Origin of the sequence: Pelotomaculum propionicicum (genome assembly GCF_004369225.1) — a bacterium.
In the GTDB taxonomy this organism is placed as follows: domain Bacteria; phylum Bacillota; class Desulfotomaculia; order Desulfotomaculales; family Pelotomaculaceae; genus Pelotomaculum_B; species Pelotomaculum_B propionicicum.
Genome location: NZ_QFFZ01000020.1, coordinates 1 through 57,671, shown reverse-complemented (window position 1 = coordinate 57,671; position 57,671 = coordinate 1). Strand labels below are relative to the sequence as shown.

The 57,671-nt window shown below is 47.5% G+C and carries 56 protein-coding genes, 1 tRNA gene and 3 pseudogenes (1 of these 60 running past the window's edge); 30 read left to right on the top strand and 30 right to left on the bottom strand.

What is annotated here, in order from left to right; translation table 11 throughout:
- On the bottom strand, positions 1 to 443 hold the 5' portion of the coding sequence (gene idi, locus Pmgp_RS10385; RefSeq protein ID WP_134213913.1) for an isopentenyl-diphosphate Delta-isomerase. Its footprint begins 34 nt before the window's first position; 443 of the gene's 477 nt are visible here — the first part of the coding sequence; the start codon lies at positions 441 to 443; its stop codon lies beyond the left edge, outside the window.
- A 213-nt stretch (positions 444 to 656) separates the two neighbouring features.
- On the opposite strand from idi, the gene Pmgp_RS10380 reads away from it, so the two are divergent.
- From Pmgp_RS10380 to Pmgp_RS20885, 5 genes and pseudogenes are all read left to right on the top strand, one after another.
- Positions 657 to 869: a ferredoxin-thioredoxin reductase catalytic domain-containing protein gene (locus Pmgp_RS10380; protein WP_205078007.1), complete on the top strand. Its 213-nt coding sequence runs from the start codon at positions 657 to 659 to the stop codon at positions 867 to 869.
- Positions 870 to 1,668: 799 nt separating this feature from the next.
- Positions 1,669 to 2,418 carry a LytR/AlgR family response regulator transcription factor gene (locus Pmgp_RS10375; protein ID WP_134213912.1) on the top strand — a complete coding sequence of 250 codons (750 nt, stop codon included), beginning with the start codon at positions 1,669 to 1,671 and terminating at the stop codon, positions 2,416 to 2,418.
- Between the two features lie 295 nt (positions 2,419 to 2,713).
- A pseudogene (locus Pmgp_RS20890) lies at positions 2,714 to 2,953 on the top strand (helix-turn-helix domain-containing protein); the annotation flags it as partial.
- Positions 2,954 to 3,206: 253 nt separating this feature from the next.
- Positions 3,207 to 3,902 (top strand): hypothetical protein, encoded by a 696-nt coding sequence (locus tag Pmgp_RS10365; protein ID WP_134213911.1) that lies wholly within the window; start codon positions 3,207 to 3,209, stop codon positions 3,900 to 3,902.
- Between the two features lie 1,117 nt (positions 3,903 to 5,019).
- Positions 5,020 to 5,472, top strand: a complete 453-nt coding sequence (locus Pmgp_RS20885) for a TraX family protein (RefSeq protein ID WP_134213910.1) — start codon at positions 5,020 to 5,022, stop codon at positions 5,470 to 5,472.
- 35 nt (positions 5,473 to 5,507) lie between these two features.
- On the opposite strand, the gene Pmgp_RS10350 is transcribed toward Pmgp_RS20885, so the two are convergent.
- Entirely contained in the window at positions 5,508 to 6,656 is a 1,149-nt protein-coding gene (locus Pmgp_RS10350; protein WP_153189206.1) for a transposase, read from the bottom strand.
- Positions 6,657 to 6,855: 199 nt separating this feature from the next.
- Between Pmgp_RS10350 and Pmgp_RS10345 the strand changes: the two genes are divergently transcribed.
- The 9 genes and pseudogenes from Pmgp_RS10345 to Pmgp_RS10310 all read left to right on the top strand — a co-directional run bounded on the left by Pmgp_RS10345 (position 6,856) and on the right by Pmgp_RS10310 (position 13,813).
- Positions 6,856 to 7,203 carry a hypothetical protein gene (locus Pmgp_RS10345; RefSeq protein WP_134213908.1) on the top strand — a complete coding sequence of 116 codons (348 nt, stop codon included), beginning with the start codon at positions 6,856 to 6,858 and terminating at the stop codon, positions 7,201 to 7,203.
- Between the two features lie 10 nt (positions 7,204 to 7,213).
- Positions 7,214 to 7,492, top strand: a pseudogene (locus Pmgp_RS20880) (DUF6431 domain-containing protein); the annotation flags it as partial.
- A complete protein-coding gene (locus Pmgp_RS19500; protein WP_153189205.1) occupies positions 7,493 to 7,840 on the top strand; it encodes a hypothetical protein in 348 nt (115 codons plus the stop codon).
- Between the two features lie 245 nt (positions 7,841 to 8,085).
- Entirely contained in the window at positions 8,086 to 8,877 is a 792-nt protein-coding gene (locus tag Pmgp_RS10335) for a transposase (protein WP_134213906.1), read from the top strand.
- Positions 8,878 to 8,950: 73 nt separating this feature from the next.
- Positions 8,951 to 10,207 (top strand): tyrosine-type recombinase/integrase, encoded by a 1,257-nt coding sequence (locus Pmgp_RS20580; protein ID WP_134213905.1) that lies wholly within the window; start codon positions 8,951 to 8,953, stop codon positions 10,205 to 10,207.
- The gene (locus tag Pmgp_RS10325) at positions 10,204 to 11,196 is read left to right on the top strand and encodes a tyrosine-type recombinase/integrase (RefSeq protein WP_134213904.1); all 993 of its coding nucleotides are present in this window, start codon (positions 10,204 to 10,206) and stop codon (positions 11,194 to 11,196) included. The genes Pmgp_RS20580 and Pmgp_RS10325 overlap by 4 nt, the downstream gene beginning before the upstream one ends.
- Entirely contained in the window at positions 11,193 to 12,209 is a 1,017-nt protein-coding gene (locus tag Pmgp_RS10320) for a tyrosine-type recombinase/integrase (RefSeq protein ID WP_134213903.1), read from the top strand. The genes Pmgp_RS10325 and Pmgp_RS10320 overlap by 4 nt, the downstream gene beginning before the upstream one ends.
- 85 nt (positions 12,210 to 12,294) lie before the next feature.
- Positions 12,295 to 13,041, top strand: a complete 747-nt coding sequence (locus tag Pmgp_RS10315) for a Mu transposase C-terminal domain-containing protein (RefSeq protein WP_134213902.1) — start codon at positions 12,295 to 12,297, stop codon at positions 13,039 to 13,041.
- Positions 12,980 to 13,813 carry an ExeA family protein gene (locus tag Pmgp_RS10310; protein WP_134213901.1) on the top strand — a complete coding sequence of 278 codons (834 nt, stop codon included), beginning with the start codon at positions 12,980 to 12,982 and terminating at the stop codon, positions 13,811 to 13,813. The genes Pmgp_RS10315 and Pmgp_RS10310 overlap by 62 nt, the downstream gene beginning before the upstream one ends.
- Positions 13,814 to 14,161: 348 nt before the next feature.
- Here Pmgp_RS10310 and Pmgp_RS10305 read toward each other — a convergent pair whose 3' ends face one another.
- From Pmgp_RS10305 to Pmgp_RS10285, 5 genes are all read right to left on the bottom strand, one after another.
- Positions 14,162 to 14,488: a hypothetical protein gene (locus Pmgp_RS10305; RefSeq protein ID WP_134213900.1), complete on the bottom strand. Its 327-nt coding sequence runs from the start codon at positions 14,486 to 14,488 to the stop codon at positions 14,162 to 14,164.
- A 32-nt stretch (positions 14,489 to 14,520) separates the two neighbouring features.
- On the bottom strand, positions 14,521 to 16,476 hold the full coding sequence (locus tag Pmgp_RS10300) for a XylR N-terminal domain-containing protein (protein ID WP_134213899.1): 1,956 nt from the start codon (positions 16,474 to 16,476) through the stop codon (positions 14,521 to 14,523).
- A gap of 214 nt (positions 16,477 to 16,690) precedes the next feature.
- Positions 16,691 to 17,620 carry a LysR family transcriptional regulator gene (locus Pmgp_RS10295; RefSeq protein ID WP_134213898.1) on the bottom strand — a complete coding sequence of 310 codons (930 nt, stop codon included), beginning with the start codon at positions 17,618 to 17,620 and terminating at the stop codon, positions 16,691 to 16,693.
- Positions 17,621 to 17,807: 187 nt separating this feature from the next.
- Complete coding sequence (locus Pmgp_RS10290) at positions 17,808 to 18,032, bottom strand: non-oxidative hydroxyarylic acid decarboxylases subunit D (RefSeq protein WP_134213897.1); 225 nt, start codon at positions 18,030 to 18,032, stop codon at positions 17,808 to 17,810.
- A gap of 46 nt (positions 18,033 to 18,078) precedes the next feature.
- Complete coding sequence (locus Pmgp_RS10285; RefSeq protein ID WP_134213896.1) at positions 18,079 to 19,374, bottom strand: non-oxidative hydroxyarylic acid decarboxylases subunit C; 1,296 nt, start codon at positions 19,372 to 19,374, stop codon at positions 18,079 to 18,081.
- A 393-nt stretch (positions 19,375 to 19,767) separates the two neighbouring features.
- Between Pmgp_RS10285 and Pmgp_RS10280 the strand changes: the two genes are divergently transcribed.
- On the top strand, positions 19,768 to 20,361 hold the full coding sequence (locus Pmgp_RS10280) for a UbiX family flavin prenyltransferase (RefSeq protein WP_134213918.1): 594 nt from the start codon (positions 19,768 to 19,770) through the stop codon (positions 20,359 to 20,361).
- Positions 20,362 to 20,490: 129 nt separating this feature from the next.
- On the opposite strand, the gene Pmgp_RS10275 is transcribed toward Pmgp_RS10280, so the two are convergent.
- Complete coding sequence (locus Pmgp_RS10275) at positions 20,491 to 20,868, bottom strand: proteasome assembly chaperone 4 family protein (RefSeq protein ID WP_134213895.1); 378 nt, start codon at positions 20,866 to 20,868, stop codon at positions 20,491 to 20,493.
- A 165-nt stretch (positions 20,869 to 21,033) separates the two neighbouring features.
- On the opposite strand from Pmgp_RS10275, the gene Pmgp_RS10270 reads away from it, so the two are divergent.
- Positions 21,034 to 21,246, top strand: coding sequence for a hypothetical protein (locus Pmgp_RS10270; protein WP_134213894.1), 213 nt, complete (start codon positions 21,034 to 21,036; stop codon positions 21,244 to 21,246).
- Here Pmgp_RS10270 and hisE read toward each other — a convergent pair.
- From hisE to Pmgp_RS10180, 17 genes are all read right to left on the bottom strand, one after another.
- Complete coding sequence (gene hisE / locus Pmgp_RS10265; RefSeq protein WP_134213893.1) at positions 21,241 to 21,543, bottom strand: phosphoribosyl-ATP diphosphatase; 303 nt, start codon at positions 21,541 to 21,543, stop codon at positions 21,241 to 21,243. The genes Pmgp_RS10270 and hisE overlap by 6 nt on opposite strands.
- Positions 21,544 to 21,601: 58 nt before the next feature.
- A complete protein-coding gene (gene hisI, locus Pmgp_RS10260; protein WP_134213892.1) occupies positions 21,602 to 21,994 on the bottom strand; it encodes a phosphoribosyl-AMP cyclohydrolase in 393 nt (130 codons plus the stop codon).
- Positions 21,995 to 22,204: 210 nt separating this feature from the next.
- Entirely contained in the window at positions 22,205 to 22,963 is a 759-nt protein-coding gene (gene hisF, locus Pmgp_RS10255) for an imidazole glycerol phosphate synthase subunit HisF (RefSeq protein WP_134213891.1), read from the bottom strand.
- Positions 22,964 to 23,704 (bottom strand): 1-(5-phosphoribosyl)-5-[(5-phosphoribosylamino)methylideneamino]imidazole-4-carboxamide isomerase, encoded by a 741-nt coding sequence (gene hisA / locus Pmgp_RS10250; protein ID WP_134213890.1) that lies wholly within the window; start codon positions 23,702 to 23,704, stop codon positions 22,964 to 22,966.
- Positions 23,698 to 24,309, bottom strand: a complete 612-nt coding sequence (gene hisH, locus Pmgp_RS10245; protein ID WP_134213889.1) for an imidazole glycerol phosphate synthase subunit HisH — start codon at positions 24,307 to 24,309, stop codon at positions 23,698 to 23,700. The genes hisA and hisH overlap by 7 nt, the downstream gene beginning before the upstream one ends.
- 37 nt (positions 24,310 to 24,346) lie before the next feature.
- A complete protein-coding gene (gene hisB / locus Pmgp_RS10240) occupies positions 24,347 to 24,940 on the bottom strand; it encodes an imidazoleglycerol-phosphate dehydratase HisB (protein ID WP_134213888.1) in 594 nt (197 codons plus the stop codon).
- 81 nt (positions 24,941 to 25,021) lie between these two features.
- Positions 25,022 to 26,104, bottom strand: coding sequence for a histidinol-phosphate transaminase (hisC, locus tag Pmgp_RS10235; protein WP_134213887.1), 1,083 nt, complete (start codon positions 26,102 to 26,104; stop codon positions 25,022 to 25,024).
- Between the two features lie 89 nt (positions 26,105 to 26,193).
- Complete coding sequence (locus Pmgp_RS10230; protein WP_134213886.1) at positions 26,194 to 26,514, bottom strand: YerC/YecD family TrpR-related protein; 321 nt, start codon at positions 26,512 to 26,514, stop codon at positions 26,194 to 26,196.
- A 407-nt stretch (positions 26,515 to 26,921) separates the two neighbouring features.
- Positions 26,922 to 28,193, bottom strand: coding sequence for a phosphoribosylamine--glycine ligase (gene purD / locus Pmgp_RS10225; protein WP_134213885.1), 1,272 nt, complete (start codon positions 28,191 to 28,193; stop codon positions 26,922 to 26,924).
- Positions 28,194 to 28,572: 379 nt separating this feature from the next.
- Complete coding sequence (gene purH, locus Pmgp_RS10220) at positions 28,573 to 30,114, bottom strand: bifunctional phosphoribosylaminoimidazolecarboxamide formyltransferase/IMP cyclohydrolase (protein WP_134213884.1); 1,542 nt, start codon at positions 30,112 to 30,114, stop codon at positions 28,573 to 28,575.
- An 18-nt stretch (positions 30,115 to 30,132) separates the two neighbouring features.
- Entirely contained in the window at positions 30,133 to 30,744 is a 612-nt protein-coding gene (gene purN / locus Pmgp_RS10215; protein ID WP_134213883.1) for a phosphoribosylglycinamide formyltransferase, read from the bottom strand.
- A 28-nt stretch (positions 30,745 to 30,772) separates the two neighbouring features.
- Positions 30,773 to 31,816 (bottom strand): phosphoribosylformylglycinamidine cyclo-ligase, encoded by a 1,044-nt coding sequence (gene purM, locus Pmgp_RS10210; protein WP_192902881.1) that lies wholly within the window; start codon positions 31,814 to 31,816, stop codon positions 30,773 to 30,775.
- A gap of 195 nt (positions 31,817 to 32,011) precedes the next feature.
- Positions 32,012 to 33,451: an amidophosphoribosyltransferase gene (gene purF / locus Pmgp_RS10205; RefSeq protein WP_134213881.1), complete on the bottom strand. Its 1,440-nt coding sequence runs from the start codon at positions 33,449 to 33,451 to the stop codon at positions 32,012 to 32,014.
- A gap of 201 nt (positions 33,452 to 33,652) precedes the next feature.
- The gene (purC, locus tag Pmgp_RS10200) at positions 33,653 to 34,378 is read right to left on the bottom strand and encodes a phosphoribosylaminoimidazolesuccinocarboxamide synthase (protein WP_134213880.1); all 726 of its coding nucleotides are present in this window, start codon (positions 34,376 to 34,378) and stop codon (positions 33,653 to 33,655) included.
- A gap of 17 nt (positions 34,379 to 34,395) precedes the next feature.
- Positions 34,396 to 35,691, bottom strand: coding sequence for an adenylosuccinate lyase (gene purB, locus Pmgp_RS10195; protein ID WP_134213879.1), 1,296 nt, complete (start codon positions 35,689 to 35,691; stop codon positions 34,396 to 34,398).
- Between the two features lie 218 nt (positions 35,692 to 35,909).
- Positions 35,910 to 36,434, bottom strand: a complete 525-nt coding sequence (gene purE, locus Pmgp_RS10190; RefSeq protein WP_134213878.1) for a 5-(carboxyamino)imidazole ribonucleotide mutase — start codon at positions 36,432 to 36,434, stop codon at positions 35,910 to 35,912.
- A 646-nt stretch (positions 36,435 to 37,080) separates the two neighbouring features.
- Positions 37,081 to 38,157, bottom strand: a complete 1,077-nt coding sequence (locus Pmgp_RS10180; protein ID WP_134213877.1) for a stalk domain-containing protein — start codon at positions 38,155 to 38,157, stop codon at positions 37,081 to 37,083.
- Positions 38,158 to 38,763: 606 nt separating this feature from the next.
- Between Pmgp_RS10180 and Pmgp_RS10170 the strand changes: the two genes are divergently transcribed.
- The 9 genes and pseudogenes from Pmgp_RS10170 to Pmgp_RS10115 all read left to right on the top strand — a co-directional run.
- Positions 38,764 to 39,840, top strand: coding sequence for a right-handed parallel beta-helix repeat-containing protein (locus Pmgp_RS10170; protein ID WP_192902880.1), 1,077 nt, complete (start codon positions 38,764 to 38,766; stop codon positions 39,838 to 39,840).
- Between the two features lie 9 nt (positions 39,841 to 39,849).
- On the top strand, positions 39,850 to 42,993 hold the full coding sequence (locus Pmgp_RS10165; protein WP_134213874.1) for an RHS repeat-associated core domain-containing protein: 3,144 nt from the start codon (positions 39,850 to 39,852) through the stop codon (positions 42,991 to 42,993).
- 12 nt (positions 42,994 to 43,005) lie between these two features.
- Entirely contained in the window at positions 43,006 to 43,371 is a 366-nt protein-coding gene (locus Pmgp_RS10160; RefSeq protein ID WP_134213873.1) for a DUF7674 family protein, read from the top strand.
- A 357-nt stretch (positions 43,372 to 43,728) separates the two neighbouring features.
- The gene (locus Pmgp_RS10155; RefSeq protein WP_134213872.1) at positions 43,729 to 43,920 is read left to right on the top strand and encodes a hypothetical protein; all 192 of its coding nucleotides are present in this window, start codon (positions 43,729 to 43,731) and stop codon (positions 43,918 to 43,920) included.
- 273 nt (positions 43,921 to 44,193) lie between these two features.
- Positions 44,194 to 45,075 (top strand): hypothetical protein, encoded by an 882-nt coding sequence (locus tag Pmgp_RS10150; protein WP_134213871.1) that lies wholly within the window; start codon positions 44,194 to 44,196, stop codon positions 45,073 to 45,075.
- A 978-nt stretch (positions 45,076 to 46,053) separates the two neighbouring features.
- Positions 46,054 to 46,269 (top strand): helix-turn-helix domain-containing protein, encoded by a 216-nt coding sequence (locus Pmgp_RS10135; protein ID WP_012281217.1) that lies wholly within the window; start codon positions 46,054 to 46,056, stop codon positions 46,267 to 46,269.
- Between the two features lie 16 nt (positions 46,270 to 46,285).
- Complete coding sequence (locus Pmgp_RS10130; protein WP_134213869.1) at positions 46,286 to 46,483, top strand: hypothetical protein; 198 nt, start codon at positions 46,286 to 46,288, stop codon at positions 46,481 to 46,483.
- Positions 46,480 to 47,232, top strand: coding sequence for a Fic family protein (locus Pmgp_RS10125; protein WP_134213868.1), 753 nt, complete (start codon positions 46,480 to 46,482; stop codon positions 47,230 to 47,232). The genes Pmgp_RS10130 and Pmgp_RS10125 overlap by 4 nt, the downstream gene beginning before the upstream one ends.
- Before the next feature lie 269 nt (positions 47,233 to 47,501).
- Positions 47,502 to 48,263: pseudogene (locus Pmgp_RS10115) on the top strand (IS256 family transposase); the annotation flags it as partial.
- 256 nt (positions 48,264 to 48,519) lie between these two features.
- Here Pmgp_RS10115 and guaA read toward each other — a convergent pair.
- The 3 genes from guaA to Pmgp_RS10095 all read right to left on the bottom strand — a co-directional run bounded on the left by guaA (position 48,520) and on the right by Pmgp_RS10095 (position 51,480).
- A complete protein-coding gene (gene guaA, locus Pmgp_RS10105) occupies positions 48,520 to 50,061 on the bottom strand; it encodes a glutamine-hydrolyzing GMP synthase (protein WP_134213866.1) in 1,542 nt (513 codons plus the stop codon).
- Between the two features lie 3 nt (positions 50,062 to 50,064).
- Complete coding sequence (gene hpt, locus Pmgp_RS10100; RefSeq protein WP_134213915.1) at positions 50,065 to 50,610, bottom strand: hypoxanthine phosphoribosyltransferase; 546 nt, start codon at positions 50,608 to 50,610, stop codon at positions 50,065 to 50,067.
- 144 nt (positions 50,611 to 50,754) lie between these two features.
- Positions 50,755 to 51,480, bottom strand: a complete 726-nt coding sequence (locus Pmgp_RS10095) for a hypothetical protein (protein WP_134213865.1) — start codon at positions 51,478 to 51,480, stop codon at positions 50,755 to 50,757.
- A 149-nt stretch (positions 51,481 to 51,629) separates the two neighbouring features.
- On the opposite strand from Pmgp_RS10095, the gene Pmgp_RS10090 reads away from it, so the two are divergent.
- Together Pmgp_RS10090 and Pmgp_RS10085 are read left to right on the top strand one after the other, a co-directional pair.
- Positions 51,630 to 51,947 (top strand): nucleotide pyrophosphohydrolase, encoded by a 318-nt coding sequence (locus tag Pmgp_RS10090; protein WP_134213864.1) that lies wholly within the window; start codon positions 51,630 to 51,632, stop codon positions 51,945 to 51,947.
- A gap of 102 nt (positions 51,948 to 52,049) precedes the next feature.
- Positions 52,050 to 53,480, top strand: a complete 1,431-nt coding sequence (locus Pmgp_RS10085) for a DUF1015 domain-containing protein (RefSeq protein ID WP_134213863.1) — start codon at positions 52,050 to 52,052, stop codon at positions 53,478 to 53,480.
- 101 nt (positions 53,481 to 53,581) lie between these two features.
- Here the strand turns inward: Pmgp_RS10085 and Pmgp_RS10080 are convergent, their stop codons facing one another.
- Positions 53,582 to 54,706, bottom strand: a complete 1,125-nt coding sequence (locus tag Pmgp_RS10080; RefSeq protein ID WP_134213862.1) for a DegT/DnrJ/EryC1/StrS family aminotransferase — start codon at positions 54,704 to 54,706, stop codon at positions 53,582 to 53,584.
- A gap of 85 nt (positions 54,707 to 54,791) precedes the next feature.
- On the bottom strand, positions 54,792 to 55,190 hold the full coding sequence (locus tag Pmgp_RS10075) for a holo-ACP synthase (protein WP_134213861.1): 399 nt from the start codon (positions 55,188 to 55,190) through the stop codon (positions 54,792 to 54,794).
- Positions 55,191 to 55,605: 415 nt separating this feature from the next.
- On the opposite strand from Pmgp_RS10075, the gene Pmgp_RS10070 reads away from it, so the two are divergent.
- The 3 genes from Pmgp_RS10070 (at position 55,606) to Pmgp_RS10060 (ending at position 57,361) form a co-directional block, all read left to right on the top strand.
- Positions 55,606 to 55,680, top strand: a tRNA-Val gene (locus Pmgp_RS10070).
- Positions 55,681 to 56,560: 880 nt separating this feature from the next.
- On the top strand, positions 56,561 to 56,782 hold the full coding sequence (locus Pmgp_RS10065) for a type II toxin-antitoxin system HicA family toxin (protein ID WP_243119804.1): 222 nt from the start codon (positions 56,561 to 56,563) through the stop codon (positions 56,780 to 56,782).
- Positions 56,783 to 56,896: 114 nt separating this feature from the next.
- A complete protein-coding gene (locus tag Pmgp_RS10060) occupies positions 56,897 to 57,361 on the top strand; it encodes a type II toxin-antitoxin system HicB family antitoxin (RefSeq protein ID WP_134213860.1) in 465 nt (154 codons plus the stop codon).
- Positions 57,362 to 57,671: the final 310 nt, after the last annotated feature.

Genomic DNA, 57,671 nt, shown 5'->3' with positions numbered 1-57,671 from the left:
TTAATGTCTTCCTCCAAAAGGTCCTTCGGGATCCATTTGTAATCAGCTGCCTCATCTAAATTTATGTTTGGTGTACCGTCCCATCTCCCTACAAACACATGATCATATTCCTTTTCTGTTAAACCGTTTTCAAAATCAGTTTTATAGATAAATGAAAAGACTTTAACCATACCGGTATCAAATCCCATTTCTTCCCGCAGCCTTCTGTGTGCGGCCACCTCCAGGGATTCGCCCGGCCGCGGGTGGCCACAGCAGGTATTCGCCCACATCCCTGGACAGTGATACTTCCCCTCAGCACGCTGCTGTATCAGCAGCTCATCCTTGGAGTTAACAATAAAGATGGAAAACGCCCGGTGCAGCTTTGGATTTCTGTGAGCATCAATTTTTTCAGCAACTCCAACGACATTATCATTTTCATCCACTAAGGTGACATATTCCTGCACAGTCCCACCCCCAGATACATTAGAGTATACCTGAATCCGTGACGCTTTATAAAATTTGAGCGCCATTTGACATTATAACTTAGGTACCCGGTACCAATAACTTAGGTACCCGGTACCTAAGTTATTTTGATGTGTCCGGTATGCGGGGCGAAGCTGGAAATAACGGCGATCAGCCCGGAAATAATGGTACACAGATTCCCCCAGGAGCCAGAAGTGGAAATAACTGAGCGGGTGGATAACTTCGCCAGGCTTAAGGGCTATATATTCAGTGAAGATAAGGAGCTGGTCATGGAAGGCCTGCTCCAAAAGAAGGAGAAATACGGGGATTTCTATTGTCCCTGCAAGATTGAAAATATTGCGGAAAATATCTGTCCCTGCCTGGAAACACGCAGGGGGCGGGTACTAAAGGAAGGCATGTGCTTCTGAGGTCTTTTCTACAAAAAGGGGTAAGGTCTTACCCCTGGTTCGGGGACATTCCTCAACCTTCAGAAATGCCTGTGAGAGAGGTGTGTCCCCGTTCCTTAGCCGGTGTGTCCCCTTTCATCTGTTGAGATGTGTCCCCGTTCATTGTTTCGATGCTTCGCAATGGAGCAACTGGGTTCAACACCATGGACTTTTAAAGCATGTAAATTTGCCTGATTCCTCACCGCCCTCGGGGCGGTTTCATTGTTTCAGCCAGGTTTTAAAATGCGACAGTTGAGAACCGTCACCTGTGTCGCATACATACTGATACGCACAGGCCCGAGCAGAAGGTCAGCGTGATCAAAACCAGGGACACCGTAAATTTTGTTTTGCACCAGTAGTAGAAAAAGAGACAAGAGGTGTTTTTAGAAAGGTCCTATCAGGCATTTTGCGCGAAAAACAGTTCAACCGTCAAACGTTAGTTGATTGTTAAGCCTTGACATCAGCCGCATATGAAACCGCATTGAGGCAACTCGTTTACCTCTTGCCTCCTAAAACCATTCATGTCAATTTCACATCTGCCAAAACCCAATAAATAAAATATATGGTTAAATTAGTAGGAATTCCTATCTTTTTGTAGAAATTTTATGGTTGAGATATAAGCTGCCGGGATGGAGTATATATCCTGCTTTTCAACACTATACCTTCTAATTTTCCGGCAGGTCTGGCCGCATTAACAGTTACTATGTTACGCCTGTAATTTTTGTAAACTAGTTGTTGGTCTACCTGAAGAATACTATATGGTAAAGGAAGGCTAAAACTCATGAGAATACCGGTACTCATTGCAGAAGACGACTTAGCCCTGCGCCACTTTCTCAGGAAAGCTCTTGAAGAAATACCTGATGTAGAGGTTGTCGGCGAAGCAAAAGACGGCCTGGAAACAGTCCGGCTGGTGAAAAAACTTGTTCCACGGGCAGTTTTTCTTGACATCGCCATGCCGGGAAAAGACGGGCTGATTGTGGCACGGGAAATACGTGAATGCAGCCCCAAGGCCAAGATCATTTTTGCTCCCACCTATGAAAATTTCACAAACCAGGCTCTTGATGTTTACGCCTTTGATTATTTAATCAAACCTTATAGGATCGACCGGGTCCGTGAAACCATGGAACGGATCAGAAAAAGTCTTGCTGAAGCGGAACAGGCTAAAAACAATTCCGTTACCCCTCCTCCTGAAACCAGCCCGGTAAGAATATTGATTAAAGAGGAAGGCAGGCAAATATTCGTAAACGTAAAGGATATTATCTTCCTGACAAGAGAAGGGCGATTCATAGTTATACATACCACAGGAGGTAAATTTAAAACCGCAGAGACATTGGAGTCGCTGGAACGAAAACTGTCAGATCACTCCTTTTTCCGCAGCCACAGGGGGTTTATAATCAATCTGAATATGGTGAAGGAAATACAGCCCTGGGGAAAGAAGACATGCAAGGTAATTTTAAACAATACAGAAGAATCGGTCATAATGACCAAAGCCAGGGCCAGGGAAATGGAAACAAGGTTTCGAATGATTTAGGAAGATGAATAGAGGGGAATTCCCCTCTATTTTTTCATCCAAAACTTTGAGTACCCTTTCATGCATGGAAATGTACCCATTCATACAAGAAAAGGACCCATTTGGACAATATTGGTAGACATGGTTAAAATTATTTGATACGCTCTTAAAGCAATGGGGGGTGATTCTAATGGGACTTGCTAAATGAAAGTGATAATTCGAAAGGCTAAACCAAGGACAAAGTGAAAGACTAATCCACCCGAAACAGTCTAACTAGTAGTCTGTTAACACTATAACTACATAAAAACAGTATTCAGAGCACGGGCTTCAGGTTGCGCTCGACAGAAAGAAGCGCAGTACACCGCCGGTTGAACCCAAGCTTACCGGAGAAGTGGAAGTGAAGATCATTGCACTTAGTTGCAGCACTCCACCACCTGGGCGATCCAAATGGACTTTGAGATTATTGGCCGATAAGGCGGTCGAACTGCAATACATTGAAAGCATCTCTCATGTAGCTGTGGGACGGCTTTTAAAAAAACGAATTAAAACCCCGTAAATGTTGGTGCATTCCGCCTGAACAGAACGCTGCCTTCGTTGCTTGCATGGAAGATGTTTTGGGAACTGTATCAGAAGCAATATTGTAGGCTATATCCGGTCATCTGCATGGATGAAAAGCCATACCAACTTCTTGGTGAAACCAGAACCCCGATCCCGATGAAAGCGGGAAGGCCTGAGTGCCTATAAATGAAAGATGGTTATTGGGATTACATTAAAAAAAATGTATAAAAAAAGGAGGATACTGAAATAAAATGAAGAGGAAATTTATTACCGCTTTATGTGTTGTTCTGAGCCTGTTGATATTTGCTCTGCCGGTTATGGCAAGCACTGAACCCACAGTGCAGGAGTCTGGATTTAACCAAAAAACCTTCTCAGAGGACACTGTAATTACAGAGGATAATGTGAATGATATTCTTAAATACTTTGGATTAGACCCGGGTAATATCATTAAAAAAGACAATATGCCAAATATTAAAGTAACAGTCCGAGATATTGAAAAAACCCTTAAAGAGTCCAGTAAGCTGCCTAAGACAATAATTCAAAATGACTCTAATCCTACTGATGTAAAAGTAAAAACCGATGTTCTGGGGGCAAAATCTAGTGGGACTGCAACTGTTTGCAAAAATGTCAAAATCACCTCTGCATTATATATGAATTATTATGCTACCGGACAATATTATCACGAAGGTTCAACAAAGTATTGGACATCCGCAGGTCCAGCAAGACTTGAAGTAGCGACTCCTCCTACTGCTCTTGGCTTTTATCAATTAGACAGTGTCACTACATTAACAAATCAAGTAGTTAATCCTTACACGAGTAGTTCATATTTAAGAATGGATTATTGCTATGCTGTTGGGTACTATATGTATGTTGGTGTAGGTTACATTTTAATTAATTCAATAGGGGTATCTGGTTATACTACTTTTGGCACGTCTTATATTCCCTAAACAGTTGAATAATGGATATTAATTTTGTTTCAAACAATCTATTTTGTTAGCGATAAAATAAAACACAGTAAAAATTTTACAGGATCTAAAAAAAGGAAATAGTTTGTACTTATGCAAGAAAACCCAGGTGCTACCTTGGTTTTCTTGCTTTCATAGAAATCCGCATTCTCAAACCTTTACAAATTCACTTATTAAAATTCTTCATTTAAATGACATATTGTTCCATACAAATGGGCCACAAAAGGCCGGGAGATCCGGCCTGGTTAGAATTTAAAAACAAAGACACATTAAATAATATCATTGCTCTTTCGGTGCCACGTGCCTTATTAAATTAACGGGCAGGGAAAGTTGATAGGTTAATTTTAAAAAATATGGTATAATATTCTACAGAAAAGATTTAAGTGGGTGATTATTATTAAAGCTAGACCGCTAGGCATATTATTAATTGGATTTTTTTACATAATAGGAGCTACAACATTACTATTTAATTTTACTGTTAATTCAATTGGAATTGCAGCTCAATTTGGGCTACCTCATTTCCCTGAACAATTATTTAGGGTGTTATTATCATTGATTACTTTGATAATGATTTACGGGTATTTAAACCTTAGAAAATGGGGTTATTGGTTTATGATTTTATATACTTTGTATTTCGGAGGGGTAAATACTCTTCTTTCTATACAATTTCATCAACAACCTTTTATTGGGAACATGACATGGTCTATTATAATTTTGTTATATACTTTTACAAAAAGAAAATTTTTTGAGGTGTGATTTAATTCCATTTTTATACACTTTAAAAGGAGGTAATGTTTATATCAATCTTAAAATTTAAGGGGAAGCATGTTGGAAGCATGGGGAAGCATGGGGACGGTTCTCTTGCTTCCTTTAGTAAGACAGGGGGGCGGCAGACCGTGTGAAAAAATTCTCTGCCTTCCTGCAATTGCAATTAAATATTAGTGATGCATTGTGTGATCGTTAAAAAGGGACCTTTATAGAGCCTGCTTCGATTTATGCCGGAGCTAGGCTTTTGAATTATAAGCAGTTGCCTAAACAACTGGATTAAGGGCCTTTCTCGATTTGTGATAGGTCATTTTTGTATTGGAGTAGTTTTTATATGTCAAGTTTTATGTTGAAAATATTAGCATTACTTTTTATGTTAATAGATCATATCGGAGTTTTTATTCCCGATTTGCCTATATATCTTCATTGGATAGGAAGACTCTCCGCGCCTATTTTTATATTTTGTTCTACCTGGGGTTTTACATATACAAGTAGTAAAAAAAAATATCTTATAAGGCTTTACGTTGCCGGTTTGGTAATGGCTATAATACAAGTTTGCATTAATATAGAGAATAATTTTTTCAGATCCCTTTTCTCCATTTGTATTGTAATATTGTTAATAGACTCCTATAGGAATAAAGATGGAAACTTTAAAAAATATTTATGTATGATCCCACTGCAAAAAGAGGTGTTTTTTTCTTGTCATTTGCCCCTTAAGAAAATTGACTGGGAGTATCATCTATCTAATTTACCGTTATTTTGGTTTCCTTTACGGTTTGATGCATGAATTATGGTTATTATCCTTTGCTTTACCGGTTTATTCTAGCAAATGGGCACAATAACCCCTTGATTATTGTTATTTGCAATTTCTATGGCCTTTTTCCTTATGTCACCATTGAAGAAGCGGACGATTTGCTTGAAGTTGTGTCCAATGATTTTCATCCCAGTAACCAATGTTGCTTTGACTTTACCCCGTACCTTGAGTCTTCCTGCTCCCTGTGAACACTTTAGCGAGGAGTTGGTTCCTTCAATGGCCGTACGTTTGCTGGTAGCTTCTTTCCTGGCACTTTTGTCTTCTTTGCGTTCGCGGGCTTCGGCCAGAAATATAGCACTCTGTTGAACTCGCAATACGGTATTGTTTTTCCGGAATTTTACCGGACAGGTGTCTTGCCTGGGACAGTTTGAACAGACATTCCTGTCGAAATGAGCAAGAATCACTTTACTTTTTCCATTAAACTGGCAGCTATATGGAGTATGTCCTTCTGGACAGGCCTCCACCGTTTTATGGTCCTTGATGATAAATGCGGTTAGCGGAATCTTTTCAGGATCTGGTTGTTTTCCGGTCATGTCGGTATAATGCACCGTGATTTCAGCGGCTTGTGCCTGTTTTTCTACTCCTCCGCTGAAATAACCACCGTCTACGTATATGTCAGTGACATCCGTTTTCTCTTGTAACACCGGTATGCGTTTTTCCAGCATTTCAGCATCACTGATACTGTTTTTCTCAACCATGTAATCGGTGACTATTTGGACCGGGTTTTCGTCGGAGCAAGTTTCGGTGATATTGACGACTAAACCGACATTCCCTTTGGAGGCTTTCTTGCGGTAGGTTACATCCGGGTCATGGGCTGATTGCAAGGAGGTTGCCGCAATTTCTTTGTTTGCTTTAGCCACCCAGGCGTTCTTCTCGTTGTCGAATGTGGCCTGTTCGTTGATAAACCGCCGGAGGATAGTGATGGCTTCCAATTCACTGATTTTCGGACTGGATTCGGTGATGGATACCAGTTCGGCTCCTAACCCGATTATCTCTTGTATGCGTTTCTGAGCTTCACTACCTCTGGACCGGTACAGAGCTTGGGTTTTATACTCTGATTCGAGAACGTTTTTTAAGTCGTTTGTAAGGATCTCCAGAGGGCAGGCTTTTACCGCTTGCACCAGCACATCGTATGCCAGCGATAGCCGGCCGGCCAACTTTGTTTGCAACCACTTTATGCGTCAGTAAAATAGGGTGAACTCCTCAAAATAATCAGCGGTAAAAATATTGATTCATTACCGTCAATTGCCTAATCCCGTCTGTACAATGACGGCAGGTTAGGCTATTCTGATTTAAAGAAGATTTAGATGGGCAATATCTTGTAAATAAGTATAGCAGAGGACGGAGATCTGTAATATGCCTGAACAAATGGACCCAATAAAAGCAGCGCGCCTGCTGGAGAGATGGATAAGCTTCTATGGTATGGATGACAAAGATGCATGGCCGCGGGAAGACTATCCGTTTGTTAAGCAATCCTGCGAAGCAATGCGCCTGGCCATCGAACTTCTTAGAGGTAACAAGGCTAGCGCGGATGTCGACGTCAAAAGAGCTGCGGCACAGTTGGGAAAATGGCCGAAGGTCCACAGCATGGATGATCCGGAATATTGGGAGAGCGAAGACTTCCCGTTCGTTCAAAATACCCTGGAAGCTATCCGTTTTGCCGCATCATTCCTGAGAGAAATGCAGGCGAGCCGCTCATCTTAAGGAACGAGAGATGCTTAAAATCCTCTTTCTGGGCAAGAACTGTAAAGACTACTGTAAGCGGTATGGCAATAAGCGCCCCAAGCTTGAATTTACTTGCGACAATTCCAGTTGCGACTGCCAGGTTCTCCACAAACACGGCTGTTTCTGGCGAATAGCCGTGACCAAGCGCCGACAGTCCAAGCTTCCCATCTATCGCTGGCGCTGCCCCGTATGCGGGCAAACAATCTCAGTCCTGCCGGACTTTTTAGTGCCCTGGGGACACTTCGTGACACCGGTGCGGGAGGCCGCTTTGAAGCGCCGGCAACTCGGTCAAAGCTTCAAGAAGATCGCCACGGGAGTGGCCTGTGCCGCAGTAGGCGGCATCCATCCCAAAACCGTCAAGCGGTGGTGGATACGCTATCTTTCCAAGGCTGGCGATACTGCCCTGTGGGTCGCCGCCGAACTGATCCGCTCCGGTATCGACGAAGACCTGCTGCGCTCACACTTTCGGGGCGTGAATCCCAGCCCATTGGATACGGTGCGCTGGCTTTTCTCTCTGGCGCAAAGATATCTGCACATTCTTGGCCTCAACCCGTCGCCCCTGAGGGGCTGCTTCAGCTTCCTCAACACCATGCTTCCAGCCCCCCTTTGGCTCTAACCCCAAAAAAACCGAACAGGATCATTGTTCGCCTGTCGAAGCCGGGGCTTTTCTGTTTTGCCCCAAATGAGGCCATTCTCCCGTCATCCATTTATGAACATGCAATGATTACCCATTATGGAATGCTGTTTCCTCTAGCCCATTAATTCCCGTGAAAATCCAACAAACTTTGCCTCCTATCTGTGATCATGCCGGCGTGGGATACTGGTCATGATAACCAATTCCACCGGAAAGGAAGGACGTAGATGGACGAGAAGATGCGGCAAGAGGTGGCAAACTTCCGCTACGGACTAATCGCCCCCATTGTTACCAGGAAACTCGCTCCAGGGGAGCAGGAGGCTCTACTTCGGGATATCGCCAGCCATACCTATGATGTTCCTCACAGCCAGACTAAAAAAGTGGGTCTGCGCACCCTGGAGCGATACCTCTGTGCATACCGGTCAGGCGGCTGGGAGGCGCTGCTGCCCTCGGTGCGGGCGGACAAGCTGACCTGCAGACAGATAGTGCCGGAAGTGCTGGAGAAGGCGCTCGCTCTCAAGCGTGAGAATCCCGCCCGCAGTGTCAGGCAGATTATGGCCATTTTAGAGCTGGCCAGACTGGTTGAACCGGGAGCGCTCAAAGAGAGTACCCTGTCCAGGCAACTTCGCCGGCGCGGGATGACTAAAAAGGCCCTGGAGAAAGCACCGGGCGCCTTCCGGCGCTTCGAGGCCGATTACAGTAATGCCTGCTGGCAGGGCGATGTGCAGCACACCCTATACCTGCCCCACCCAGATCAGCTGGGTAAGAAGAAGATAGCGTACCTGGTCGTATTCATGGACGATTATTCCCGCTACATAGTTGGAGGCCAGTTCTACTTTGAAGAACGGCTGCCACGCCTCGAAGACTGCTTTAAGAAGGCTCTTTTGAGGCATGGCTGCCCGGAGATGATCTATTTGGATTATGTTCCGCGGAACATAATCGGTGTTATGTTGCCGACTCAGTTATGTTGCCAGCAGCAGATAATACGGCCCAGAGTAAGCATCTTTGACGAAAAGTAGAAACATAATTTTCACAGATCGGCTTTCAGCTTAGAATAACATCAAACAATTATTTGGAGAGGATGGTGTTCTAATGCTGGAGCGTTACTATGTCTATCCGGAAACATGGGATCGGATTAGATCGTCGTGGATTGGTGGCCATATTGAAAGTTACGTTGAATGGCTTACGGAAAACAAGTATTCATTTCGAACAGTGCTAAAACGTGTACCAATTTTAATGGAATTCGGGGAATTTGCCCGGCAACATGGAGCAAAGAAACTGGAAGATTTACCCGGATACATTGAAAAATTCTCAAGATATTGGCTTAAGAAACACGGACAGGGCTGTAAAACAGACAAGGCTCGTGAAGGTGTTAGGCTAGAGGGTCAGAGACCCGTAAAACAAATGTTAAGATTGGTCATTCCTGATTTTGAAAAAAGTTCCGGCGATGAACCTTTGCAAAGCATGGCTCCTGGTTACTTTGAGTATCTACGTAACGAAAGGGGCCTTAGTGAAAAGACGATAATACTTTACAGACATTACCTTCGCTCATTCGAGGCGTATCTCCAAGAAATCAGTTTAAACGAACTCACATCACTCTCGCCAGTGATACTGAGTGGTTTTGTTAAATACAAAAGCAAAGGATTATGCAAAGCGAGTCTTGGTCTCAGATGCACTGCACTACGCGTCTTCCTTCGGTATCTTTATCGTGAGCGAATAATAACAAAAGATCTGTGCCACGCCATAGATTCTCCACGTATTTATCGCCTCTCAAGCATACCGCGCTCTATCACCTGGGATGAGGTAAACCGCATGCTGGAAGCAGTCGATTGTCGAACCGCAATCGGAAAACGAGACTACGCCATTCTGCTTTTGATGGTGACTTACGGAATCAGGGCAAGAGAGGTCGCCGCCTTAACACTGGATGACATTGACTGGCGGAAAGAACGGTTACTGGTGCCAGAGCGGAAGGCAAACCATTCTACAGCATATCCTCTATCGCCAATCGTGGGTCAGGCAATTCTGGATTATCTCCAACATGGAAGACCTAAAACTTCCGACCGTCATATCTTTTTCCGAACAAGGCCCCCGTATATTCCCATGGCCTTTAACGGTGTTTCCACCCGTGTAGTTCGCTACCTTAGAAAAGCCGGTGTTCATGTAGACAGGGTGGGGTCGCACACGCTTCGCCATACATGCGTGCAAAGGCTGGTGGACGCCAGCTTTTCCTTAAAATCTATCGGCGACTATGTGGGCCATGGAAACCCGAAATCCACCGAGATCTACGCCAAGGTAGCAGTGGACGCTCTCCGGGAAATCGGTTCCGGTCTGGGGGAGGATGTCCTATGAAATCGCAATGGAATGGCTTCCAAAGTCCCCTGGCGGATGGCATACAGCAATTCCTCGCCGCCAAGCGCGCTCTCGGGCAGAGTTTTAATACCGAGGAATATGCGCTGCGTTCATTTGATGCCTTTCTTTGTCAGCAGAAGATAAAAACCATCGAGGATATCACCGCAGAACTGGTTGACGACTTTATTGCGTCCCGCCCTCGAAAACGTCCTCGCAGCTACAACCATCTGATCAGTGTCATGGGCCGTTTATTCAGCTGGCTGACAAAAAACTACTATCTTGATTACTTGCCTTTAAGAATGCAGCCTCGGCGAGAAACTTCAAAAAGGATACCATTTTTATTCACGCCCGACATGGCGCGGGATTTGCTGGCTTGTGCAGGGAACTTGCCAGATAGCCGGAGAATAATCCTCCGGGGTCATACCTATCGGACCATATTTGCATTGCTGTACGGTCTTGGCCTCAGAGTTGGTGAGGTTTGCCGGCTCTGCTTGAGTGACGTAGACCTTAATAGATCCCTGCTGGTGATCCGCCAAACCAAGTTTTACAAAAGCCGCCTGGTTCCATATGGTCCACGCATGAAAGAACTTCTTACGGGGTATCTGAGGATGCGCTTAGAAAAGTTCGGTTCCCCCCGGCCAGAGGATCCCTTATTTACTTTAATCGGTGGTCGTCCCATCAACCGCCACACGATCGACAGGGTCTTTAGTTCCCTTGTCCCACAGATGGGGTTGAAAGCGTCGCAAGGTGTGTCGCCTCCCTGTGTGCACGATCTGAGGCATTCGTTTGCGGTAGGTACTCTGCTCCGCTGGTACCGCTCTGGCATCGACCCGCAAACGCGGCTGCTCCACCTGTCTACATTCCTTGGCCACGTCAGCCCAACTTCAACAGCAGTTTACCTTACTATCACGCCCGATTTGCTTCAGGAGGCCAACCTGCGCTTTGAAAAATTTGCAGCACCTATCCTGCAGGAGGTGTTGCTACCATGAAATCCGAGAATCTGGGCCAACTCACATACTCATTTTTCATAGATTACCTTGCAGTCCAGAAGGGGCTGCGGCCGGCATCAATAAAGAGCTATCGGGATACGATTCGTCTTTTCCTCAAATTTGTATCAGAGGCCACCCGGCGCAAGATTACCCATCTGTCTATACGAGATCTCACCTTTGAACGGGTTAAAGGGTTCCTCCATTATCTTGAAAGTGATCGGAAAAATCATATCCGTACCCGAAACCATCGTCTGGCAATCCTGCACACCTTCTTTGGCTACATAGCCATGAGGATTCCCGAGATGCTGGCAATCTCCGAACAGGTAGCAGGCATTCCTATGAAACGCGTGCATCCGCCAGAAACATCTTTCCTGGAGCGCGAGGATATTTCTGCGCTTTTTGCACGCTTGCCTTCCAAAGGGCTCTATGCGCTGCGTGATCGGACGCTCCTGCTGTTTCTATACAACACCGGCGCCCGCGTTCAAGAGGTTGCCGATCTACGCATCGGCAACCTTGATCTGGATGGCTCCCGCGTCAGACTGCATGGGAAGGGTGACAAATGGAGGACATGTCCGCTATGGCAGGAGACTGTCACCCTTCTGAAAACCCTTATCCAGCAAAATCCAATCAAAGCTCTACCGGAGAATGCTATTTTTCTCTCCCAAAACAGAACACCCCTGACTCGCTTCGGCATTTACAAAATCGTTCGTCGCCATACTGATTCCCTTCCGCGTAGCAAGAAGACTTCAAATCAGTGGCACATCAGCCCTCACGTATTCCGACACACAGCAGCAGTCCACTTGTTGGAATCAGGCGTGGAGGTTAACGTGATTCGTAATTGGCTTGGGCATGTAAGCCTTGATACTACTAATCATTACGCTGAGATAACTACCCGCATGAAGGAGGCTGCCCTGCGAGTTTGCGAACCGAAAATTAATTCATCTCAGGGATCCCCGAAAAGAATAGCCTGGCGAGAGGATCAAGCGTTGTTGTCATGGCTGGATTCTCTATGAAAATTATGTTGCAGAAATTTGTAGCCTTTGGCTTTAAATGCAGGGACTCACCCTTGTGGCAACATAACTAAGCCGGCAACATAATGTGGATAATGGTGCTATCTATTCGTCTCACCACTTTGCAAAGATCTGCGGCCGGCTGCAAACGGAGCTGAAACACACGCGCCCGTACCGCCCGCAGGGCAGCGGCAAACAGGAAAAATTCTTTCGCTTTGTAGACTTAAGCTTCGTGCCGGAAGCCTATGACCTGATTGAACAGAGGAAGATTCATACCCTGGCCGACCTCAACCGGTTTTTTACGGCTTGGCTGGAAGTGGCCTATAATCAGAAAGTACATAATACATTCAAGCAGAGACCAGCCGATCGCTATTTCAAATGTGAGCACCCTATCCGGCGCATTCCTCCCCATGAACTGGCAGAGATTTTTTTGCTGGAGGAAAGGCGCAAGGTGGATAAAACCGGCTGTGTTTCCCTCCTGGGAACGGTCTACGAGGTGGAACCGCACCTGGCGGGAGAAACTGTGGAGCTCAGGTTTGACCCCTATGAGCTTTCCATTATCCAGGTCTTCAAGGACGGGGTACGCCAGAAGGACGCCCGCATGCTGGAGAAGGCTCCCTTTAAGCGAGCAAAGGAAAAACAGCCGGAGAAGGCGGCTAGGCCTGAAAACGCGCCGAAAACCGGCCTCAACTATGTTGAACTTGCCTACGAGAAGTTCATGACAGAGCAAAGCAAAGAGGGCTTCATAGCCTGCAAGATGAGGAGGCTCCTTCATGATAAGTCAATTTTTCACCCTGGAGAGTACACCGTTTACGAAAGAGCTCCCGACTTCTAAGCTGTACCAGTCATCCTCGTTCAAGGAATGCATGGCCAGGCTCCATTATATAGTAAGAACCCGCTCCTTCGGACTCTTGTCCGGCGAGATCGGCTCCGGCAAGTCTACGGCTATCAGAGCGCTCAGGGACGCCCTGGATATGACGAAATACCGGTTTATCTACCTGTGTGACTCCTCCTTGAAGCCTCGTGATTTCTACCGGGAGCTTCTGCACCAGCTTGGAATCGTCCCCCAGAATCTAAAGAGTGACGCCAAGCGCCAGTATGAACATGCGATTTGGGATCTCTACGAGAGCCAGCAAAAGACTGCTGTCATCGTGATCGATGAGGCCCACCTGCTACAGGGGGACATGCTGCAGGAGATCAGGTTTCTGACCAATTTCCAGATTGACTCTGTCTCACCGGTTTCTCTGCTCATGGTCGGTCAGCCGGAACTGAGATCCACGCTGCAGATGCGTCTGTTTAAACCGATTACGCAACGGCTGAACATCCGCTACCACCTGGGCGGCCTGGGAGCATCCGAGATGAAAGAATACGTGGAGCACCAGTTGCAGGCGGCCGGGGCACAGCACCCTATCTTTACCGCTGAGGCAATAGATGCAATTTATGCCCATACCCGGGGGATTGCCCGTGAGATCAACAACGTGTGCACAGCCTGCCTTCTGGATGCGGTTGTTCGTAAAGAAAAATTGATAGATACCATTCATGTTGCCAAAATCCTGACAAACACACAAGGAGTGATGATGGAGGAATACAATGCATCATATTCATAAACTGATATACCGGCGAGCATCAAAGATGTGGCACGCCTATGACAGCGGTAAATACTGCTGTCCTATCCACCACGGAGATTATATCTGCATACGGGTGCAGGATCGTTATTTCCCGGCAATCGTTAAACTTGATACAAATTAGTATCTTCTTATCGACCACGTCAAGTTCTATCTACACCCTGAACAAAGATATGACGCTATCTTGATGTTTTGATGGGAGAAGCATATCAAAAAAGCCCCGTGTTCACCTTCGGGGCTTGCTTTGTCTTCAGGCGAAAGGTAAACTCCTCCGTCATTGTCGGTTGCAAACGTAAATCTTTCCCGTCATTTTCGCTTCCGAAGTTGCTGTCAGATAAAGTGATTAACAACAGCTGCGACCACACCATATTTTAATCCAAAAATAAGTCCGCCTGCGACCAGGAACGCGCAGCCTGCCATAAAGGGCACGTTATTGGGCTTGAAGATCCACAAGCCCAAGGTGACAATCACTACCGCCAAAATATGATGGCCTATGGGGGGTAAGCCGGTAAAAGGTTTGATTATGCCAATTAACAGACCTATTAAAACAACGATTAGAACCCCGATGTTTTTAGGGTTTGACAAGATAACGTTCTTTTCGGGCAAAATCTCCATGCGCGTTATAGTATGCTGCTCCATATTTTTAAAACCTAACATAATACAGATCCTTCCCTTTCCTTATGCCCTTGTCATGGTGAATACACGCGATCTTTCTTATCTTTGACTAAACACCATATTTTCAAGGCCAACTCTAAATCGAATCTTTTATTTGGTTCTTTCAGGTCAAAGCCACCTATTTCACATATCTTTCTGATACGATATTTAAAACCACCCGGGGTCACAGCTGCAGCCTTAGCGGCATCTTTAATATTGCCGTTATAATTAAAAAAGTAATGCAGGGTTTCTACAAACTCACTATTGTACTTAGCATCATATTTCATCAGCTCGCCCAGTTGGTTTTGCATAAAAGCCAGCAGATCCTGCTGATTGGAACCTTTAAAAAACAGTGCGAATGTACCCAGACAATCAAAGGAAATCACCATGTTTTTTTGTTTTAAGGCTCTTATGACTTTTAGAGCCCATTTGGCTTCCTGGTAAGACTGGCTGAAGTCCCTGGGCGTATGGCATATTCTACCTATGCCAATAGAAACAGTAACTGACGGTAGCTGCTTGGCAATCATTTTCTGCATGTTCCGTGCCAGATCAATGGTATCAGAAGGGGTACTATTGCTTTCCAGCGCTGAGATAACAATAATATTATTGCCATTGGTCGTAACCGTGCCGCATCTATGATGCTTAATAAAAGTCTTGTAAATTATTTCACAAAGCCGCTCCTTTAAATCCGGCAGTTTACTCACGCCGCGCCCGGACCGCCCGGGCGAACTTACGTTATCTAAATTAATCACGAATACCCGGTGCGGACGTTTAAGATTGTAGCCAATACAGCGTGCTCTTTCGATGATAGAAGCTTCAGAATTGAAGGTGCCTTCGATTAATTCGACAACATAGTCACCTATTAAACGGTTTTCCGTTTTGGCGACCGTACGGTCCTGCATCATCTTGAGCGCAAAAACCGCAACCACAAATTCCATCATCATCTGTTCATGTTCGGTAAGCTGATTTGAGGTTTTAAAAATACTAATGTAGCCCATGACTTCCTGTTTAGTTATGATTGGGTAAATAAACTGGGAAACTTTTTTCTTAGTCAGCTCCGCTGGAAGCCTGACAGGCCTTTTTTCTTCTAATAACATGGTAGCCAGGTGGCGCAGCCGCCAGTCACCGATGACATCTTTAGTTGAAAAACATGCTTGAGCAGTCTGATAATTTTCCTCTGTCAGAGTTGGGGAATAATATGCAACCGGCTGAAAAGACTTGTCCTCAACGATTACTGTTCCACCAATAATCCTGCCCACCGTGTTTGTAATTGTTGATATTTCTTCCCCGTCTATGACCATTCTGGTCAACTGTTCATGGATAGCCACTGATTGTTTTAAAGCCTCATTTTGCTCCTGAATACTGGTATTAGGCCAATCCATCCCTTGACCAAGGTTGGTTCCGTGGTAGTATTTCAACTCCGGACGAATTTCCTCGCCCCAATCAGACAACTTCTTGCCAACGTAACGGCAGCACTGGTCACCCATGGCAACACAAGATACTTCCTTGATAATTACCCGTTCACCAAAGAAGGCCGACATAATTCCGCTAGCGTAGCCCACCAGCGACCAGCATACTGGCTCCGTCGCGGAACCAAAATGCTTGATGTGGTGTTCCGCTTCGTAAGAATCATGCCAAGTGCCTTCACATAACCAGGTATGTCCGTCTTTATTGCGGTGGTTAATAAGAGGAGTGACGTTGGCCATACCAACAAATTTATGGTAAAGTATGGCCAGTTGATATCTATCATTTTTTTCTTCCTGCGAGAAATCACTCATGATACTTTCAACATCTTGATAACCATTGTTAAAACCGAAGCGAATTAAAAAACCCTTAGCTTTTTCTATACCCAGGGTATAGATTAGATCCTTGCGCAGGACTCCGATTGCGTTGGCATTAAGAATGAGTACACGCTTGTCCTTAAAGTAATTTTGGCCTGACCCCGCCTGCAGTCTGAGCATTTCCTCCAAATGCGTTTCACTAACCTTCATCTAATCCACCCCTTTGTAGATAAAAGCCAGCACATCCCACAATCATTATATCACTGCATCGCAAAGCTGCTCTGATTTTCTTTTGTGACTGCAGATAAACCTGAGAAAAGACTTTCTTAGTGCATAACATGAGCAGGTAAATTTTTTACAGCTATATTGCTAAGCTGAGCTGTCTGTACACATCTTTTACATGTCAGGTTATTTAAACTATCTTCTATGAGCTTTGAGCTAATTGCTGCATCACTGGCATTTGGGGCTCACTCTCCGTTTTTAACCATTGTGAAGTAAACTTTAAGAAAACTTTAAGTGCCGGGGGTAAACCTGTATTATTGCGTGTAACAAGAGCAATTTCTCTGTGTATTGATGGTGTGAGCGGAATGATCTTTATGCCGGCGTCACGCTCCTCTTCGGCCACTTTGGATGAAAGCACCGTGACACCGAGTCCCTCACGGACAAAACTAAGCATTGTTTTAACCACAGCACAGCTCATTACGATGGTAGGAGTAAAGTTCGCTATCAGGCACGCATTATGGAAATCCTGATAGTGTCCGGAAGTGGCGGGTGTGATAATAAACTTTTCATTTTGCAGCTCTTTCAGTTCTACTGACAACCTGTTGGCTAAGGGATGCAGGTAATTAGTAACAAGAACCATTTTATCGGTCACCAAAGTGTTAACCCGGAAACTTTGATTCGGTTTAGTAATCTGCACAAAAGCCGCGTCAATTTTTGAGGAATGCAGCATATATAAGAGATCTTCACACTGTCCTTCCAATATATCCAGCTTTATCCCCGGAAATTTCTTTTGAAAAGATGACATCAGATTGGGCAGGTTGTAATAACCAACCACCGCTAATGCTCCAAGTTTAAGATGACCTTTCTTAATGGACACATATTCCTGGATGCAATCACGGGCTTCACTTACTTCTGACAATATGCGTTTGGCATGCGTGACAAATTCTCTTCCTGCCGGTGTGAGCTGTACATAGCGAGTTGTCCTCTCAAACAAACTGGTACCCAATTCACTCTCAAGCTTGGTAATCTGTTGGGATAGTGAGGGCTGAGATACTTTAATATCTTCTGCAGCACGTGAAAAATTCTGGTGATGTGCTACAGCTAATACATAATCTAGCTGATGTATTTCCACAATACTTCTCCTACCCTCCTGGTGGAATGCTTCTTTAATGCTCTTTGTATGGAGAGAACCATCTGAAAACCAAAACGGTTTTCAGATGGCCTCTTAATCCCCGTCCATTCCCTAAGAGGAGGAATTGGTTAAACAGGGGAATTATCAAAAATGGTTTAAAACGAGACTATCTGTAACTAACCACAAATTATTTTTTAAGCGGCGGAACAGGAACCAGAATTTGAAGATCCGACACCTCTTGGGTGAATTGGAAATTCTTATCGCGTAATTCCGGAGTGATTACCTCTGGCTCTTCGGTATTACGCCACGTAAAATTGCAGCGGCTGCAGGCATACATCTCCCAAGCGCCACTTTTATCCGGAGCTTCAGCAAATTTTGCTGCGGTATCATGTAAACAACGCACACACTTCATGCATGTATTCCTCCTTTTAGTAAACTCGGTATTATATTGTCAAAAACTACTTCTTAGTTGCTGCCTTTTGCAGATCAGCGATTATTTTCTCAAAACCCTTTGAATCAGGATTGTCAATCAGCCTGGTATCGCGCAAAATCAGATCCGGAGCAGCCGGTTGTGTCGCGTCAACAATAAACTTAGCTCCCATACCAGCAGGTTCAGAGGTGGGATCAAGCGGCATGCCAGGTGTGTTTGGAATAACAATAACGTCTTTGGCAGGACGCACTCTGGCAGATAAAGACCACATCACCTGTTCCAGGTTGAACGGGTCGACGTCGGGGCCAACCAGGATGATGTTTTTGCAGTAGGAAATGCCGTGCGGTGTAGAAGCCAGGCGGAAAGCAACTGACTTGGCATAGCCACCGAAACGGTTGCCGGTGGAAATAATAGCTGTCAAGCCATGTTGATACATAGCATTGACGGCAACTACTTCGGGCATGGTCTCCTTCAACTGCTTGTAAAGCGGCACGCAGGTATTGAGGCCCATCAGGTAGTCGATTTCAGTCCAGGGACGGCCCATAAAGAGGTTCTCAAAAATTGGAGCTTTACGATGGGTGATACACTTCACTCTGAACTGAGACTGGAGGCGCATGCCTGAATAGCTGCCGGGGAATTCGCCAAACGGCCCTTCCGGTACCCGCACGCGGGGGAGAATTTCACCTTCAAGTACGTACTCGGCATTGGCCGGGATATCAAGATCGGAGGTCAGGGCTTTGGTGAGTTCCATCGGGATGCCGTTAATTGCTGCAGCAAACTTGTACTCTGACTGGTCGTAGTTGATCGGTGTGCTGGCCATAAAGGTGAGAACCGGGTCGACGCCCAAACATACTGCGATCGGCAGTGGCTTGTTTGTTTCTTCCGCATGGGTAATATGTCTGGCAATATCATGGAAACCTAGAGCCTGGATACCAACGAGGTCTTTACCCATCACCTGCATCCTGTAGGTGCCAACGTTTTGTGTGTCAAAGTTGTCAGGCTCATAAGGGTCTTTGGTAACTACTGATGCTTTGGAGAAGAAGCAACCGGCATCCCATTTGTTAATCCGAAACATCGGCAGCATTTCAACTATGTTGATATTGTCTTTAATTACAACTTCATGACAAGGTGCTTTGTCCTTATCTATAAACTTGATTTCGCCGGGATACTTGTCCCACGCGCCGAGAAAATTAAAAAACTGTTCTTTGACTGGTGTGTTTTTATCCATACCCATCATTACAGCAATGTTAGCCCATGAACCATGGACGTTTAAGGCCACACTCTTGCCAGGGTGACCCTTAATGTTTTCAATGTAAATATTCACTTTTCACTAATTAAGTTTTCTAAGAGTAATGATTGATCTGGTTTTTAAAGTTAACATTCCTTCTTCTTCCAGTTATTTGATAAACTCATGGGTGGCATAAGGATCTAACATGGCAAGGTGCGGAAAGCTAAACACATGGGCATATATTTAGAATAAATGGCTATCTACATGGCCTAATATGCCCTAATAACCTGGTCAACTATCAAATTGGTCAGTAATTTATCGATTTTTGTATCCTACCTGATCATAGAAAAGGGCTAGCAGGCATGATAAGCTCATAATCAGACAATTGAATAGGTAGAGATTTAAGCATGTATACCTGTTGATGAGTGGTGTGGACTACCACTCATCCATACAGGTATATAGGTGGTAAAAAGAGGAGGATTGATTTTGATGAAAATTGTCTTGGCGATATCAGGGGCCACCGGGGCATTATATGGCATCAAATTCCTCGAAGAAGCTAAAAAAGCCGGGTTGGAAATACAATTAATCTTAAGTGACTCAGCTAAAAAAACAATCGAACTGGAAACAGATTATTCACTGGAAGTTATAAATGAACTGGCCAGCTGCCAATTTTCTAATAGTGATATAGGCGCACCACCGGCAAGCGGCTCCTTTTTGCACCAGGGGATGGTAATTGCTCCTTGCAGTATGAAAACACTTTCCGCGATAGCCAACGGGTATGCGGGTAATTTAATTAACCGTGCCGCCGATGTAACAATTAAGGAAAGGCGCAAGTTGGTCATGCTGGTGCGTGAAACCCCATTCAGCCCGATCCACCTGGAAAACATGCTTAAATTGTCCAGGCTCGGGGTAGTGATTATGCCCCCGATACCTTCCTTTTATAACAAGCCAAATACAATAGATGACATTTTCAGGCAGATGACTGGGCGGATATTTGACCAATTAGGGATTGAGAATAACCTGGTAAACAGGTGGGCAGCAACAGCCCAGCGCCTGACTCTAACCAAAGAATTGGCTGTCTAACAGGAACTGCACTGCAGTTATTATTAAAAGGCAGGACGTTAAACTTAACGTCCTGCCTTTCATTTTAGCCACAAGGAATAATTTGCATATCCTGCTTACTACTAGTGACAATGGACCTTATCGCATGCCTTAACTGCAGGCAGCGGCAACCAAATCATTTAATGCTTCCTGCACCAGCTGACCTACCCGCCGGATATCCTCTGGCTTGATCCGGTCGTTATGGATGCCGCAGGTAACCACTACTGGCGCGTTGAGTTTGCTGGCCAGAAAATGAGCTGCCGGGCGGGCAATCTCATCTTCCTTATGCCCGGTCAAGGTCAATACTGAAACGGTAGCGCTTGTTTGCTCCGGATTTTGCAGGCTCGGGCGCGGAATACCCAGAGCTATGGCACCCAGGTGCGGAATTTCCCCGCCTGTAATGATTACATTCCAATCCCTGCCCATAGCGATTGCCTGCAATTCAACATTTAGCCCGCCGTATTTCTTGCTGATTTCAATAATCCCCATTTAATCCAACCCTCCTGAAAAAACCACTTAGGTGTGCTTTAATTATATATTTTAAATGGCAGACGCCGTATAATATTCATCGTATTTTCAGGTTTTGGTCACATAATAGTAATATACTTCAGATAAAATTAGTTTTACAAAAAACATGAAAAGTGAGGCATTGATATGTCTGCCATACAGCTAAACACAGAAAACAGGTTCTTTCACTACCCGCACCTGGCGGAGGCACTGCTGTTGGATGTGTGTTTTGTTGATTTGATGATCTTGGCCGAAAACGGTCACAAACCCAAAAGACTGAGGGCCCGCCAGCCTCTGCAAGTGATAAGGGAGACATCGCGGGAAGAAAATAAGCAGGTCTGTCTGAGGAGGTTCTTATAAGGGAGGGTTTTTCTTTTTATTTCTGCGAGCAGACAGTTCGCCCCGGACATCAGACGGCGCAATGCCGTGCCAGGCCATAAGTACCAGCAGGTGGTAGACCAGGTCTGCCACCTCGCCGGTTAAGGCTTTCCCGCTGCCGTTTTTTGCCGCGATTATTACCTCTGCGGCTTCTTCACCAATCTTTTTCAGTATTTTATCTTCGCCCTGCTCAAAAAGGTAGGCTGTATAGGAACCGGAGTCCTGATTATTCTCCCGCCTGCTTTGTATAACGCCATATAGTTCTTCAATAATATCCATGGCTTTTTCCTCTGCGCTTTTCCCTATAGATTTACAGGTGAAACTTTACTATGCAGGGTCAGGATTTTTTACCGTAAACCTGATCCGGGTCGAAATATCTCTCACCTATAACTGTTACTCCGCCATCCTGCTCCAGGCGGTAGTGAAAACATGAATAATACCCTTCATGGCAGGCCGCGCCATCCTGCTCTACCTTCACCAGCAGTGTATCCCGGTCACAATCGTAAAAAACCTCTTTCACCTTTTGAACGTTGCCGGATGTCTCTCCCTTGTGCCAGAAAGTTTTTCTGCTGCGGCTCCAGAACCAGGTTTCGCCAGTCTCCAGAGTCTTAGCCAGCGACTCCCTGTTCATGTAGGCCATCATCAGCACAGTCCCGCTGGCCGCGTCCTGAACAATAGCCGGGATCAAACCAGCCTCATTGTATTTTAAGCTGTTTAAATCAAACGCCATTTCTTTTCCCCCATTAAATTGTGGAAGCAAGGGGACGGTTCTCTTGCTTCCTTCCTTAATTAACGATATTTACAGGCATCAATTCTGTAGGTCCGGATTTATCCGGACATTCTGTTCGATTAAAATTAAACCTAGGCTCTCTATAGCTAACAAGTTGTTTACGACTTCTTGTTTTTCCCACGTCCCATTTCTCACGTCTCACATCCCAATCTATATCCTCACGGGCACCCCTATTGAGCGCAGGTAATCCTTGGTTTCCTTTATGGAATACTCTCCGAAGTGAAAGATCGAAGCAGCCAGAGCGGCATCAGCCTCTCCTTCTGTCAGCCCCTCTGCTATATGTTTAAGGTTGCCCACCCCACCGGAAGCTATTACCGGAATGTTAAGTGCCCTTACAATGGCCCTGGTTAAAGGTATGTCATAGCCGTCCTTGGTGCCGTCCCTGTCCATACTGGTCAGCATTATTTCCCCGGCGCCCAGGGCCTCCACCTGCCTGGCCCACCCGACAGCGTCGATTCCTGTAGGAGTCCTGCCGCCGTGAATGTAAACCTCCCAGCTTTCCGGGCCCGACTGCCGGGCGTCGATGGCCACAACTATACACTGGCTGCCGAACCTGCCGGCAGCCTCGGCCACCAGGCCGGGGTTTTGCACGGCAGCGGTGTTGATAGTGACTTTATCCGCCCCGGCGCTTAAGATGGCCCGAATATCTTCCAGGCTGCGGATACCCCCGCCAACCGTATAGGGAATAAACACTTCTCCGGCGGTGCGGTAAACCATGTCCAGGGTGGTTTTACGCCCGTCCGACGAAGCGGTAATGTCCAAAAAAATAAGTTCATCCGCCCCTTCCCTGTCATAAAAGGCGGCAAGTTCAACCGGGTCCCCGGCGTCTCTGAGGTTGATAAAGTTCGTGCCCTTGACAACCCTGCCGCCGGTTACATCCAGGCAGGGGATGACCCTTTTTTGCAGCATTTAACTGACCTCTCTCTCCTCAGCCGCAATAGACAGGGCTTCACTGATCGATACAGTACCGGCGTAAAGAGCTTTACCCATGATCACCGCATCCACACCCAGCGGTTCAAGCTTCTTAAGCGCCCTCAGATCGTCCACCGTGGAGACGCCGCCTGAAGCAATTACTCTCAGGCCGGTTGTGCGGGCAAGCTCTCCGGTAGCTTCAAGGTTGGGCCCCTGCAAGGTGCCGTCCCGCCTGATGTCTGTAAATACAACCCTTTTTATGCCAAGGCCTTTCATTTCCTCAGCCAGTTCAATCGTCCCTTTTTCCACGGTAAGGCCCCACCCTTCAATGGCAACCCGCCCGCTGCGCCCGTCTATACCCACCAGTATGGCGTCGCCGTACCTGGAGCAGGCTTCGGCTACCAGTTCCGGCTTTAATATGGCTGCTGTACCAAGTATTACTCTGGCCGCTCCGATTTCCAGCAGGAGTTCCACAGCCTGCATATTCCTTATACCCCCGCCCACCTGCACCGGGATTTGGACTGCGGCCAGGATTTCTTTGATTACATCAAGGTTTTTTGGGGCGCCGGAAAAAGCTCCGTCCAGGTCCACCACATGGAGCATTTGGGCTCCTTTTTTCTGCCACAGTGCCGCCATCGCCACCGGGTCGTCCGAGTAAACAGTTTCCTGGTCAAGCCGCCCCTCGACCAGGCGCACACACTTCCCTTCCCGCAGGTCAATGGCAGGGATAACTAACATGTCTTAACCACTCTCCCAAAGTTTTCTAGTATCTTAAGCCCCAGCGCACTGCTTTTTTCAGGGTGAAACTGAATGCCGTAGACCTTGTTTTTCCCCACTATTGAAGCAAAATGAACCCCGTATTCGGTAAGCGTAAGAGTAATCTCTGCGTCCACCGGTTCCACAGCGTAGGAGTGAACAAAATAAAATGAAGAACGGTCGGGGATGCCGTCAAGCAGCGGGTCAGGCCGGGCTATCTCGATTTGGTTCCAGCCCATGTGAGGTACTTTTAAACCCTCGGGAAGGCGGCGCACTTGTCCCGGGAAAATACCCAGCCCCTGTGTGTATCCCCATTCTTCACTGGCGTCAAATAGGAGCTGCTGCCCCAGGCAGATGCCTAAAAAAGGTTTCCCCTCCTTGATCGCCTGCAGGATGACTTCTACCATTCCCGCCGCGCGCAGGTTGGCCATGGCGTCGGCAAATGCGCCCACACCAGGCAGAACCACCCCGTCAGCCTGGTCCACCTGCGACGGGTCGCTGACCACAGCAGCCTTTACGCCGACTTTTTCAAACCCCTTGTACACGCTCCTGAGGTTGCCCATACCGTAATCTATAATAGCAATCATTTTTTCTGCCGCCTGTCCTTAAAAATCAGCTCTACAGCTATTCCAAAGTCCCCTTGGTGGAAGGTATTTCTTCTCCGCCTGTCCTGGCACACGCATCTTTTAACGCCCGGGCCACCGCCTTGAAGATGGCTTCAATGATGTGGTGGGTATTCTTGCCCGACAGCAGGCGTATGTGCAGGTTAAACTCACCGTTAAGCGCCAGCGCCCTCATGAATTCCTCGACCAGTTCCGTATCGAAATCACCTATTCTTGCCGCAGGCATGGGCGCGTCAAAGGCCAGGTAACCTCTGCCGCTCAAGTCCACCGCGGCCATAACAAGTGTTTCATCCATAGGTATAATGGCGTGCCCGTACCTGTTTATCCCCGTTTTCTCACCCAGGGTTTTATTAATGGCCTGCCCCAGGCACAGCCCGGCATCTTCAACCGTATGGTGGCCGTCAACAGCCAGGTCCCCACGGCCGGTCAGCTCCATATCAAAAGACGCGTGCTTGGCAAAAAGCTGCAGCATGTGGTCCAGAAAAGGAATGCCTGTGGTTACCCAATAAACTCCCTCTCCGTCAAGGTTTAAACTGACATTAATTTCTGTTTCCAACGTTTTTCTGGTAACATAAGTTGCGCGTGCTTGAGACATTTTATCACCCCTGCAAAATTTTTTTAATCTTACTCAGATGACACCTGTTAAGTCATCATTAACCTGTGCCCAATGCCCGGTTCAGGCCGCACAGTTCTTTAATACGTCACCAAGTTGCTTAATAAAGGCCCTGTTCTCCTCAGCTGTTCCCACCGTCACCCGCAGACAGCGGGGCAGAGAGATGCTTTCAACATTCCTGATCAGTACGCCTCGTGTTAGCAGCCCGCGATAAATCTTTTCAGCCGGCAGCGGTGTCTTGAACATAATAAAATTTGCCTGGCTGGAGAAGGCTTCTACTCCCGGCAGCGCCGCTAATTCCGCAAAAAGCACCTCCCTTTCCTCCAAAATCCTGGCCACCCTTTCCCTGAAAACAGGCAGGTTTTCCATAACCACACTAGCGGCTGTCTGAGAGAAAACATTCAGGTTATATGGCTGTTTAACTTTAAGCAGCTCATTTATTACCGGCCGGCCGGCCAGGAGATAACCGACTCTCAGGCCTGCCAGGCCAAAGGCCTTGGAAAAAGTACGCAGGATTACCAGATTGGGATACCTGCTCAGTAAAGGTACGCAGGATTCTCCCCCGAATTCGTTATAAGCCTCATCAACCACAATAATTTTGCTGGTGTCCCCGAGAATATTTTCAATAGAAGCGAGCGGGGTGGCATTACCGGTCGGGCTGTTGGGAGAACAGATGATCACCATCTTAACTTCCGGTAAGGAGGCGGCGCTTTTTAGACCTGACGCGTCTATTTCAAAATCACTGCTGCGCGGCACTTCAATTTTCGCACAGCCTGCGATCCTGGCGTGCTCACCATACATAGAAAAGGTCGGGGCGGCGACCGCGAATTTCGCTCCCGAGCCAAAAGCCAGCATCAGGTTTAAAATAATCTCATCGGAACCGTTTCCCACCATTATGTTATCCGGGTTAACCCCGGTGTAGTCAGCAAGCCGTTCTCTAAGGATCTTTGCTCCGGGGTCGGGGTAACGGCTGATATCCAGAGAGCTTGCCGCCCTGTATATCTTCACCAGTACTTCCGGAGGGAAGCCATATGGGTTTTCGTTAGCATCAAGCTTAATCACATCCTGATAATAAGGCGCATCATACGGTATGAAATCTTTTAAGTCTAGACGCGCCAGGGCAGATGCGTTAAACGTTCTATTCATTCTATGAGTAGCCCCATTTCCCCTTTAATTTTTCTACATTTTTCATACATATTAGCGTGCCTGACAGCTGTGTGAATCATTACAGCCGCCTAGGAATTAATGTCATCAACACTGTCCTTTGCCGGCGTCAGCCTTTCCAGCACCAGCTTATAACCGTCGGCCCCGTAGTTGAGAGCCCTCTTAACCCGGCTGATCGTGGCCGTGCTGGCGCCGGTACGGCTGGTTATTTCCCAGTAAGTCCGGTTGGTCTGGATCATTTTAGCGACCTCCAGGCGCTGGGCCAGGGATTTTAATTCCGCCACGGTACAAATGTCTTCGAAAAACTGGTAGCATTCATCAATATTTTCTAAAACAAGCACAGCTTCAAACAGTCGATCCAGCAGGTCATCCCTTAGTTTGCCGGAGTACATTGCAACACCCTCTTGCTTTAGTAATGCACCACTTTAACATTTTAACACGCTAAAGAACAAAATGCAAGAAAAAATACAAAGTCCGGCGGAGTCTGCCCAGACTGTCGACAAATTAAGATAACACTAAGTCCATGATGTTGAAACAAGCTGCTCCATTGCGGAGCGTCGTCAGTAAACTTAGCGAAGCTGAGGTTGCAAAATTGGATTCGCGGACAAGGATGTCCGCGAAAGCCTGAACTGAGCCAGGACGGCGAATTGAAGGCGGTCCAATTTCGCCCGAAGCGAGCTCTAGTTTACTAGACGCGGAGCAGAGGAGCCAAGCGGGTTTCAACACCATGGACGACTTTGTCAACAAACTGAGCAAACTCCGGCGGAACCTGCCAAAAATAATTCTGAGGTCCGAAACCTTATTTTATCCGCTCTATAGCCTTGTAGCCGATATCCCTGCGGTACTGCATACCCTCAAAACTAATATTGTCAACAGCTTTATAGGCGGACTCGATGGCCTGCAAAATGTCCGGCCCGGTGGCTGTAACCCCCAGTACCCTGCCTCCCGCGGTGACGATCTTACCTTCCTTTGCCGCCGTGCCGGCGTGAAATACAACCACGTTCCCGGCAACCCGGTCCAGTCCGCTGATAACTTTGCCTTTCTCATAAGCCCCCGGATAACCCCCGGATGCGAGCACAACACAGACAGAAGCCTGTTTTTTCCACCTGATCTCAATCTTGTTCAGGCGGCCTGCCAAAACAGCGTCGATTATTTCCACCAGGTCGGTATCCAGCAGGGCAAGCACCGGCTGAGTCTCGGGGTCGCCAAAGCGGGCGTTGAATTCCAGCACCTTGGGCCCCTGCTCTGTTACCATCAGCCCCGCGTAAATAACACCGCGGTAAGTACGTCCTTCCGCATCAAGAGCCCTGATCATCGGAACAAGTATTTCGTCCATAACCTGCTTATGCAGCTCCGGAGTATAAACAGGCGCCGGCGCGTAAGCGCCCATACCACCGGTATTGGGACCCTGGTCATTGTCGAAGGCACGCTTATGGTCCTGCGAGGAAACCATGGGGACTACGTTATAACCATCGGTAAAGGCTAAAATGCTAACTTCTTCACCCAAAAGGCATTCTTCCACGACGATACGGTCTCCGGCCGTACCGAAATCTTTATCCACCATGATCGAGTTCACCGCGTTAACAGCAGTCTGTTTATCCAGAGCCACGATCACACCCTTGCCGGCGGCCAATCCTTCAGCCTTGACCACGCAGGGGGCGCCGGTACGGTCTATGTAAGAAACCGCTGCCGCCGGCTCGGTAAAAACAGCATACCCGGCAGTGGGGATGTTATATTTGGCCATGATGTCTTTGGCTACCACCTTGCTGCCTTCAATTTCAGCGGCGGCGCGTGACGGCCCGAAGACTTTAAGTCCGGCCTGCTCGAACTGGTCGGTTAGCCCGGCGCACAACGGGGCTTCAGGACCTACCACAGTAAGGTCAATGCCTTTATCCCTGGCAAAAGCCAAAAGACTGGGGATGTCCTCAGCGCTAATGCCAACGCAGACAGCGTCCCCGGCAATACCGGCATTGCCGGGCGCGCAGTAGATTTCCTTAACCCGGGGGCTTTGCTTCAGCTTCCAGACCAGAGCGTGCTCGCGCCCGCCGCCGCCTACCACCAGCACTTTCATTAATAATCCCTCCCAGTTTGGTCGTGAGATGTGAGTCGTGGGACGTGGGGGCTTACAGGCATTCCCTAGGGTCCTTTGTGCAAAAAAACTTGCACCTGTGATCTATAGGGTAGTTGCCCATGCCGCTGTTGCGGCACCACGAAGGTGAAAATTGTAGGTTCGATTTCAATCGAACAACGGCGCGCCAGCGCCGAATGCGTTTGAGACCGCTGCAACATTGTGCGACTAAAGTCGCACCTACAATTTATAGGCAACCCAGGACGTTTTTTTCAGGGTAGCTTTTTCCAATTACCAATACTTCCCTGGCAAGTCGAGAACCTTACCTTTTGCTTCCCACGTCTCAATTCTCACGTCTCACGTCCCAATTCTCACGTCTCAATTAGTGTTTGAAGTGTCTCATGCCGGTGAAGACCATGGCTATGCCGTGTTCATCGCAGGCTTTGATCGATTGTTCGTCCCGGATGGAGCCGCCGGGCTGGATAATAGCCGTTATACCGGCTTTGGCTGCCTCAATGACGGTATCTTCGAACGGGAAAAAAGCATCAGATCCGAGCACGGCGCCGCGTGCTTTTTCACCGGCCTGTTCAAAAGCAATCTTGGCGGAACCCACCCGGTTCATCTGGCCGGCGCCTACCCCGATGAGTTGGCGCCCGCTGGTAACGACAATAGCGTTGGACTTCACATGTTTGGCCAGGGTCATGGCAAAAAAGAGTTCTTCCATCTCTTCTTTAGTCGGCTGCTTTTTGGTAACCACCTTCAGTTCCGCGGGGTTTAATACTTCCCGGTCGAACTCCTGCGCCAGCAGTCCGCCGTTTACCTTTCTGATCTCAAGCCGGTCATTGGTCTGCCCGGTAATCTCGCCGGTCACCAGCAGCCTTAAATTAGCCTTGGCCTTCAAAATCTTGAGTGCCGCATCATCGTAGCCCGGAGCGATAATTGCCTCTAAAAATATTTTAGTCATTTCCTCGGCGGTCGCCGCGTCCACAACCCTGTTGAAAGCCACAATACCGCCGTAGGCGGAGACAGGGTCGGCCTCCAGCGCTTTTTTGTAGGCGCCGGTCAGGTTTGCCGAACAAGCGCAGCCGCAGGGGTTGTTGTGCTTTATGATCACCGAGGCAGGATCGCTGAACTCTCGTACCAGCTCAAAAGCTGAGTTTAAATCGAGAATATTGTTATAAGAAAGCTCTTTGCCCGAAAGCTGCATGGCATTGCCCACACACGGGCCCGAAGTTGACGAGTCACGGTAGAAAGCAGCCTTCTGGTGCGGGTTCTCCCCGTAACGAAGGATCTGTGCCCGCCGCGCCTGAATGTTCCAGTCAGGCGGAAACAGCTCAGCGCCGGTCCCCAGGTTTTCGAGATAAGCGGTAATGGCCGCGTCATAAGACGCTGTGTGAGCAAAGGCCTCCAGGGCCAGGGACATCCGTAGCTCACTGCCGGCCTGGCCGCTGCGCAGGGCCTCCAACACTTCACTGTAACGTTCCGGATTCACGACAATAAGAACATTTTCATAGTTCTTGGCAGCGGAGCGGACCATGGTGGGACCGCCGATGTCAATGTTTTCAATAGCTTCTTCCAATGTCACACCAGGTTTGGCCACAGTCTCCCGGAAAGGATACAGGTTCACCGCCACCAAATCAATGGGGGTAATATTGTGGTTTCTGAGCTGTTCCAGGTGGTCTTTATTACGCAGGGCCAGGATTCCCCCGTGCACTTTCGGGTGCAGTGTTTTCACCCGGCCATCCAGAATCTCGGGAAAACCGGTAACATCAGAAATATATCTAACAGGCACACCTGCTTCCCGCAGGGTTTTGAGCGTACCTCCGGTGGAAACAATCTCCACCCCCAGTTCAGCCAGACCCCTGGCAAACTCAACAACTCCGTTCTTGTTTGATACGCTGATTAAAGCGCGTTTAACCGGCATATGCATCTCCTCCATCTTTTATTTAACTATAGTAACTTTTCTGCCGTTCAACTTAAGGCGCCCTTCGGCAAAAAGCCCAACGGCTTCAGGGTAAATTTTGTGTTCCTGTTCAAGGATGCGGGCGGCCAAAATGTCCGCGGTGTCATTATCATAAACCGGAACAACAGCTTGCAGAATTATAGGACCGGTGTCCATGCCATCATCGACAAAATGCACTGTGCAACCGCTGAATTTCACTCCATACTCCCAGGCCTGCTCCTGGCCATGCAGCCCCGGGAAAGAAGGCAGCAGCGCCGGGTGTATGTTCATAACCCTGTTGGGGTAAGCCTCCAATAAAACACTGCCCACCAGCTTCATGTAGCCCGCCAGGCAGACTAAAGCGACTCCATGTTTTTTTAACTGCTCTAATATGGCTTTTTCGTAATCCGTTTTGGAGGCAAATTCACGCCTGTCGACATATACAGCGGGGATGCCGGCCTTGCGCGCCCTTTCAAGCGCAAAGGCTCCTTCCTGGTCACTGATCACTACTGCTACTTCCGCGTTAATTTTGCCTGCCGCGGCAGCGTCCATGATCGACTGAAGATTTGAACCCCGCCCTGACGCCAGAACACCCAATCTTAATTTTTCCAATGCTTCTCCCCCCTTCATACGTGAGGAATTAAACAAATATCACCTCTGGCCCGCCTGCCACTACTTCACCAATAAGATAACTCTTCTCACCCCTGGCAGACAGGTCAGCCATAACCTCTTCAGTTTGTGCGGCGGCGACCACGGCTACCAGGCCAATACCCATGTTAAAGGTCCGCAGCATCTCCTGCTCCGCCACGTTCCCTTTTTGACGGATCAAATCAAAAACCGGGGGAACGGGCCATGAACCCAGGCTGATCTTGACCCCGGTTCCCTGCGGCAGGACACGGGGTACGTTTTCCTTCAAACCACCTCCGGTAATATGAGCAAGCCCTTTGATCTCAAACCTGTCCAGGAGCGGCGCGACCGCTTTAACATAGATCACGGTCGGTTCCAGCATCTCTTCACCCACGGTACGGCCCAGCTTTTCCTGATAAGTATTTACACTGAAACCGGCGATTTCAAATAAAACCTTTCTGGCCAGTGAGTACCCGTTGCTGTGCAGCCCCGCAGAAGGAAGGCCGATTAAGCGGTCACCCGGCACAATCCCACGGCCGTCTACGATCTTGCCGCGTTCTACAACGCCTACGGCAAACCCGGCCAAATCATATTCATCAGGGCTGTAAAAGCCAGGCATCTCGGCAGTCTCACCGCCGATCAGCGCGCAGCGCGCCTGGCGGCAGCCTTCAGCCACACCTTCCACAATACTGGCCACCTTTTCAGGGAAAAGCTTGCCCACAGCAAGGTAATCCAGAAAAAACAAAGGTTCGGCACCCTGTACCAGAATGTCGTTCACGCACATGGCCACCGCGTCAATACCGATTGTGTTGTGGCGGTCCATCAGCATGGCTACCCTGAGTTTGGTGCCCACCCCGTCTGTACCGGCCACGAGGACCGGCTCGCGGTATTTGTCTTTATTCAGAGCGAAGAAGCCGCCAAAACCACCTATGTCAGTAAGCACCTCCGGCCTGAATGTGCTCTGCACAGACTTGCGCATCAGGTGCACCGCCCTGTTACCGGCGTCTATGTTCACTCCGGCGTCCACATAGGTCAGCTTTTTATCTCTCCCGGTCATTATTAACCTCCATATTGAGTTTTGAGCCGTGGGACATGAGCCGTGGGATATTGGGATATGGGTCGTAAGACGTGGGAAGTGGGTATATCCTGCATTCCACCCGGGTCATTAAAGAGTCTTTTGACCCGTAAGGCTATCTTTTAGTCCCATTTCTCACTTCAAACGTCTAACTTCCCACTTCCCATATCCCACGTCTCATTCAAGCACGTACTTGCCGCTGCCGTTGGTGTCTGAAATATCTACGGGGTAATCACCGTTAAAGCAGGCGGTGCAAAAAACAGCCTGATTTTCGCCGAAAACACCCAGCAGTCCCTCCAAACTGAGATAATGCAGGCCGTCCGCTCCGATATATTGCCTGATCTCTTCCACATTTTTTTTAGCAGCTATAAGCTCTTCTTCATTTGAAGTGTCTATACCGTAAAAACAGGATTTTTTTATAGGCGGAGAACTGAGCAAGAAGTGTACTTCCTTTGCTCCGCTATCCCGTATTAATTTCACTATTTTACCGCTGGTGGTGCCTCTTACGATAGAGTCATCCACCACCACTACCCGCTTCCCAGCCAGGACATCCCGCACGGGGTTGAGTTTAAGTTTCACGCCAAGGTCCCGGTTATTCTGACTGGGCTGGATAAAAGTCCGGCCGATGTACCTGTTTTTCATCAACCCTTCTTCGTAGGGAATGCCGGACTCCAGGGCGAATCCCCAGGCAGCGGTTTTACCGGAATCGGGAACGGGGATGACTATGTCGGCATCGACCCGGTACTCCCTGGCCAGCTGGCGCCCCATTTCACGGCGCACCTTGTTGACGTTGAAACCGTCAATGCGGCTGTCCGGGCGGGCTATATAGACGTACTCAAAGATGCAGTGCGCCCGGTTGCCACTCTGGAAAGCCTTTCTTGAAGTAAGCCCGTTTTCATCAATTATTATTATTTCCCCGGGCTCCACATCCCTCACCAGTTCAGCCCCAACAGTGTCAAGCGCGCACGACTCCGACGCCAGCACATAAGCGTCGCCGCGGCGCCCCAGGCACAGTGGCCTGAAGCCGTGGGGGTCACGCACACCGATCAGGCTTTTTTCAGTTATGATTACCAGTGAATAGGCGCCCTTTATGTCAATCATCGTTTTCATGATGGAGTCTATAAGACTGCCCTGGCTGTATCTGGCAATGAGATTCACGATAACCTCACTGTCCGTGGAGGACTGGAAAACCGACCCGTTTGAAAACAACTGGGAGCGCAGTGTGTTAACGTTGGTCAGGTTGCCGTTGTGAGCCAGACCGATCATTCCCCTGGAGCAACGAAATACAAGGGGTTGTGCGTTGACCAGATGGCTCGAGCCGGTTGTGGAATAGCGGACATGCCCTATAGCGATGTGCCCCTGCAGGCTGCTTAAGCCTTCCAGGTCAATAGCCTCTGAAGCCAGCCCCATACCTTTTTGCAGTTGAATCCTTCTGCCGTCGGCCACAGCAATGCCGGCGCTTTCCTGCCCCCGGTGCTGCAGGGCGTACAGCCCGTAATAGGTAAGTCTCGCCACATCAAGTCCGGCGCCGTAAATGCCGAAAACACCGCACTCTTCCTTCAGCTTGTCCCAGGCGTGCCCGCCTTCAGCCAGGCTCTTTGCGCATCTCCCTGTCATTTTCAAACGCTCCTTACTCTATTTGAATACTTTCGGAAAGTCCTACCGTTTGTCATTGCGAGCGTTAAGCGAAGCAATCTCCGGCTCTTACCCCCGCTTTATACTGTGAGATCGCCACGTCGCTTTCGTTCCTCGCGATGACAGAACGGTCTTTGCAAACCGACTTTCCGAAATTACTCTATTTTAGGCAACCAGATATATTTACTTCTGGTCTGAACTCTTTCCCGTCAGCCGTCTGAACACTTCCTCATACGCTTCTTCAACACTGCCCAGATCGCGGCGGAAGCGGTCTTTGTCCAGTTTTTCACGGGTGTCCCGGTCCCAGAAACGGCAGGTGTCAGGCGATATCTCATCGCCTAAAACAACTTGCCCCTTATGCAGGCCAAACTCAAGTTTAAAATCCACCAGGTCAATTTTTTTATCTGACAGGTATTCCAATAAAATGTCGTTTACTTTTAAAGCTATATCTTTGATCGTGTCAATTTGTTCGGGTGTAGCCAGGTCGAGCGCCCTGATGTGGTATTCATTAATCATCGGGTCGCCCAGTTTATCGTCCTTGTAGTAAAACTCCAGCACCGGGCGGGACATAGGTGTGCCTTCAGGCAATCCCAGGCGCTTGGCCAGGCTTCCGGCGGCAATGTTGCGCACTATGACTTCAATCAGGATGATTTTTAACGACTTGACCAGCATTTCCCGGTCACTGACCAGTTCCACGAAATGCGTGGGAATACCCTTCTCTTCAAGCAGCTTAAAAAACACCGCCGAAATCCGGTTGTTCAGAACACCCTTGTTTTGGATGGTCCCTTTTTTCGCCCCGTTAAAGGCAGTGGCGTCGTCTTTATAGTCCACCATGAAAAGGTCCGGATCAGTGGTGCGGTACACCTTTTTGGCCTTTCCCTCGTACAGTTGTTCAAGCTTTTCAGGCATTTAACCTACCTCCATTCCTATAAATCAAATCTTTTATAAATGAAATCAATATTTTTCAAGTGGTAGTTATAGTTAAACAAGCGGCTTATCTCATTTTTTTCCGCCAGCGCGGTGATATCATTGTCAGCCAGCAGCAGGTCAAGAAAACTCTTGCCCGTCCGCCAGGCCTCCATGGCGTTGCGCTGTACCAGCTCATAAGCCCGCTCCCGCGACAGTCCTTTCTCATCCACCAGGTATAAAAGGACGCGCTGAGAAAAGATCAGGCCGTGTGTGCGCTCGATATTCTTCATCATGTTTTGGGGATAAACTAAAAGGTTGGTGATAATATCGTTAAATTTCGCCAGCATGTAATCCAGGGTGATGGTGCTGTCGGGGATAATCACCCGCTCCACTGAAGAGTGTGAAATGTCCCGCTCGTTCCAGAGCGGCACGTTTTCCATGGCTGCCAGGGCGTTGCCCCGCAGGAGGCGCGCCAGGCCGGAAATGCGTTCCCCGGTGATAGGGTTGCGTTTATGAGGCATGGCTGAAGAGCCCTTCTGTCCTTTTTTGAAATTTTCCTCGACCTCCAGAATATCGGTCCGCTGCATGGTGCGCAGTTCAGTGGCAAACTTGTCCAGCGAACTGCCTATCACTGCAATGGTGGTAAGGTACTCGGCGTGGCGGTCACGCTGCAGGACCTGAGTTGATACATTAGCTGGTTTCAGTCCCAGCCGTTTGCAAACGTGGGCTTCCACCCGCGGGTCAATATTGGCATAGGTGCCGACAGCGCCGGAGATTTTCCCCACACTTACGGTTTTCACCGCCTGTTCCATCCTCCGGATGTTGCGGTCGGTCTCATCCACCCAGAGCAGCATTTTCAGGCCGAAAGTAATCGGCTCGGCGTGGATGCCGTGGGTGCGTCCGATCATCATCGTACTGCGGTGCTCCACGGCCTTTTCCAGCAGTACCTCCCTACAGCGCCGCAGCCTTGTCAGGATATGCCGGCCGGCTTCTTTCATCAGGGCGGCTAAGGCTGTGTCAAGCACATCCGATGACGTAAGGCCGAGGTGAATGTATTTGGCGGCTTCACCTACGTATTCCCCCACATTGGTGGTAAAAGCGATAATATCATGGTTTGTGATCGCCTCTATTTCTGCGATGCGCTTTATGTTAAAGTTAGCCTTCTTTTTAATCTCCCGCAATGCCTGCCCGGGCACCTGGCCCAATTTGGCCATGGCCTCGCAGGCGTATATCTCCACATCCAGCCATTTGCGAAACTTGTTTTCCTCCGACCAGATTCGTTTCATCTCCGGCAGAGTATAGCGATCGATCATAGTTTAAGTACCTCCCGAGTTTCTTGAAAAACAATTTGACAGGATTAACAGGATTTTTAAAGATTTACAGAATTTATTTATTTTATTAAAAGACCATCTTCATTTTTAAAACATATAAATATAAATTTACATCCTGACAATCGTTATTTTTAAATAATGTAATTCCATCCTGTTAATCCTGTTTTAATCCAGTAAATCCTGTCAATTTGTTTTCTTGTTTACATTCCAGTCCGGATCATGTATCCCTCTATGCCCAGCTCGGCCAGCAGGTCATTTTTTTCCTTTACCTGTTTGGCCAGCTTTTCTTTGTAGGCGATAACTTTGGCCCTGATCTCAGGGTTGGCCGAACCTATAATCTGAGCGGCCAGAATCCCGGCGTTCTTGGCGCCGTTGATGGCCACCGTCGCCACCGGCACGCCGGAAGGCATTTGCACGATAGCATACAGGGCGTCAACACCACTCAGCGCTCCAGATTTGATAGGGACTCCTATTACCGGCAGGGGGGTGCAGGCCGCAATGACACCGGGCAGGTGAGCGGCGCCTCCCGCGCCGGCGATAATAACCGACAGCCCGCGTGCCGCGGCGCTGCGGGCATATTCCGCCGTTTGCTCAGGCGCCCGGTGAGCCGACGAGATAACTATTTCACTGCTCACCCCAAACTCTCCCAGAATGCCTGCCGCCTCTCTCATAACCGGCAGATCGGAATCACTGCCCATAATGATGCCGACCAGGGGCTTTTCCATAAAATCTTACTCCCTTTTCATTATTTATAAGATTAGAATATTATTTGACTGCTGAATAAAAATAATACTGGTTCAAATAAAATAAAGCCCGGTGGTATAGGATTTCGTGTGAGCGAAACCTACCCGCCTGGGCTTTTATCCCTTACCGGTGTAGCACCTCAAGTTAGAGGTTAGATGTTCGAGGTTTTACTCGGAAGTTCATTGATTTTTGGAACCTCGAATCCCGAACTTCTAAATTCAGAATGCCTGCGCCGCTTGGACCAAACCGCTCCCCAAACCGGCCTGGAACGTGGAACCCTAGGCGCACTTCCTCTCCGTATTGCTTTTTAATTATAAAATGAAGTAATAATTCCAATAAATTGAGAGGTCTCAATTTAACCCAAGCTTATATTAACAAATGTTTTAAAAAGCTGTCAACAAAAAAGCGCTCCTTTTAGATTAAATATCGCAGCTTAAAAGGAATGGGGACACACCTCTATTTGGAGCCAATATTTAAAGACGAGGTATGTCCCCAACGTATTTAGCGAAAATTTAATTCTTCCTGAAAGTCGATAAATCCTCTCAAAAAACTCAATGTTTACTTGAAACCACAGTCAAAGCCAGTGGTGAGTTTGACAACCTGCCCGGCAAAGGCAGGCCTTTAACATTAAGCTATAACATAGGCGGCAATCTTGTCAAAAGGTATCTCAAGCCTCAGAGGCCCAACAACATGAGGTGAATATACATATTCCTGATAGTATATAACCAGGCTGCTGCCTGTCATATAGAAGCCCTGTTCCTCTTCTATGCCTTTGAATTCTGCAAAAAGTTCATAATCGAGTTCCTCTATTTTTTGACGCAGTATTTCATCTAATACCTGCTTATAATTGACGTCTTCCTTAAAAAGATTCTTTAACTCCAATTCCTTTCCGGTTTTCAGGTCCACTGTCACCCCATCAATTAAGTTGTTCGGGTGTGCCGCACCTTCCATATATAATGATATAACAAAATACAAACTTACTATATCCTCTGTGTTTTTTGTTATTTCATACGTGGCAAATATTGTTTCCTTATAAGTTTCATCATCCTGATGATAGAATGATTTGTAAACGTCAGTTCTTTTACTGATTATGTCATTAACACTTTTCTCGATACCTTTGTCATCCATATTCGCAAAAACCGGATATTTTATATCTATGCCGACTTTTTTATTGTCTTCAGTGTAGTTCCCTTCCGAGATAGTATAATTACCTTCCGAAACTGCGGTCTTCGGCTTGGGCATATTCCCAGGCGGCCCCACCAGAACGCTTTGACTGTTTTGGTCCCATCCCACTTGATAACCCAGGGCTTCAGCTACATATCTGGCAGGTAAATATGTATATCCATTCCTTATGATAGGGGCCACATCCATATTGGAGATAGTTCCGTTGCTGTCTAAAACCAGACTGCCTATAGTGAAACTAATTATCTTACCGTCTTTGGTTAAAACCACTTTCTGCTCTGCAGAGAGCCACTTTATATCACCCTTCGACACACCCAGCGACATGGCCAGGAAACGGACCGGGACAAAGCTCCGGCCATTCTCTGTAAAAGGAACGGCATCCATGTTATTGGCCTGATCGTTAACGAAATAAACAGATGATCCTATATTAAAGATAACCTGATTTTCTGCGGCAAAGGAAGAGATGGGCAAGAGGAATAACATGACAGCTAAAGTTAGCATTAAAAATAACTTACTTTTCAAAAAATACCTACCCCCTTAAATAAAAAAAAGTTTAAAATCACGCTTGCAAAAACATTATACAACACATTCCTGAACCCATAAACACATTAAGAAAGAATAAATGGCCCTAATATGGAAATTATATAAGAATGAACCAGATCACGACTCTGATCAAAACCCTTGCCGCGGTATTGGGAACAAGCTGGGCACTGGGATAGTCATCAAACAAGTGATGCCAGGCCGACATGCAGACAACGATCGAGACCCCAGTGAGGCTGTCAGTAGATCCGCAGAAGTACCTGGGGAAAGATTTAGCGGAGCTATGATCCCACGAACATATTCTTTCAATTGCCGCCCAATTTAACAGTTGCCAGCTTATTAACCACATAATATCCATGAAAAAAAAGAAGCAGGAGGAATCGTCCCCATGCTTCTTTATATTTTAATTAAATTAATAAGTTTATAGGATATCTTTTTAACACATAAATCAGGACAAAAGTCCCAATAAACAAGGACTACAAGCCCATTCTAAAATATGGCAATACAACCTAATATATTCATTACAAGTTATATTAGAGAATTATGCTCATATATAACAAATTTAATGGTTACCTGGGGGTTCTTGTAATGAAAAAAATAGGATTGGTTAGCCTTCTATTCTTCACCTGCCTGGCGTTGTCGTTTACCGTGAAAACGGCGCACGCGGAAACGATAAACGCACCGACTTCAATCACAACCGACACGGTATGGAGAAATGTCTATACCTACGTGGTGCAGACGACCACCACCGTCCAACCCGGCATTAATCTTACCATCGAGCCAGGCACGGTAATAAAACTTAAAACCAACGCGAAAATGGTTATCAAGGGAATCCTCGAAGCTCCGGGAACTGACCAGAACAACATTATCTTTACTTCATATAAAGACGACGCCTACGGAGGCGATACTAACGGCGACGGGTCGGCCACCTCCCCCGCCAAAGGGGACTGGCACTGCCTGGAGTCCTATACGGGAGGCAATATCAACCTTGATTATGGCAGAGTCCGTTACGGTGGCAATATTTACTCAATGGTTTACAGTACCGGCGGCGCCTTAAGCATTAACCACAGCGTAATTGAATATAGCAAAAGCAGAGGCATCGAGATCAAAGGGGCTGCCAGTGCAACAAACAACCAGCTGAGCAACTTTGACACTACCGGAATTTATGTGAGCAGCGGCTCGCCAACAATATCGGGAAACACTGTCACCGGCGGCAACTACGGCATTTATGTTGTAAACGGTTCCCCGAGCATCAGTTCAAACAACCTCAGCAACAACAGCAACACAGGCATATATGTGAGCAGCGGCTCTCCCGCGATCTCAGGCAACTCTCTAAGCGGCGGTTCCGGGAACAATTACGGTGTTGTAATCGCCGGCGGTACGGTGACAATTGAAAACAACAATATATCACAATACCCCAATTACGAGGCCATCAAACTTGGCAGCACCGGCGCAACAGTAAGCGGCAGCGTCTACGGCAATACAATCAGCAGCTGCAAGTACCCGCTGGGCTTTGCCGGAGACAGTATACCGTCGCTAACCCTTGACTCCAACAATATTTCAGGCTGCAGCCTTAGCGGCATCAACCTCAATGTCGCTCTCGCCTCTGGTACGATCCCCGCCTACAGCCTTCCCTATGTTGTTTCGGGACTTAGCGTTAACTAAGGCGCCACAGTGGATATTTCCCCCGGAACTATCTTCAAAGTCAAAAGCGGCATTACCATATTTGTAAACGGAGCGCTTAACGCCAATGGCGCAGATATAAATCCAGTAGTTTTTACTTCAATCAAGGATGATACATACGGCGGCGATACCAATAACGACGGCACAGCCACCACGCCCCAGCCTGGTAATTGGAACGTGATAAATCTGGCTGCCAGCAGCAAGATCGACTTTAATTATGTCACCATCCGTTATGGTAATACTGCAATATCCAGAATCGGAGCAAATCCGGAAATATCCGTATCCAACTGCGACATCAGCAACATGTTCCTCCATGGAATTGAGATACAATCCTGCACCAACGTTAATATTTCGAATAATAAGCTGGTTACAACAACCGATGCCCTGGGAAGGACGACAACCTGCGGCTATGACGCCGAGAACAACCTTATCTCGGTTACTGACCCGCTTAATCACACCACGTCGTACACCTACGACTATTTAAACCGTTTGACCTCAACCACGGACGCCAACGGCAGGACGGAAACTTACACTCTGGACGGCAACGGCAACCGTGTCTCAAAAACCGACCGTAACGGCAACACCACCACCTATGCTTATGATGTCCTGAACCGCCTGACCAGAGTCACTGACGCCATGGGCAACTCGGTGGCAACGGAATATGACGCTCTGGGCAATAAGACCAGCGTGACCGACCAGCGGGGCAATGTCACAAGTTACACCTACGACCAGAGCTCACGATTGCTGTCGGTGACAGACCCGCTGGGCGGGGTTACCTCTTACACCTATGACCTTGCGGGCAATAAGCTCAGCGTAACCGACGCGCGCGGCGCCTGCTGGTCCTACACCTATGACGACGCCAACCGGCTGACCACAGTAATAGACCCGCTGGGGCACACCAGCGTGACTGTTTACGACAGCGCCGGCAACGTCACGGAACGCACCGACGCCAACAATAACACCACCACCTTCGGCTATGACTCTCTGAACAGGCTCAGCTTAGTCACTGACGCGCTGGGACGTTCTACCAGCTATACCTACGACAGTAACGGCAACCTGACCGCGGTCACCAACGCTAAAAACCAGACCTTTACCGCAGCCTATGACGCTCTGAACCGGGTTGTGCAGGAGTCCGACCCCCTGGGCAACACCAGCCTCAAAACTTATGACTACGCCGGCAACCTGTCATCTAAAACCAGGCCGGACGGCTCTACCATAAACTACACCTATGACGCCGTCAACCGCCTGACCAATATTTCTTACCCTGACCAGTCAAGCGTTTCTTATGCCTATGACTACAACGGCAATCGGACTTCCATGACCGACCCGGCCGGCTCTGCAAGTTACAATTACGACAGTTTAAACCGGCTGACCTCGGTTACGAGGAGTGTTTATTCCGTAGGCTATGAATATGACCAGGCCGGGAATATGACGGCGTTGGTCTACCCCGGCGGGCTGCGGGTAAGCTATACTTACAACGGACTCAACCTGCCGTCTTCTGTTTCGGACTCGGTTTATTCAACAAGCATATCCTACGACGAGGCGGGCAACAGGACTCAAGAAATATTGCCCAACGGCGTGACCGTGACCTATGAGTATGACTTGAGCGGGCGCCTCATCTTGCTGCAGCACGCCATCGGCGGCAACATTATCGCCAGGTCGGCCTATACTCTGGACAACGTGGGCAACCGTATGAGCGTGACCGATGAGCAGGGCGGGATAACGAGTTATGTTTACGACAACCTTTATCAACTAACGAGAGTCACCTATCCTGACAGCCAGGTTGTTGATTACACCTATGATCAAGTGGGCAACCGGACCAGTGCGGGAGGGGTCCCCTATACTTATGACAACGCGAACCGGCTGATTCAGGTCGGGATAACCCCTTACGCATATGACGCAGGCGGCAACCTGACTTCTGTCGGTGGGACTACTCTCTACAATTACGATTATGAAAACCGGCTTACTTACTTTACTGACGGAACCAAGACCATACAGTACTCTTACGACGGTGACGGCAACCGGCTCAGCCAGAGTGTCTCGGGCTCGGTATATGAATATATTTACGATATCAACACAGGAATCCCGCGCCTGCTGGTCGAAAATGACGGTCAAGGAGGCGTCAATAATTACCTTTACGCGGGTAGACTTTTCAGCCGGATTGGTAACGAAGACAGGGTGTATTACCACCAGGACGGGCTGGGCAGTATCTCGGCCATCACGGACATTGCCGCCAACCTTCTCAACCGTTACACTTACGACGTCTTCGGCCTCCCCCGCTCTGTCTCGGAAAGTGTCAACAACTCCTTCCGCTTTGCCGGGGAACAATATGATTCTAATGACCTGATTTACCTGCGGGCGAGATACTACAACCCTGCTACGGGCAGGTTTTTGAGCCAGGATACGTTCCAGGGGAAACTTAATGACCCGCTTTCTCAGAATAGGTATGCTTACTGTGGGAATAACCCGGTGCTTTTCGTTGATCCGACGGGGAACGTTACTATATGTGAACTACCATGGAGTAATATGGGATATGAAGAGTTATATGAACTATATAAAACCTTGCAAGACCAGATCGAAAATGAACAAGTTATCCTGAACGGAGATTACGAGTGGTGGCAAAAAGAGATTGCGGAATTTAGACTACAAGAATTTCAGAAGAATTATCGAGTAATAAACGAGTTACTTATTATTAAAGGAGATTATTCTCAAGAGGAAAAAGACTTTGCCAGCCTTACCTTAGATAATATTGACAAAGAAGAATTTGAAAAATCTTCTCAAATAGTTTTAGGTCTGTATGGCGGAAAGGGGTCTAAGTTAGTAAAGGGGACGGGAAAAGCTGCCGGAAGTATAAATTTAAGTATAAAGCCTGTTGCAAATAACCCGAAGCTCCAAAACGTCATCAATGAGCTATACAGACCAGGGGCAACAGTAGGAAATGGGAGTACAATGGATGCTATTCGGTATGAACTTCAAACTGGCCAAATGGTTGGAGGCAAGAGTCATATTCTAAAGGGGCAAGAACGTGTAAGGAATCTTGAGAACATAATAAGAAAGCAAAATCTCGACCCTGAGGATCAAGCAATTGCAAATGCATTGTTGCAAGATTTGAAAAATGCCTTGAGTGGTAACTAGGAGGGGTGGTAATTGTTAAATTACGACAATTTAGTGCAACAGATGCTGGAAGCAGTACCTGAAATAAAACCACATTACGAAAAGGAACTAGAATGGTGGGATGAAATTCTACCTCATATTGTCTTTGGAGATGTGATAAATCCTTATATTATTTCTCTGTTGAAAAACAGTCAAGATCTAGATATCTTGCAAAGGGCGTTTCAGTTCTTTGAAATAATGGCTAATTGCCCTGATGAAAGAGTTGCAGAAGTTCTGGGCGTTACGGTTCTGGAAAGACTTGGCGATGAACCCGAAGTCCTAAAAAAAGCTATGAAATTTATGGGAAATAAAACCAAAGAAATTTCAGATGATATTGAAAAGGGTTGGGGCAGAAAGTAGACTTAGTCAAAAACTGCTCACTGCAAAAACATGCCAAAACTCACTGCAAAACTGTCGGGAGAGGTGGCCGCAGACGCGAGAATCCTTCAGCCACACCATCTTGAACATACAGATACTGACCGCATAATCTAAATTCTGCAGCCAGTCCACCTCAGATGCCCCGAAAAAAGCGTCAGCACCGTCAGAAGCGTCACTGACACAACTGTCGTTTCTGACGCTTCGCTAGGGTCAAAGGGATGCAAAGACAACTTCAAACCGAAACAACTCAGGCTCAGGCCAACGGGAAATTTCCGTTGGTTCTTCTTTTGCCCTTTTCCTCCTGGAGAAGGGCAAACGCTAGAAAAGGAGGAATGCAACGTGCAAAAACCTGGCACACAGGAGCACAAAAAAGTCGTAGACAATATCATCCTAATGCCCCTGCAAAAATCCCTGCAGAGGAGGATAAAGAAGGCACATTCTGGGACTACCTGGCGTGAAAGATTCGGACCGGATGCTCAAGAGGCCGTCCGTGGATTTGCCCAATACCTCACCGAGGACGGCAGCTGTTAATCTGGGAAGCAATTGACTTCTACAGAAATGAACAGGCAGAATCCAGACCGCCAGAAGAAGGGGAATTGGAGAAAGTTGGGGCATTGCTGGAAGAGATAAGAAAAGAACGAGAAAGTCAAGAAAACTAGTAAGATTAAAAGGCAGGTGGCGGGAACCTGTCTTTTCCTTTTGTCAAGGGGGAAAACCAACGAAAAAATACCTCCCAGCCAAAAAAGATGAATTCCCCCATAATGGGAGTAGCAGCCAGGCAAAACAGAAAGGGGGGAGAGAAAAATGGAAAAAACACCGGAAAAAGAGTCACAGTCAGACATACTTATCAGGCTGAGGAGGCAATCAAAGCTAATATGTGACGAACAGGAAAAGCCCTATGCGGCGGTGGAAATCGGCGGGCACACAGAACTGATGGACATGGGGAAAGAAAGGTTCAGGGATTTCCTGACCAGGGAGTTCTTTTTGGAGACCGGAAGAGCCCCAAGCCTTGAGGCAATGAACCAGGCACTGGGGACACTGAAAGCCCTGGCCAAGTTCGAAGGGCCAAAGCGCAGGCTGAAAAAGCGGGTGGCGGCATTGAAGGGAACCATCTACTACGACCTTGCCGACAAGCAGTGGAGAGCGGTCAGGATAGCTCCAGACGGCTGCAGGATACTGGAAAAATCCCCGCTCCTCTTTTTGCGAAACACAAACATGAAGGCCCAGGTCGAGCCGGACCTTGCCAACGGAGACATGATGCTCCTCAAAAAGCACCTGCGGCTCAGACGGTCAACCGATTGGATTCTCTGCGCGGTGTACATAGTCACCTGCCTCATTCCCACAATACCGCACCCAATCCTGATCATCGCTGGGGAGAAAGGCGCTGCCAAGTCAACAACGCTGAGAATGCTAAAGACCATAATTGACCCGTCAACAAGAGACCTGCTGGTGATGCCCAACGCCATTGGAAGCAAAGGGACGTTCTTTTTGCTTCTTTACGCCCGCGCCTGCTGGTCGAAAATGACGGTCAAGGAGGCGTCAATAATTACCTTTACGGCGTACGAGAAATTACCGCGGCAGGTACGTTTCAACCTACTGGTTACCCGGGAGTTTCACGACACACCTCAACTTTCTCACATAAAATATAGCCTTGTTATCTCTACTGTGACGAGCTTAAGGATATAAGTTTCGCACAAGCGTTTCATTTGATATTAACAATGCTAAAAAACACTTTAAGAAAGTATCTTACGATAACAGATGGTACCCTACAGGACCTTATCGATGATTTTATTTACCTTGTGCCTCTCAGCGATAGAGTAGCAATCAGCTAACCCCAACCCTGTACCATTGGTAGAAAAAAACGGTGTCCCCAGTGTTTCAAGTACCTCTGGCTGTATACTCCTAACAGCTGATAAGTTGTTATAGAAGCCTTCTCCCCCTACTCCCACTCTATCACTTGAATTTGTCTTGAGGTTTTTTCCCTTGATTTTATCTGTTTCTATTGCCTCTATTATTTAAGGGCTTCCAGCACCTTGATAGTATCGTGGTCGAGCCCTGCCTGTTTGGCCGCTCTTATCATGTATCCGATTGCTGCTGCGTTGGTCATCGTCTTTCTCCTTTCCAAATTGTCAAAGAACAATTTATATAAAAGGGGCGCCATCTTTCCCCCTCTGGCGGCGGGTTCCCGCGACCATCCCGGCATTTGGCCGGTAGGTTTCGGCCTGGCCCCTCCAGGCTCTCATTCAGGCGGGGTTAATATCCGAGTTTGTCGGAAAGCTGGTATGCTGCCCAATCGAGTGACTTCCTGATGTCTTCCCAGTAATCGCGGTCGATGTTGAATTTCCGCTGCAGCTCCTCGGCCTTCATCATTTCCTTTTTTGCCTGCTGCATGAGCTCGGCGGCTTTACGGGCCTTCTCGTCTGCTTCGCGCTCCAGGCGCTTGGCCTTCTCCGTTCATGGTGCAGCCCCAGTCATTCTCGATGTTCTGTTCGGCCAGTTCGAAGGTTTCGCTCTCTCCTAACTTGTATATGTTCTTGTTTATAATATAAATTTTAATGTTTATATAGTCAATTCATTTTTAACGTTTCTCAATAAAAGAGAAATATTAACGTTGATTTACTAAATGTTTTCGTTTATAATGAGAATATTGAAAGGAGTGATGATATGTCAGTATCTGAACAGCTTAAAATACTGTGTGTCAAGCTTGGGATAAGCGTTTCCGAACTCGGACGAATATCCGGAAAAAGCCCGCAAGCTTTCAGCCAGAAAATGAAACGGGAGAGTTTTACGGTCGACGAATTGAAGCAAATTGCGGAGGCCGCTGGTTGCCGATATGAGGGGGCCTTTATTACGCCTTCCGGCGAGAAGGTCACGTACTGAAAGGGAGGATTGTCCTATGAAGGTGGAGAAAAGTTCTTACACGTGCACAGCTTGCGGTAAAAATTTCAGCATATCTATTTTGAATGCCGGTTTTCCGGGCGGAAAAGACCGCGAAAGCATAAACTGCCCCTGGTGCGGTACGGAAAATGGCACAATTATAACCAGCGGGATTATTACCTCGTGTCGAGAGGAAAAAGGCGGTGATATCCGGTGACCATATATGAAAAAATCGACCGCTGCCACAAGGCGATAAGCGAAGTTCGCCCCTTCGAAGGGCATATGCTGAAGCAGTTGAAGGACTACTACCGCATCGGGCTCACATGGTCGAGTAATGCCATCGAGGGAAATACCCTCACTATAAGCGAGACAAAGGTGGTGCTTGAGGACGGTCTAACCATCGGCGGCAGGCCGCTCCGGGATTTCTATGAGACGGTGGGCCACGGCCAAGCCTATGATTTCATGTTTACCCTGATTGGGGAGCGACGCATCACTGTGGAGGACATCAAAACCATGCATCGCCTGTTTTACAAAAGCATTGACGAGGCAAACGCCGGCACATGGAGGAAGGAGAGCGTTATCGTCTCCGGCACCGGGTATGTGTTCCCCAGGCCACAGGAGATTGAGGGACAAATGCGGAAGCTGGAGAAATGGGTAAAATCCGAGCGGAACAATTACCATCCCGTAACATTTGCCGCGCTGCTGCACCTGAAGTTTGTGTCAATCCACCCATTCATCGATGGCAACGGCAGAACAAGCCGTCTTATCATGAATTTGGCGCTGATACAAGACGGATATCAGTTGGCAATTATTCCCCCTGTGCTCCGGCCAGAATACAACGACACCATCCGGCAGTATCAGAACAAGGGTAAGTCTGAGCCGTTCTGTGAATTCATTGCCGAGCGGGTATACGAAACGCAGAAGGAGATCATGCGCCTGCTGCACATCCCATTAGACCTGGCATAAAAAAGGGCGGGTATCCCTACACTGGAATCCCGCTCTTTCTGCATTAAAGCCGTCCTGGGCCTACTTGGCTCGTGGCGGCTTTTGTTATTATGTTCTTTACGGAGGCACCTGCAATCTGGCGCCGGCGTTTAATACTCACTGGGGAATAGAATCGTTGTTGCTGACCTATCCCATTCGGTTATGATCCAGATTTTCCCCTTGCTGGTCAGGTACGCAGCCATTACCCGGTCTCCGCTTTCAACCGCCTGATCGTTCAGGGTCTTATCCTCTTGGCAGAGGTCGCCCCAATCGTGCCGCTGGTACCTGCCAAAGACTGCAGCAATCTCCCGGTCCGTAAGGACAACCGGATTGTCAACAAAGCAGCCTATACCGTAATGGGTATCAACTTGGATGGATACAAAGAAATCCTGGGGATCTGGATCGGAGAAAACGAGAGTGCCAGCTTCTGGCTTGGGGTATGTAACGACCTTAGAAACCGTGGAGTAGAAGACATACTAATTGCCTGTAAAGACGGTCTATCCGGGTTTTCAGAGGCCATTAGCACCGTTTATCCAAACACTGAGATTCAACTCTGCGTAATCCACCAAATCCGCAATTCCATGCGATATGTACCTTACAAGGAACAGAAAGAGATCATGGCCGATTTAAAGGAAGTCTACCAGGCGGTTACCCTGGAGGGAGCCGAACAAGCATTTCAATCATTTAAAAACAAGTGGGGCAAGAAACATCCGGTTATTGTACGGTCATGGGAAAACAACTGGATAGAGCTAACCACCTATTTCAGCTACCCTTACGAAGTACGCAAGGTCATCTACACCACTAACGTTGTTGAAGGTTATCACCGGCAACTGCGTAAAGTAACCAAAACTAAGACTGCTTACCCAAGCGATGAATCCTTGAAAAAGATTATCTACCTGGCAACTATGGAAGCCGGCAAAAAATGGTCAATGCCCATTAGAGACTGGAAGAAATGCATATCCCAGATGGCTATTCACTTCGGGGATAGACTGAACCTTGAAAGTGCACTCTAGAGTCAAAAGCGGGGCTTCGCCCCGGAGTTTATCGCCTTGGTTCTCCCAGGAGGTGGACATGAAAAGAGGGGGTACTTCCGAAAATACCCCCACCTCCCGGTCGAAACCTGTCGGGCGCTCGGGTTGCTCTCCAGCATTGCCCTAAAATCCCGGCAGGTAAGTTCCTTTACTATTTTGCCCTTGCCATTCTGCTGCCACGGCCAATAATTAAAGCCTGCAAACCCTTTATTTATCTGGGTTACAGGCTTTTTCTTTCCTACTCCCACTCTATCGTCGCCGGGGGCTTGGAGGTGATGTCGTAGACCACCCGGTTGATCTCCTTGATTTCACTGACAATGCGGGAGGAGATGGCCTCCAGCACCTCGTAGGGCAGGCGCACCCAGTCCGCGGTCATGGCGTCGACGCTGTTTACCGCCCGGATTACCACGGTATGCGCGTAAGTGCGCTCGTCGCCCATGACGCCGACGCTTCTCATGTCGGGCAGCACCGCGAAGGACTGCCAGATCTGCCTGTACAGCCCGGCTTTACGGATTTCCTGTTCGACAATGGCGTCCGCTTCCTGTGTAATCCTCACTTTTTCCTCGGTCACCGGACCCAGGATGCGCACAGCCATACCCGGGCCGGGGAAAGGCTGGCGCCAGACCACCTCTTCGGGCAGCCCCATTTCTTCACCAAGCACCCTCACTTCATCTTTAAATAGCCAGCGCAGCGGCTCCACCAGTTTTAAATTCATATCTTCCGGCAGGCACCCCACATTGTGGTGGCTTTTAATAACCGCCGCCGTGGCTGTGCCGCTTTCCACCACATCGGGGTAGAGCGTGCCCTGCACCAGAAATTCAACCTGGCCAAGTTTAGCCGCCTCATCTTCAAAAACCCGGATAAACTCCTCGCCGATGATCTTCCTTTTCCGCTCCGGTTCCGACACGCCGGACAGCTTGGAGAGAAACCTATCCCGGGCGTCCACATATATAAGGTTAATTTTGAATTTTTCCTTAAAAGTCTTTTGCACCTGCTCTGCTTCGCCCTTGCGCAAAAGGCCGTGATTGACAAAAACGCAGGTAAGCTGGTCTCCCACCGCTTTTTGCACCAGCACCGCGGCAACGGAAGAATCAACCCCGCCGCTCAGGGCGCAAAGCACCTTTTTATCCCCCACTTGTTCCCGCACTTCGGCTATGGCCTGATCCAGGAAGGAACCCATGGTCCAAAGGCCGCTGCAACCGCAAATATTATAAAGGAAATTTTTCAGGATATCCTGACCTCTGGGGGTGTGCACCACTTCCGGGTGGAACTGCACGGCGTACAGGTTTTGGGACCTGTTGGCCATGGCCGCCACCGGGGCTTTTTCTGTGGAAGCGATAATCTTAAAGCCCGGGGGCGGCAGTTCAACCAGGTCCCCGTGGCTCATCCAGCAACGCTCTACAGGATCAAGGCGGGAAAAAATCCCGTCCCTGATTAAGACACTCAGCTCTGTTTTTCCGTACTCCCGGAGGTTGGCCGGCGACACGCAGCCGCCCAGCTGCCGGGCCATTAACTGCATACCGTAGCAGATACCCAGGATTGGAATCCCCAGCTCGTAAATAGCAGGGTCGCATACCGGCGCGTCATCCTGGCAGACGCTGGAAGGCCCGCCTGAAAAGACAATTCCCCTGGGATTTTTCTCTCTTATTTCCTGGATCGGTGTGTTGTAAGGAAGCATCTCACAGAACACCTTCAGTTCGCGGATACGGCGCGCAATCAAGTGGCTGTACTGGCCGCCGAAATCAAGGACTATTACCAGCTCCTGGCCGGTTAAAGACATACTTTATTCCCCTTTCATATACACTTCACGCCGCAGAACCATAATACTTGGCAGGTTCCGGTAGTGCTCATTATAGTCAAGTCCATATCCAACCACGAATTCATCAGGTATGATAAAACCGTTATAGTCAATTGCCACCGGCTCAACCCGGCGTAAAGGCTTGTCCAGCAGGGTGCATACCTTGACGCTGGCAGGATCACGGGATTTGAGGTTGTCCACCAGATAGTTTAAGGTCAGGCCCGTGTCGACAATATCCTCAACAATAAGAATATGGCGCCCTTCAATGCTGTAATCCAGGTCTTTTAAAATCCGCACCACCCCGGATGACTCTGATGAAGCCCCATAACTTGATACGTCAATAAAATCCAGGTAGGTGGGTACAGTAATTTTTCGCACCAAATCCGCCAGGAAGATCATGGCCCCTTTCAAAATCCCGATCACCAGCAGTTCCTGCCCGGCGTAATCCAGTGATATTTGCCTGCCCAGTTCCTCAACTTTCGCGCTTATTTCCTCCTCAGACAAAAGGACTCTTTCACAGTCCGGATGCAATCGGGTCAGCCTCCTCGTATCAAAATACTTATCCATAACAAAAAGCCTGAAAAATGCCCCTGTTTATGTAAATAATTATAACTGTTATGTTATTATTAATAAAGGTCAAAAAAAATACCGGCCCGAGCCGGAAATCAAGCTTATTTAGTTTACCTCAGGAGGACTGATAGTAATATTTTTGTCATAGTCCCAGAAACGAAGGTTTATTTCAATGCCGCCTTTGGTGTTGTATTTATCCCTGGCCTGAAGGGCGGCCTGCCGCAGGCGGTAATCTTCAGGGGAGAGCCAAACCTTAAAGAAATAATCGGTCAGACGCAGTTCCAGAAAAGGGTCCATCAGATTTGGGCGCATTTCCAGAAGAATCAGCTTTTCTCCGTTTACCTTGTCCAGCCCTTTATATTTAAGCTCAGGTACGTCTTTAAAGTTAAAATAAGCCAGGGGGTTCAGTTCGGCATAAAAGAGTTCAGAATCTGAAAGTTTGTTGCCGGGCAGGGCGATCCACTTGCCGCTGGGCTGGTCCTTAAAATAGGAACCGTTGCTTACCTGGATAAACTCAATGGGGGTATTCATCATCACACCCTTCATCCTGACCAGGTCAGGCGCCACCCGCTCACCTTCAACTTTACTCAGAAAATCTGTATTGGCCTTTCCTTCTGATGTAAGCTTTGTTTCGGCCTGATAGCGGAAACTGCTGCTGGCCCTGGTTTTTTCAAGACCTGTCTGCAGCATCTGCTGGGGAGGCATCATCTTGCCGATACCCCTGGACAAAAGCCGCCCTGCTCCCTGAGCGATTATTACCAGGAGCAGCAGCAAAGACAGGGCTATCAGCACAGTTTTTTTGTTGATTACCACCCAGTGTGAACGCAACAAAAGGAACGCCCTCCTTACAGATGTTTGGCTTACCCCTATCATACGAAATTACCGGAGGAAATATGACGGCATACATGGAAGTTACTTAGCAAATAATTCAGGTAGATGCGGATTTATTCGCTCATCACTTAAAACATGGAGGAGAAAAAATGGAAATCAAGGAGATGCAGCGCATAGTCGACGAGTGGATCGGCCAGTTTGAGGAAGGATACTGGAGCCCGCTCTCAATGATGGCGCGACTTTCTGAAGAAGTAGGCGAACTGGCCAGGGAAATCAACCACCAGTTTGGGGAAAAGACCAAAAAACCCGATGAGCCTATTGGAGATCTGGCGCTTGAACTGGCTGACATTTTATTCATTGTTGTCTGTTATGCCAATTCACTGAATATCGACTTAGAAGACGCCTTTAAGCGGGTCATGGCCAAGTACCGTTACCGTGACAGCGACAGGTGGACCAGGAAAGATTAACAAACATTGTTTTTTGGCTATTGTTATATTAAAATTTAACCAGGTTAGAGAATGAAATTATTTATTCTTATACCTAAAAGCCCTTTTGGAGGACAATAATAAATGGCTTGTATTATCCCATTTAAAGGTTTGCGCTACAACCCCGACAAAGCAGGCAGCCTGGCCGATTTGGTCACCCCCCCCTACGACGTTATAGACGCCGCCGCCCAGGACTGCTACTACCGCCGTCACCCCTACAACATCATCCGCCTGGAATACGGCAAAACTTACCCGGAAGATAATGAAAACAATAATAGATACACCAGGTCCGCAAAAGACTTTAAGTCCTGGCTCAGTGAGCAGGTGCTCACCCAAGAAGCCAGCCCGGCTTTATATCTTTATGAGCAGGAGTTTACTCTGGGCGGGGAAAAGAGGATTCGCAGCGGGTTTTTCGGCGGGGTCAGGCTGGAACCCTATGAAAAGGGAATTATCCTGCCGCACGAAGAAACCATGCCCAAGCATAAGGCTGACAGGCTGGCGCTGATGCGGGCCTGTGAGGCCAGTTTCAGCCCCATCTTCGGTCTTTACGCGGACAGGGAGAACACAATTATCTCCACTATGCGTGAAAATGTAAAGAATACAGCTCCTGATGTTGACTTTACGGACGAAGACGGTTACGGCCACAGGATGTGGGTGATCACTGACTCCCGGGTTATCGGCAGGGTCCAGCAGACCATGGGCGACAAGCAGATTTTTATCGCTGACGGGCACCACCGGTACGAGACCGCCTTGAACTATAAAAAAGAGCGGGAAAGCGGCAGCATACGGCCAGGGGGAGACAGTGCCGTTTCAGCTGCCAGTTCCTGCAGCACTGCACCAGACGGGAGTATTAGCTGCTCTTACACATCTGATCCTGTTTACAATTACACCATGATGACCCTGGTCAACCTTTACGACCCCGGGCTGGTAGTCCTGCCCACCCACCGTTTGATTGAAAATGTCGCAAGTCTGGATAAGAACAAGTTGATTGAACAATTAAAAGCAAACTTTACCGTTGAAGAATATATACTTAAGCCTGACAAAAGCAACTTCAGAGAAATTCTGGCTGTCATGGAAGAGAAAATGCAGCCAGGCGGCGCCGTTTGTCCGGCTGATACTGTTAAGCACCGCCATGCCTTCTGCTTGTATGCAGGCGATAATAAAATATTCATGCTGTCGCTTAAAGACAATATCGATGTAACCGGCATCATGCCGCAGGATAGGTCAAAGGCCTGGCAGGGTCTTGATGTTTCAGTGCTGCATTCCTTGATTATAGAAAAGCACCTGGGCATATGCGGTGAGTTGAGGGCAAAGGCCGAGCATATTACTTATTCGCGCGAGGAAGAGGGCGCCCTGGACCAGGTAGACCGGGGAGAATACCAGTTGGCCTTTTTCTTAAACCCCACCCTGGTGGAAGAAGTAACCGAGATCGCCGGCAAAGGAGAAAAGATGCCCCAAAAAAGCACCTTTTTTTACCCAAAAGTTAAAACAGGCATAGTAATGTACAAACTGTAATGAGAGAGGCTCAACAGCCAGATATCATCTGACTGTTGAGCCTTAACAATACCCCTACACCTAAACCTTATACGCAAAACTGACTAATTAAAAAAACATATCTACCTACCTCTATAAGGAAATCGCAAGGCGGTTTTTATACACTCTATTACCCGGTTCTGCTCACCTTCAGTCAGACTCGAGCCTGACGGTAAACATAGCCCTCTTTCAAACAAACTGTCTGAGACGCTGTTGTTTAAATCATGCGGGTAGTAGTTGTAACCGTTAAACAGCGGTTGCAGGTGCAAAGGTTTCCAAACAGGGCGGGCCTCAATATGTTGCACTGACAGGACGTCCAGCAATTGTGCCGCTGTCAAGCCGCAGCGTTCCGGGCTGACTGTCAAAGTGGTTAACCACCTGGTTGACGTACCAAATGGGGCCTCGGGCATAAAATCAAAACCGTCAGTATTCGAAAAAGCTTCGGCATAACGTTCAAAAATGGCGCGGCGGGCTTTTACGCGTTCTTCCAACACCCGCAACTGTCCCCTCCCAATTGCGGCCAGAACATTACTTAAACGGTAGTTATAGCCAACTTCGCTGTGTTGATAATGCCTTGCCGGATCACGGGACTGGGTCGACCAGAAGCGAACTTTTTCCAGCGCTTCAGGATTGTTGGATACCAGCATCCCGCCGCCAGCGGTAGTAATAATTTTGTTACCGTTAAATGAGTAAACACCGATCCCTCCCAAGGTGCCGCTCGGTTTCCCCTGGTAAGTCGCCCCCAATGATTCCGCCGCATCCTCTATCACCGGCACTCCATACCTGTTGCAAATAGACAGTAACGGGGCCATATCTGCGCTCTGGCCGTAAATATCAACGATAACTACTCCTTTTGGCATTGTCCCTGTTTTTTGAGCGTCAATAAATGCCCTTTCCAGGGCGGCAGGTGACATATTCCAACTTGTTGGTTCAGAATCAATAAAAACAGGTTTTGCCCCCTGATATAAGATGGGGTTGGCGCTGGCGATAAAAGTAAGTGTTGAACAAAAAACAACATCACCAGGGCCAACGTCCAGCAAGCGCAAAGCCAGATGGATTGCCGCAGTACCTGAGCTCAGGGCCGCCGCGCCTTTAACTCCAACATAACTGGCCAGTTCACGCTCAAATGCGTCAACGTGCGGGCCGAGCGGCGCAACCCAGTTGGATTTAAAAGCTTCGGTTATAAGTTCCAACTCTGTTCCGCTCATATGTGGCGGGGAAAGATATATCCGATTGTTGTAAAAAACCACTTTATATTCTCCCAGTAAAAAGTGCTCCTGGAAGAATATATGCTCAAGATTCTCTTTTTATAGCAATAATTGCAACCGCCATTGCAGTTTTTTTGCTGTGACTTAAGCTGATTCTTACTGCAGGTTCCAATTTTGTAATTTCAGGATTATTGAACTTACAAAATGGTTTTCCATTTTGATCTGGCAATATTTCAATCTGACGCAGACTAATTTTATAGAAGGGTGACAGCGCTTTAAGAACTGCTTCTTTGGCACACCATCTTGCCGCATAATGAGGCGCCGGGTCTTTATATGAACTGCAGTAGCGGTGTTCTTCCTCGCTAAAAAGTTTTCGCTGGAACCCTTCCGCCAATTTTGGCAGCATCCTGCGCCAGCGCTCTATATCTTCACAGTCTATTCCCACGTTAAAATTATAGATACTGCCTTCTAAAGCATTTAACATAAAAATTCACATTCCTTTCACTATGCTCAGGCACAAAATTGAATGAAAATTCTTTTGTAGTGAACCCCATTGTCAAGGCATTTTTCAAAAAAAATTATTATCCCCTTAACTCAGCAAAAGTAACTGTTGATGGACAATATTGGCTTTTTCTTCTGCTGTGTAAGTTCTTCTCTTTTCCATGGCCTTATTATAGCTTAAAATTTTTGTTTTTGTGTCTGTCGATTCGGTTATAAGTCACACAATATTGCATAAATCCTTGCCATGCCTCATCTACCCCAAGAGCATGTCCCCGTTTCACTGAAAGGAGAGGAACCATTGTTACAGTATTAGTTATACAAAGGAACGCTAATTCTACACCCCTTGCCTTTTTAACTTCTGTATGTTAGAATTTTTGATGACAAGGTCAATTAAATACGGGGGTGTAGCTCAGCGGGAGAGCGCTTGACTCACATTCAAGAGGCCACTGGTTCGAAACCAGTCATCCCCACCAAACCCAAAAATCCAGTATTTTTAAGGCATAGCCGGTTTCCAAAATAAGGATGGCCCTTGTTTGGAGGCCGGTTTTGTATTTGACCGCATACAAGTCAGATAAACTATTAATGTACGATGAGTTTTTTAGGTAGACGCTGGTAGATTGTACGCTTTCGTGACCTAGCACACCTTGTAAAGTTGTAATTATATTATCTTAATTGGATTTTTCTCCAAATGTTGACATAATCCTACTAAGCAAACAAAGAATAATTAACCTTTAATGTGACATCATTCGACAAAAAATAAATACTATAATGTGAAAAAAACTGGCTTATTAGGCCAGTTAAAAAGAATCTGAATTATTTTTCTTTATACGTTGATATATGTCTATCAGAAGTTTAATTATTTCTAAAATTTTCAATAAAAGGTCTATACTCATATTGTTCTCAATCCCCTTTCTTCGAGATATGGACATTCTCCATATTATTGCAGTCAAAAGCAGCCACAGCGTAGTCACCTATTTCCGCATTTTGCAATGACTCAATCATCCCCGCTAAAGGCATTTAATTTTTCTGACCGAAGACACACTCTCCGGTTATAAGGGAAGCCTTTAAGTCGGGTTAAAAAACAAGTAGTGTAGTAATAAAAAAACCAGGGTTTTTAGCCCCAGTTTAGGTTTTAGCTCCAGACTGCCTTTCTTACTACCTTCCCTGTTATCACATTTATAAGGGAGCATCCTCTAACATACAGACATAAAGCCTTGATCATATGATCGCGGTCTGTGTAGACTCCGTATTTGTAGTCGATCCATTTATATTGCTTTTTGCAATGCGTACCCACAATACGCAATTTTTTCTTGACACGCATCCCGGATACGCATATAATATAGGAAAGATGTTATGAAAAGGCAGGCCGACATGGTTACCAAAAGTTACACACCCAGAGAGGCGGAAAGGATTTTGACCGACGACGGTTGGTACGTGGTCAGAACCAGGGGCAGTCACAAGCAATTTAAACACCCGACGAAACCAGGATTGGTAACACTCCCTGTACATCCTGGAAAAAACCTGGGAATCAATGTAGTAAAAAGTATCGAGAGGCAGTCGGGGATTAAGTTCTAATCCCCCGACTCCTCGAAATAATATATAGAAAGCATTGCATATTACCATTAATGTTATTATTTAGTATTAGTTAAGAATTAGTCTAGTATCAGTCCATAAAAAGGAGAATTGATAATGCAGTACAAAAATTATTATGCGTACCCTGGAGTATTCCATATTTGGTTAGACAAAGATAATCATAAGCAGATCGACGTTACATTCCCCGATCTTCCCGGCTGCTTCGCTGGCCCAGGCCCAGACGCTACCTTCGAGGAAGCTCTCGATGCAGCTAGAGAAGGTCTAGCGTTACATTTAGAAGGTATGATCGAGGATAATGAAGCGATCCCGGAACCTACTTCGATCGAGAATTTAAAGATCGATAAAGATTACCCAGAGGGAGGTTCGGTTATCGTAGCATTAGTAGATGTTATTTTGTCTCTTTATCGAAACAAGAAGACCGAATATGCTAGAGTAAATGTTACTATCCCTTACTGGCTTAAAGAGTTAGCAGAGAATAAGAATGTTAATTATTCTAAGGTTCTTAGGGAAGGACTTTATGAAGTCCTAGACCTTAATAGAATAGGAGTAAAAGGAGAATAACCGGGGGTTCCCGGTTATTTTTTTAGTAAAAAATTCGCAAATTATTATCTTTATAGCCTTAAAGTCTTCAGCTTTTAAGATATCCCGGTCACCCTTGGCCATCACCACGCCCCCCAATTCAAGCATTCATAAACTTTCTGTTTTGTTTCACAGAAAATTAAGGATTCGTACGTATATTTATTAATGATTCCACTGCAAAAAGGGGTGTTTTTTTCTTTTCATTTGCCCCTTAAGAAAATTGACTGGGATTATCATCCATCTAACTGACCGTTATGTTGCTTCCCTTTACGGTTTTATGCATGGATTATGG

Excerpts from the sequence above, each read along its gene's own strand:
- purE (WP_134213878.1), bottom strand. The coding sequence starts at position 36,434 with ATGGAAAAGCCCCTGGTCGGCATCATTATGGGCAGTGATTCCGATCTG.
- hisB (WP_134213888.1), bottom strand. The coding sequence starts at position 24,940 with ATGTCTCAAGCACGCGCAACTTATGTTACCAGAAAAACGTTGGAAACA.
- Pmgp_RS10085 (WP_134213863.1), top strand. The coding sequence starts at position 52,050 with ATGGCTTGTATTATCCCATTTAAAGGTTTGCGCTACAACCCCGACAAA.
- Pmgp_RS10365 (WP_134213911.1), top strand. The coding sequence starts at position 3,207 with ATGAAGAGGAAATTTATTACCGCTTTATGTGTTGTTCTGAGCCTGTTG.
- Pmgp_RS10275 (WP_134213895.1), bottom strand. The coding sequence starts at position 20,868 with ATGGGGATTATTGAAATCAGCAAGAAATACGGCGGGCTAAATGTTGAA.
- Pmgp_RS10320 (WP_134213903.1), top strand. The coding sequence starts at position 11,193 with ATGAAATCCGAGAATCTGGGCCAACTCACATACTCATTTTTCATAGAT.
- Pmgp_RS10135 (WP_012281217.1), top strand. The coding sequence starts at position 46,054 with ATGTCAGTATCTGAACAGCTTAAAATACTGTGTGTCAAGCTTGGGATA.
- hisF (WP_134213891.1), bottom strand. The coding sequence starts at position 22,963 with ATGCTGCAAAAAAGGGTCATCCCCTGCCTGGATGTAACCGGCGGCAGG.
- Pmgp_RS10060 (WP_134213860.1), top strand. The coding sequence starts at position 56,897 with ATGCAGTACAAAAATTATTATGCGTACCCTGGAGTATTCCATATTTGG.
- Pmgp_RS10290 (WP_134213897.1), bottom strand. The coding sequence starts at position 18,032 with ATGAAGTGTGTGCGTTGTTTACATGATACCGCAGCAAAATTTGCTGAA.
- purM (WP_192902881.1), bottom strand. The coding sequence starts at position 31,816 with ATGACCGGGAGAGATAAAAAGCTGACCTATGTGGACGCCGGAGTGAAC.
- purF (WP_134213881.1), bottom strand. The coding sequence starts at position 33,451 with ATGACAGGGAGATGCGCAAAGAGCCTGGCTGAAGGCGGGCACGCCTGG.
- Pmgp_RS10090 (WP_134213864.1), top strand. The coding sequence starts at position 51,630 with ATGGAAATCAAGGAGATGCAGCGCATAGTCGACGAGTGGATCGGCCAG.
- Pmgp_RS20885 (WP_134213910.1), top strand. The coding sequence starts at position 5,020 with ATGTCAAGTTTTATGTTGAAAATATTAGCATTACTTTTTATGTTAATA.
- Pmgp_RS10130 (WP_134213869.1), top strand. The coding sequence starts at position 46,286 with ATGAAGGTGGAGAAAAGTTCTTACACGTGCACAGCTTGCGGTAAAAAT.
- purB (WP_134213879.1), bottom strand. The coding sequence starts at position 35,691 with ATGATCGATCGCTATACTCTGCCGGAGATGAAACGAATCTGGTCGGAG.
- guaA (WP_134213866.1), bottom strand. The coding sequence starts at position 50,061 with ATGTCTTTAACCGGCCAGGAGCTGGTAATAGTCCTTGATTTCGGCGGC.
- hisE (WP_134213893.1), bottom strand. The coding sequence starts at position 21,543 with ATGGATATTATTGAAGAACTATATGGCGTTATACAAAGCAGGCGGGAG.
- Pmgp_RS10300 (WP_134213899.1), bottom strand. The coding sequence starts at position 16,476 with ATGAAGGTTAGTGAAACGCATTTGGAGGAAATGCTCAGACTGCAGGCG.
- Pmgp_RS10170 (WP_192902880.1), top strand. The coding sequence starts at position 38,764 with ATGAAAAAAATAGGATTGGTTAGCCTTCTATTCTTCACCTGCCTGGCG.
- Pmgp_RS10310 (WP_134213901.1), top strand. The coding sequence starts at position 12,980 with ATGATAAGTCAATTTTTCACCCTGGAGAGTACACCGTTTACGAAAGAG.
- Pmgp_RS10270 (WP_134213894.1), top strand. The coding sequence starts at position 21,034 with ATGTCTGCCATACAGCTAAACACAGAAAACAGGTTCTTTCACTACCCG.
- Pmgp_RS10345 (WP_134213908.1), top strand. The coding sequence starts at position 6,856 with ATGCCTGAACAAATGGACCCAATAAAAGCAGCGCGCCTGCTGGAGAGA.
- purC (WP_134213880.1), bottom strand. The coding sequence starts at position 34,378 with ATGCCTGAAAAGCTTGAACAACTGTACGAGGGAAAGGCCAAAAAGGTG.
- purH (WP_134213884.1), bottom strand. The coding sequence starts at position 30,114 with ATGCCGGTTAAACGCGCTTTAATCAGCGTATCAAACAAGAACGGAGTT.
- Pmgp_RS10325 (WP_134213904.1), top strand. The coding sequence starts at position 10,204 with ATGAAATCGCAATGGAATGGCTTCCAAAGTCCCCTGGCGGATGGCATA.
- Pmgp_RS10150 (WP_134213871.1), top strand. The coding sequence starts at position 44,194 with ATGGAAAAAACACCGGAAAAAGAGTCACAGTCAGACATACTTATCAGG.
- hisC (WP_134213887.1), bottom strand. The coding sequence starts at position 26,104 with ATGAATAGAACGTTTAACGCATCTGCCCTGGCGCGTCTAGACTTAAAA.
- hisI (WP_134213892.1), bottom strand. The coding sequence starts at position 21,994 with ATGGCGTTTGATTTAAACAGCTTAAAATACAATGAGGCTGGTTTGATC.
- Pmgp_RS10065 (WP_243119804.1), top strand. The coding sequence starts at position 56,561 with ATGAAAAGGCAGGCCGACATGGTTACCAAAAGTTACACACCCAGAGAG.
- Pmgp_RS10230 (WP_134213886.1), bottom strand. The coding sequence starts at position 26,514 with ATGTACTCCGGCAAACTAAGGGATGACCTGCTGGATCGACTGTTTGAA.
- Pmgp_RS10375 (WP_134213912.1), top strand. The coding sequence starts at position 1,669 with ATGAGAATACCGGTACTCATTGCAGAAGACGACTTAGCCCTGCGCCAC.
- purD (WP_134213885.1), bottom strand. The coding sequence starts at position 28,193 with ATGAAAGTGCTGGTGGTAGGCGGCGGCGGGCGCGAGCACGCTCTGGTC.
- Pmgp_RS10305 (WP_134213900.1), bottom strand. The coding sequence starts at position 14,488 with ATGTTAGGTTTTAAAAATATGGAGCAGCATACTATAACGCGCATGGAG.
- Pmgp_RS10080 (WP_134213862.1), bottom strand. The coding sequence starts at position 54,706 with ATGAGCGGAACAGAGTTGGAACTTATAACCGAAGCTTTTAAATCCAAC.
- Pmgp_RS10075 (WP_134213861.1), bottom strand. The coding sequence starts at position 55,190 with ATGTTAAATGCTTTAGAAGGCAGTATCTATAATTTTAACGTGGGAATA.
- Pmgp_RS10280 (WP_134213918.1), top strand. The coding sequence starts at position 19,768 with ATGAAAATTGTCTTGGCGATATCAGGGGCCACCGGGGCATTATATGGC.
- Pmgp_RS10335 (WP_134213906.1), top strand. The coding sequence starts at position 8,086 with ATGGACGAGAAGATGCGGCAAGAGGTGGCAAACTTCCGCTACGGACTA.
- Pmgp_RS20580 (WP_134213905.1), top strand. The coding sequence starts at position 8,951 with ATGCTGGAGCGTTACTATGTCTATCCGGAAACATGGGATCGGATTAGA.
- hisA (WP_134213890.1), bottom strand. The coding sequence starts at position 23,704 with ATGTTAGTTATCCCTGCCATTGACCTGCGGGAAGGGAAGTGTGTGCGC.
- hisH (WP_134213889.1), bottom strand. The coding sequence starts at position 24,309 with ATGATTGCTATTATAGATTACGGTATGGGCAACCTCAGGAGCGTGTAC.